The sequence below is a fragment of the Neptuniibacter pectenicola genome (genome assembly GCF_001597735.1).
Classification (GTDB): domain Bacteria; phylum Pseudomonadota; class Gammaproteobacteria; order Pseudomonadales; family Balneatricaceae; genus Neptuniibacter; species Neptuniibacter pectenicola.
Genome location: NZ_LUTS01000009.1, coordinates 57672 through 115342, shown reverse-complemented (window position 1 = coordinate 115342; position 57671 = coordinate 57672). Strand labels below are relative to the sequence as shown.

At 46.4% G+C, this 57671-nt stretch carries 55 protein-coding genes (2 of these 55 cut by a window edge); 18 read left to right on the top strand and 37 right to left on the bottom strand.

All coding sequences use genetic code 11. The features are described from left to right. From A3773_RS12750 to rpsB, 25 genes are all read right to left on the bottom strand, one after another. On the bottom strand, positions 1 to 367 hold the 5' end (the start) of the coding sequence (locus A3773_RS12750) for a peptidoglycan DD-metalloendopeptidase family protein (protein ID WP_231902208.1). It extends 524 nt beyond the left edge of the window; 367 of the gene's 891 nt are visible here — the first part of the coding sequence; it begins with the start codon at positions 365 to 367; the stop codon falls past the left edge of the window. A gap of 4 nt (positions 368 to 371) precedes the next feature. Beyond that, a complete protein-coding gene (locus tag A3773_RS12745) occupies positions 372 to 1313 on the bottom strand; it encodes a polyprenyl-phosphate transporter (protein ID WP_067986604.1) in 942 nt (313 codons plus the stop codon). 9 nt (positions 1314 to 1322) lie between these two features. Continuing rightward, a complete protein-coding gene (locus A3773_RS12740; protein ID WP_197462784.1) occupies positions 1323 to 1961 on the bottom strand; it encodes a protein-L-isoaspartate(D-aspartate) O-methyltransferase in 639 nt (212 codons plus the stop codon). Between the two features lie 26 nt (positions 1962 to 1987). Further along, on the bottom strand, positions 1988 to 2737 hold the full coding sequence (gene surE / locus A3773_RS12735; protein ID WP_067986601.1) for a 5'/3'-nucleotidase SurE: 750 nt from the start codon (positions 2735 to 2737) through the stop codon (positions 1988 to 1990). A 10-nt stretch (positions 2738 to 2747) separates the two neighbouring features. Continuing rightward, a complete protein-coding gene (gene truD / locus A3773_RS12730; protein ID WP_067986599.1) occupies positions 2748 to 3782 on the bottom strand; it encodes a tRNA pseudouridine(13) synthase TruD in 1035 nt (344 codons plus the stop codon). Between the two features lie 3 nt (positions 3783 to 3785). Then, positions 3786 to 4076, bottom strand: a complete 291-nt coding sequence (gene ftsB, locus A3773_RS12725; protein ID WP_067986714.1) for a cell division protein FtsB — start codon at positions 4074 to 4076, stop codon at positions 3786 to 3788. Between the two features lie 72 nt (positions 4077 to 4148). Next, positions 4149 to 5444: a phosphopyruvate hydratase gene (eno, locus tag A3773_RS12720; RefSeq protein WP_067986597.1), complete on the bottom strand. Its 1296-nt coding sequence runs from the start codon at positions 5442 to 5444 to the stop codon at positions 4149 to 4151. 63 nt (positions 5445 to 5507) lie between these two features. Continuing rightward, the gene (pyrG, locus tag A3773_RS12715) at positions 5508 to 7133 is read right to left on the bottom strand and encodes a CTP synthase (protein ID WP_067986595.1); all 1626 of its coding nucleotides are present in this window, start codon (positions 7131 to 7133) and stop codon (positions 5508 to 5510) included. Between the two features lie 87 nt (positions 7134 to 7220). Continuing rightward, positions 7221 to 8549, bottom strand: a complete 1329-nt coding sequence (gene tilS, locus A3773_RS12710) for a tRNA lysidine(34) synthetase TilS (RefSeq protein ID WP_197462781.1) — start codon at positions 8547 to 8549, stop codon at positions 7221 to 7223. Further along, on the bottom strand, positions 8539 to 9501 hold the full coding sequence (gene accA, locus A3773_RS12705) for an acetyl-CoA carboxylase carboxyl transferase subunit alpha (RefSeq protein WP_067986712.1): 963 nt from the start codon (positions 9499 to 9501) through the stop codon (positions 8539 to 8541). Before accA ends, tilS begins: the two co-directional genes overlap by 11 nt. A 66-nt stretch (positions 9502 to 9567) precedes the next feature. Continuing rightward, complete coding sequence (gene dnaE, locus A3773_RS12700; protein ID WP_067986591.1) at positions 9568 to 13074, bottom strand: DNA polymerase III subunit alpha; 3507 nt, start codon at positions 13072 to 13074, stop codon at positions 9568 to 9570. Positions 13075 to 13097: 23 nt separating this feature from the next. Next, entirely contained in the window at positions 13098 to 13697 is a 600-nt protein-coding gene (gene rnhB, locus A3773_RS12695) for a ribonuclease HII (RefSeq protein ID WP_067986589.1), read from the bottom strand. After that, positions 13697 to 14854 (bottom strand): lipid-A-disaccharide synthase, encoded by a 1158-nt coding sequence (lpxB, locus tag A3773_RS12690; RefSeq protein WP_067986587.1) that lies wholly within the window; start codon positions 14852 to 14854, stop codon positions 13697 to 13699. The genes rnhB and lpxB overlap by 1 nt, the downstream gene beginning before the upstream one ends. Positions 14855 to 14862: 8 nt before the next feature. Next, the gene (lpxA, locus tag A3773_RS12685; RefSeq protein ID WP_067986585.1) at positions 14863 to 15633 is read right to left on the bottom strand and encodes an acyl-ACP--UDP-N-acetylglucosamine O-acyltransferase; all 771 of its coding nucleotides are present in this window, start codon (positions 15631 to 15633) and stop codon (positions 14863 to 14865) included. A gap of 3 nt (positions 15634 to 15636) precedes the next feature. Continuing rightward, the gene (gene fabZ, locus A3773_RS12680) at positions 15637 to 16074 is read right to left on the bottom strand and encodes a 3-hydroxyacyl-ACP dehydratase FabZ (protein ID WP_075109563.1); all 438 of its coding nucleotides are present in this window, start codon (positions 16072 to 16074) and stop codon (positions 15637 to 15639) included. A gap of 3 nt (positions 16075 to 16077) precedes the next feature. After that, positions 16078 to 17115, bottom strand: coding sequence for a UDP-3-O-(3-hydroxymyristoyl)glucosamine N-acyltransferase (gene lpxD / locus A3773_RS12675; protein WP_067986583.1), 1038 nt, complete (start codon positions 17113 to 17115; stop codon positions 16078 to 16080). A gap of 14 nt (positions 17116 to 17129) precedes the next feature. Continuing rightward, positions 17130 to 17627, bottom strand: a complete 498-nt coding sequence (locus tag A3773_RS12670) for an OmpH/Skp family outer membrane protein (protein WP_067986581.1) — start codon at positions 17625 to 17627, stop codon at positions 17130 to 17132. Between the two features lie 10 nt (positions 17628 to 17637). Continuing rightward, positions 17638 to 19959 (bottom strand): outer membrane protein assembly factor BamA, encoded by a 2322-nt coding sequence (bamA, locus tag A3773_RS12665; RefSeq protein ID WP_067986579.1) that lies wholly within the window; start codon positions 19957 to 19959, stop codon positions 17638 to 17640. Positions 19960 to 20007: 48 nt separating this feature from the next. Beyond that, positions 20008 to 21369, bottom strand: a complete 1362-nt coding sequence (gene rseP / locus A3773_RS12660; RefSeq protein WP_067986577.1) for an RIP metalloprotease RseP — start codon at positions 21367 to 21369, stop codon at positions 20008 to 20010. Between the two features lies 1 nt (position 21370). Next, positions 21371 to 22183, bottom strand: coding sequence for a phosphatidate cytidylyltransferase (locus tag A3773_RS12655; RefSeq protein ID WP_067986575.1), 813 nt, complete (start codon positions 22181 to 22183; stop codon positions 21371 to 21373). Then, positions 22176 to 22937, bottom strand: a complete 762-nt coding sequence (gene uppS / locus A3773_RS12650; protein WP_067986573.1) for an undecaprenyl pyrophosphate synthase — start codon at positions 22935 to 22937, stop codon at positions 22176 to 22178. Before uppS ends, A3773_RS12655 begins: the two co-directional genes overlap by 8 nt. Before the next feature lie 40 nt (positions 22938 to 22977). Beyond that, the gene (gene frr, locus A3773_RS12645; protein WP_067986572.1) at positions 22978 to 23535 is read right to left on the bottom strand and encodes a ribosome recycling factor; all 558 of its coding nucleotides are present in this window, start codon (positions 23533 to 23535) and stop codon (positions 22978 to 22980) included. Continuing rightward, positions 23525 to 24283, bottom strand: a complete 759-nt coding sequence (gene pyrH, locus A3773_RS12640) for a UMP kinase (RefSeq protein ID WP_067986570.1) — start codon at positions 24281 to 24283, stop codon at positions 23525 to 23527. Before pyrH ends, frr begins: the two co-directional genes overlap by 11 nt. 97 nt (positions 24284 to 24380) lie before the next feature. Next, on the bottom strand, positions 24381 to 25241 hold the full coding sequence (gene tsf, locus A3773_RS12635) for a translation elongation factor Ts (protein ID WP_067986568.1): 861 nt from the start codon (positions 25239 to 25241) through the stop codon (positions 24381 to 24383). A gap of 111 nt (positions 25242 to 25352) precedes the next feature. Then, on the bottom strand, positions 25353 to 26093 hold the full coding sequence (gene rpsB / locus A3773_RS12630) for a 30S ribosomal protein S2 (RefSeq protein ID WP_067986565.1): 741 nt from the start codon (positions 26091 to 26093) through the stop codon (positions 25353 to 25355). Positions 26094 to 26337: 244 nt separating this feature from the next. Between rpsB and map the strand changes: the two genes are divergently transcribed. Genes map through A3773_RS12615 form a run of 3 tightly spaced genes read left to right on the top strand, consistent with a single transcriptional unit; the run spans position 26338 to position 30158 of the window. Next, entirely contained in the window at positions 26338 to 27108 is a 771-nt protein-coding gene (gene map, locus A3773_RS12625) for a type I methionyl aminopeptidase (RefSeq protein WP_067986564.1), read from the top strand. 44 nt (positions 27109 to 27152) lie between these two features. Beyond that, positions 27153 to 29852, top strand: coding sequence for a [protein-PII] uridylyltransferase (locus A3773_RS12620; RefSeq protein ID WP_067986562.1), 2700 nt, complete (start codon positions 27153 to 27155; stop codon positions 29850 to 29852). A 12-nt stretch (positions 29853 to 29864) separates the two neighbouring features. After that, the gene (locus tag A3773_RS12615) at positions 29865 to 30158 is read left to right on the top strand and encodes a DUF1244 domain-containing protein (protein ID WP_067986559.1); all 294 of its coding nucleotides are present in this window, start codon (positions 29865 to 29867) and stop codon (positions 30156 to 30158) included. Between the two features lie 37 nt (positions 30159 to 30195). Here A3773_RS12615 and A3773_RS12610 read toward each other — a convergent pair whose 3' ends face one another. Next, positions 30196 to 30681, bottom strand: a complete 486-nt coding sequence (locus tag A3773_RS12610) for an LPP20 family lipoprotein (RefSeq protein ID WP_067986557.1) — start codon at positions 30679 to 30681, stop codon at positions 30196 to 30198. Between the two features lie 8 nt (positions 30682 to 30689). Continuing rightward, entirely contained in the window at positions 30690 to 31421 is a 732-nt protein-coding gene (locus tag A3773_RS12605; RefSeq protein WP_067986555.1) for a FlgO family outer membrane protein, read from the bottom strand. A 162-nt stretch (positions 31422 to 31583) separates the two neighbouring features. On the opposite strand from A3773_RS12605, the gene A3773_RS12600 reads away from it, so the two are divergent. After that, entirely contained in the window at positions 31584 to 32798 is a 1215-nt protein-coding gene (locus A3773_RS12600) for a flagellar assembly protein T N-terminal domain-containing protein (RefSeq protein WP_067986553.1), read from the top strand. A gap of 46 nt (positions 32799 to 32844) precedes the next feature. On the opposite strand, the gene A3773_RS12595 is transcribed toward A3773_RS12600, so the two are convergent. Continuing rightward, positions 32845 to 33504 carry a YiaD family glycine zipper/OmpA-like lipoprotein gene (locus A3773_RS12595; RefSeq protein ID WP_067986551.1) on the bottom strand — a complete coding sequence of 220 codons (660 nt, stop codon included), beginning with the start codon at positions 33502 to 33504 and terminating at the stop codon, positions 32845 to 32847. A gap of 218 nt (positions 33505 to 33722) precedes the next feature. Between A3773_RS12595 and A3773_RS12590 the strand changes: the two genes are divergently transcribed. Both A3773_RS12590 and A3773_RS12585 read left to right on the top strand, forming a co-directional pair. Next, on the top strand, positions 33723 to 35633 hold the full coding sequence (locus A3773_RS12590) for a beta-ketoacyl synthase (protein WP_067986549.1): 1911 nt from the start codon (positions 33723 to 33725) through the stop codon (positions 35631 to 35633). Positions 35634 to 35655: 22 nt separating this feature from the next. Continuing rightward, positions 35656 to 36066, top strand: a complete 411-nt coding sequence (locus A3773_RS12585; RefSeq protein ID WP_067986547.1) for a hypothetical protein — start codon at positions 35656 to 35658, stop codon at positions 36064 to 36066. 13 nt (positions 36067 to 36079) lie between these two features. Here the strand turns inward: A3773_RS12585 and A3773_RS12580 are convergent, their stop codons facing one another. The 6 genes from A3773_RS12580 to A3773_RS12560 form a co-directional block, all read right to left on the bottom strand. Continuing rightward, on the bottom strand, positions 36080 to 36859 hold the full coding sequence (locus A3773_RS12580) for a TatD family hydrolase (RefSeq protein WP_067986545.1): 780 nt from the start codon (positions 36857 to 36859) through the stop codon (positions 36080 to 36082). Positions 36860 to 36917: 58 nt separating this feature from the next. Further along, complete coding sequence (locus A3773_RS12575) at positions 36918 to 38504, bottom strand: peptide chain release factor 3 (protein ID WP_067986543.1); 1587 nt, start codon at positions 38502 to 38504, stop codon at positions 36918 to 36920. A 578-nt stretch (positions 38505 to 39082) separates the two neighbouring features. Then, positions 39083 to 39403, bottom strand: coding sequence for a putative quinol monooxygenase (locus A3773_RS12570; protein ID WP_067986540.1), 321 nt, complete (start codon positions 39401 to 39403; stop codon positions 39083 to 39085). Positions 39404 to 39456: 53 nt separating this feature from the next. Next, on the bottom strand, positions 39457 to 40539 hold the full coding sequence (locus A3773_RS12565) for an alkene reductase (RefSeq protein ID WP_067986539.1): 1083 nt from the start codon (positions 40537 to 40539) through the stop codon (positions 39457 to 39459). A gap of 144 nt (positions 40540 to 40683) precedes the next feature. After that, on the bottom strand, positions 40684 to 40830 hold the full coding sequence (locus tag A3773_RS17845; RefSeq protein ID WP_156473529.1) for a hypothetical protein: 147 nt from the start codon (positions 40828 to 40830) through the stop codon (positions 40684 to 40686). A gap of 217 nt (positions 40831 to 41047) precedes the next feature. Next, complete coding sequence (locus A3773_RS12560; protein WP_067986537.1) at positions 41048 to 42223, bottom strand: MFS transporter; 1176 nt, start codon at positions 42221 to 42223, stop codon at positions 41048 to 41050. 91 nt (positions 42224 to 42314) lie between these two features. On the opposite strand from A3773_RS12560, the gene A3773_RS12555 reads away from it, so the two are divergent. Then, positions 42315 to 43202, top strand: a complete 888-nt coding sequence (locus A3773_RS12555) for a LysR family transcriptional regulator (protein WP_067986535.1) — start codon at positions 42315 to 42317, stop codon at positions 43200 to 43202. Between the two features lie 123 nt (positions 43203 to 43325). On the opposite strand, the gene arsC is transcribed toward A3773_RS12555, so the two are convergent. Both arsC and arsH read right to left on the bottom strand, forming a co-directional pair. Further along, entirely contained in the window at positions 43326 to 43754 is a 429-nt protein-coding gene (gene arsC, locus A3773_RS12550) for an arsenate reductase (glutaredoxin) (protein ID WP_067986533.1), read from the bottom strand. Positions 43755 to 43889: 135 nt separating this feature from the next. Further along, on the bottom strand, positions 43890 to 44618 hold the full coding sequence (arsH, locus tag A3773_RS12545) for an arsenical resistance protein ArsH (RefSeq protein ID WP_067986531.1): 729 nt from the start codon (positions 44616 to 44618) through the stop codon (positions 43890 to 43892). A 949-nt stretch (positions 44619 to 45567) separates the two neighbouring features. Between arsH and A3773_RS12540 the strand changes: the two genes are divergently transcribed. The 10 genes from A3773_RS12540 (at position 45568) to arsJ (ending at position 55410) form a co-directional block, all read left to right on the top strand. Beyond that, entirely contained in the window at positions 45568 to 47295 is a 1728-nt protein-coding gene (locus tag A3773_RS12540; protein WP_067986529.1) for a potassium/proton antiporter, read from the top strand. A gap of 302 nt (positions 47296 to 47597) precedes the next feature. Further along, positions 47598 to 48599, top strand: a complete 1002-nt coding sequence (locus tag A3773_RS18375) for a cation:proton antiporter domain-containing protein (protein ID WP_231902207.1) — start codon at positions 47598 to 47600, stop codon at positions 48597 to 48599. After that, positions 48584 to 49231: an NAD-binding protein gene (locus A3773_RS18370; RefSeq protein ID WP_231902206.1), complete on the top strand. Its 648-nt coding sequence runs from the start codon at positions 48584 to 48586 to the stop codon at positions 49229 to 49231. Before A3773_RS18375 ends, A3773_RS18370 begins: the two co-directional genes overlap by 16 nt. A gap of 15 nt (positions 49232 to 49246) precedes the next feature. After that, complete coding sequence (locus tag A3773_RS12530) at positions 49247 to 50212, top strand: universal stress protein (protein ID WP_067986527.1); 966 nt, start codon at positions 49247 to 49249, stop codon at positions 50210 to 50212. 155 nt (positions 50213 to 50367) lie between these two features. Continuing rightward, positions 50368 to 50715 carry a metalloregulator ArsR/SmtB family transcription factor gene (locus A3773_RS12525; RefSeq protein WP_067986525.1) on the top strand — a complete coding sequence of 116 codons (348 nt, stop codon included), beginning with the start codon at positions 50368 to 50370 and terminating at the stop codon, positions 50713 to 50715. Between the two features lie 84 nt (positions 50716 to 50799). Further along, positions 50800 to 51822, top strand: coding sequence for an ACR3 family arsenite efflux transporter (gene arsB, locus A3773_RS12520; protein WP_067986523.1), 1023 nt, complete (start codon positions 50800 to 50802; stop codon positions 51820 to 51822). Further along, on the top strand, positions 51822 to 52814 hold the full coding sequence (locus tag A3773_RS12515) for a permease (RefSeq protein ID WP_067986521.1): 993 nt from the start codon (positions 51822 to 51824) through the stop codon (positions 52812 to 52814). Before arsB ends, A3773_RS12515 begins: the two co-directional genes overlap by 1 nt. A gap of 8 nt (positions 52815 to 52822) precedes the next feature. Continuing rightward, positions 52823 to 53062: a thioredoxin family protein gene (locus A3773_RS12510; RefSeq protein WP_067986519.1), complete on the top strand. Its 240-nt coding sequence runs from the start codon at positions 52823 to 52825 to the stop codon at positions 53060 to 53062. A 93-nt stretch (positions 53063 to 53155) separates the two neighbouring features. Next, positions 53156 to 54166, top strand: coding sequence for an ArsJ-associated glyceraldehyde-3-phosphate dehydrogenase (locus A3773_RS12505; RefSeq protein ID WP_067986517.1), 1011 nt, complete (start codon positions 53156 to 53158; stop codon positions 54164 to 54166). Between the two features lie 5 nt (positions 54167 to 54171). Then, positions 54172 to 55410 carry an organoarsenical effux MFS transporter ArsJ gene (gene arsJ / locus A3773_RS12500; protein WP_067986515.1) on the top strand — a complete coding sequence of 413 codons (1239 nt, stop codon included), beginning with the start codon at positions 54172 to 54174 and terminating at the stop codon, positions 55408 to 55410. A 151-nt stretch (positions 55411 to 55561) separates the two neighbouring features. Here arsJ and A3773_RS12495 read toward each other — a convergent pair whose 3' ends face one another. Further along, a complete protein-coding gene (locus A3773_RS12495) occupies positions 55562 to 55897 on the bottom strand; it encodes a zinc ribbon domain-containing protein YjdM (RefSeq protein ID WP_067986513.1) in 336 nt (111 codons plus the stop codon). A gap of 100 nt (positions 55898 to 55997) precedes the next feature. Here A3773_RS12495 and A3773_RS12490 point away from each other — a divergent pair, with 100 nt between their 5' ends. After that, positions 55998 to 57671 carry the 5' portion of a SulP family inorganic anion transporter gene (locus A3773_RS12490; protein WP_075109562.1) on the top strand. 69 nt of this gene lie beyond the right edge of the window, so only the first 1674 of its 1743 coding nucleotides appear in the window; its start codon is at positions 55998 to 56000; its stop codon lies off the right edge, out of view.

The following is a 57671-nucleotide window of genomic DNA, read 5'->3' as shown; positions in this document are numbered from 1 at the left end:
TTGTTTTATGTGTCGATGAGGCTGTTTTACGTGTAGAGGTAATAATCGGCTTAGGCGCGATGGTGGATGACTCACGAACAATAGATTCATTGCTCGTTGTGCGCGTAGTCGACTTTAATTTTAAGCGCTGACCCGGAAAAATATTATATCGGCTATCGACGCCATTTAACGCCGCAAGCTGTCGATAATCCATGCCGTAGCGAAACGCAATAGAATAAAGCGTATCCCCCTTCCGCACAGTATATTGCCCTGGATTATGTTGGCTAGCAGCAGGCACAGTGCGTTCACTCACGGGGGCATAGGTGGGTCCACCACATGCCACAAGCATCCCCGCGATAGTCAGCGCTAATAACCACTTTAGCAGCACAACTCTATACCCCTGATTTCCGCCCCATTTTCTCAATCGCAACAACCATTAGTGCACCCAACAACATCAAGCCAAACGCGTAAACCAACAAAGCAGGCTCACCGGTTAACGACTCAAATGTAAAGGGTGATATATTTTCTTGCACTAAGGGAACTTCCTGCCCATGCCGATTAATGGTATACGCAGTTGTATATTTCCAAGGCCACACTTTATTCAGTGAGCCCAACATAAAACCGCCTAGTAACGCCAATGTGGCGGTCCTAAACGAACTAAACATCCAACTAAGCACACGTGAAAAGCTCAACAAGCCAACCACACAGCCGGTAGCAAACAAGCCTAAAGTAAATAGTTCGATATTCTTAATCGCCATTAAAATGGGGGTATACATCCCCAATAACAGCAAAATAAAACTTCCCGATATGCCTGGAAGAATCATGGCACAGATCGCGACCATACCTGACAAAAAGATAAAGAGAGGCGTCGCCTCTACACTGGTAGGCGACATTGATGTAATAAAGTAGGCCGTAATCACACCAATAATAAAAGAGGTGTAGGTATTACGATCCCAATGTTCTACGTGCCGACAAACCGACCACACCGACGCCAAAATAAGCCCAAAGAAAAAGGACCATAGCAGTTCAGGGTATTCTGCTAACCAGTACAGCACCACATGGGAAATCGTTAACAGGCTGAACAATATGCCCGAAATCAATGTTAAGAGAAACGTGCCATTTACATGTTTCCACGCAGCAACAGGCCCCTCTTTAAACAACATGATCAGCGCCGAAGGCCCACACTGTTTTAACGAATAGATCAGCTCTTCATAAATACCCGTCATAAAAGCAATCGTGCCGCCCGACACCCCAGGAACAGCATCCGCTGCGCCCATCATCATACCTTTACCCGACAGCGCAATATAATCACGCAGTGAACGCCCCTCTTGCATTTAAACTCCCTAACGTACCGTACCGCTTAATAATGGAACAAACTTTACACACTCAAGCACTTCAGTTGAGAATTCATCCTCCGACAGCCGAATAACAAGGTTCAGTTCCTGATTATCGCTCCCACCGACAGGTATGATTAGCCTCCCGCCAATTGCCAACTGCTGTTTCAACTCTTCTGGAACCTCTTCCGGCGCACAGGCGGCCAATATGCCATCAAAAGGCGCTTTAACGGCCCAACCCATACCACCATCCGTATGTTTTAGGTGAACATTTTTAAGCCCTAACAGCTTTAGTCGCTCCCGTGCTTTTTCCTGCAACGGGCGAATACGTTCAACACTAAACAGCTCCGACACCAGCGGCGCCAAAATTGAGGTTTGATAACCCGACCCTGTACCCACTTCAAGCACTTTACCTAAAGGACCATCCGCCAAAAGGGTTTCCGTCATACGAGCAACGATAAACGGTTGCGATATGGTTTGATTAAAACCAATAGGCAACGCAGTATCTTCATAAGCCCGATGAGATAAAGCCTCATCAATAAAAATATGTCTAGGCGTCTGGCGCATCACTTCGAGCACGCGCTCGTTAGCAATACCCTGCTCCCGCAACCGGTTAATCAAACGATCACGGGTTCTTTGTGACGTCATACCTATGCCACGTAACTGCTGATCGTTCAAAAACTACGCTCCAACCAATCACCTACATTATCCATACCTGCGTATTCCGTCATATCCACATGTAACGGTGTAATAGATACACAGCGCTCATCTAATGCATAAAAGTCTGTTCCGGGCTCCCTATCCGCAGCAAGGCCAGCACCGGCAACCCAATAACGCACTTTGCCGCGAGGGTCATGGGTCGCTATAGGCTTATCTGCGCATAAACGATGACCTAAACGCGTCACATGAATACCGCTAAACTCTTCAACTAAACAATCGGGTACATTCACATTCAAAATCGTACGAGGCGCCACATTAAGCTGCTGAATATTAGCAACAATATCCCGCGCCACCTGAGCAGCCCCTTCATAGGAGTTTGGATGAAAGCTACCTGAAGAGATGGCTATGGCTGGATAGCGAAAGTGCCGCCCCTCCATCGCCGCAGCAACGGTGCCTGAGTAAATAACATCATCACCCAAGTTAGGACCCGCATTGATACCGGATACAACAATATCGGGCTCCATACCTAACACACCAGAACCACCAATATGTACACAGTCCGTAGGCGTGCCATTAATGCTATAAAAGCCATTTTCATGTTGGAAAATTTCTAATGGCCTATCCAAAGTTAAGGAGTTACTTGCAGCACTACGGTTTCTATCCGGTGCCACCACAAGCACATCGCCCAGCTCAGATAACGCACGAACTAAAGCGGATAACCCTGGTGCATAGACACCATCATCATTTGTAATTAAGATTTTCATATATCTGTCGTTACTCTGACACAGATGTTAAACACAACTCTCTTAGTACACTTGTTGCAAACGCGCCGGATGTTAAACCAAATTCAATCCAACACTCAGTCTCGCTCACTTGCTCTAGCTTAAGGCTTTCAGGCTGCAGCTTCAAAGCTCTTCGCTCCTGATTTAAGCTTAAGGTCTCTAAAAGATCAGAAACCTCTTTCCACGGCAACAGATTAGAGCGCTCCCACGCTTCTGCCTCACCTTGAGGCAACATCTCACCACGCCCCCACAAAGGCCCTGTCAGCGTAATGGCACCATGATTAAGGCGCTCTTGCAGCTCATCGTTCGATTTTTCTTCAACAAAGCAACTCTGGCTACCGGAGATCATCAAAGCATCACCATCCAGCACCTCATTCCACAATCCATTCTCTATACGCAGAGATAAAAGCTGGTTAAACAACCATGAGCGCACCGCCGAAATATAGATACCTTTTTTATTGCGCTGTCGTTCCTGAATCACCCCTTTTAGCAGGGCAATCCCTTTATACAAATTACCAAAATCAAAACCAAAGCGCTGTTCACCAAAGTAATTAGGTACCCCCCCTTGCTCTACCAAGGCTACGCGACGTTTTAACGCACCCATATCAGTCACTTGGCGCAAACAGAGTTTAAAACGATTCCCTTTAAGTGTACCTAAACGAAGTTTACGTGGATGACGTATAGCGTCCAGTACCTCGATACTATCACCGCCAAACAGTTTCCAGTTTAGGTTTCGTTTAATCGGAAACTTAATACAGAACCATTGTTCAGTAACCGCATGCCTATCTTTTTTACCGGCATAACTCACATCACGTGGGCTAACTTGAGCAAAGTTGGCCAACTGACGCGCAACCCAATCAGTATTTTCACCACGCTTACGAATATACAAAAAAACATGCTCACCCTGACCTTCAGGTTCAAAGCCTAGCTGCTCTATCACTTGAAAGTCTTCAGGGGTTGAGCGAATCAGCGCTTCGCTCTCAGGAATACCGTATATATATTTAAAATCTGTAGGTAGGCTTATCACGTGTTATCTATTCTCGTCTGCAGGCTCGACTAACTGAAAAAATGTTTCACCATCGCGCACCATGCCCAGCTCACTGCGAGCACGTTCTTCCAAAGCGGCTTGCCCTTTTTTCAGATCAACAACTTCGGCTTCTAGCTCACTGTTTCTCTGACTCAATTCTTGATTAATGCTCTTTTGTAACTCGATTTTTGCATTCAAATCCCAAATATCACGCACGTTGACCTCTCCGAACCACAATCGGTATTGCAGCCCTAATAAGAGGAAAATAAGTAAAGCTATAAACCAACGATACATAGACATTCTTTAAGCAAAAAAAGAGGGCGAAGAGCCCCCTTTTTATATCAGACTATTAAGCAAACAACTATGTTAGCCCTGCCCTTTAATTTCTTTTAAACCATTATAGATCGCCGCAGCACCTAGCTCTTCCTCAATGCGAAGAAGACGGTTGTACTTAGCAACACGGTCAGAGCGGCACAATGAGCCTGTTTTAATCTGTCCCGCAGCAGTACCTACCGCCAAGTCAGCGATAGTGGTATCTTCAGTTTCACCTGAACGGTGGGAGATTACAGCAGTAAAACCTGCATCTTTCGCCATTTTAATAGCGTCCAGTGTTTCTGATAGTGAACCGATCTGGTTAAATTTGATCAGAATTGAGTTACCAATACTCTGCTCAATACCACGGCTTAAAATTTTCGTATTCGTCACGAAAAGGTCATCGCCAACCAATTGAACTTTATCACCGATTTTTTTAGTTAGGTAAGCCCAACCATCCCAATCGGATTCATCTAAACCATCTTCAACGGAGACAATTGGGTAGTTCTCAGTTAATGCGGCTAAGTAATCGCTAAAACCTTCGGCATCAAAAACTTTGCCTTCACCGGCAAGGTCATACTTACCTTCTTTATAAAATTCAGAGGCTGCACAATCTAAAGCCAAGGTTACATCTTTACCTAGCTCATAGCCTGCATTAGAAACGGCTTCTTTTATAACCACTAAAGCTTCTTCATTCGATGCAAGGTTTGGCGCAAAGCCACCCTCATCACCCACTGCTGTGCTTAACCCTTTCGCTTTAAGAACCGCTTTCAGCGCATGGAAAATTTCAGCACCACAGCGCAAGCCATCTGAGAACTTATCAAAGTTAACCGGCTGAACCATGAATTCTTGGATATCTACGTTATTATCCGCGTGCTCACCACCGTTTAGAATGTTCATCATCGGCACAGGTAAAGAGTACTGCCCCGGCGTACCGTTCACATCGGCAATGTGCGCATAAAGAGGAATACCCTTCTCGACAGCCGCTGCTTTAGCCGCCGCTAAAGAAACCGCCAAGATAGCGTTTGCACCAAGGTTTTCTTTGTTCTCGGTACCATCAAGCTCAAGCATTTTGTTATCCAGTGCACGCTGATCGGTAACATCCATTCCGATCAATGCTTCACGAATAACGCCATTCACCGCTGCAACCGCTTTTAATACGCCTTTACCCAAGTAACGCGCTTTATCACCATCACGAAGTTCAAGAGCTTCACGGGAACCTGTGGATGCACCGGATGGCGCACATGCTGAACCGACTACGCCTGACGTAAGAATTACGTCCGCTTCAACCGTTGGGTTACCACGAGAATCCAAAACTTCGCGGGCTTTAATATTAGCAATCTGTGTCATGGGTAAAAAACTCCAGAATTTTTCCGTTCAGGGGACGCTTACGCCCCCATTCCATAAATTTTTCTATTTGGCTTGCTGATCAACTGCAGCCTGAATAAAACCAGTAAATAAGCCGTGACCATCCCGTGGGGTCGAGGTAAATTCGGGATGGAACTGACAAGCGACAAACCATGGGTGATCAACAACTTCAACCACTTCGACCAACTCACCATCAACAGAACGTCCAGAGATACGCAATCCTGCTTCCTGTAATTTGGAAACGTAATTATTGTTCACTTCATAACGGTGTCTATGGCGTTCAGTAATTTCCGTTTTGCCATAGGCTTTAGCTGCTGTAGAGCCTTCGGCTAAATGACAAACCTGAGCACCTAAACGCATTGTGCCACCAAGGTCATCGGTCTCACCGCGGGTTTCTACATCACCTTCTGATGTCATCCACTCAGTGATGAGGCCAACAACAGGGAATTCAGCCTTAGCATCAAATTCGGTCGACGTCGCATTTTCAAGTCCCGCTACATTACGCGCAAACTCAATCACAGCAACCTGCATACCTAAGCAGATACCGAGGTAAGGTATTTTATTCTCACGGGCATAACGCACAGCGCTAATTTTGCCTTCAACGCCACGTTCACCAAAACCACCCGGTACAAGAATGGCATTAACATCACTCAGAATACCAACACCCTCACGCTCTACGCGCTCAGAATCGATACACTCAATTTTAACTTTTTTCTTTAACGCGATACCCGCATGGGAAAGCGCCTCAATCAACGATTTATACGCATCCAGAAGCTCCATGTATTTACCAACCATGGCAATCTTAACTTCACCTTCTGGATTCAAGTGCGCATCAGCAACACGATCCCACTCATCAAGATTGGCTTCGCCACACTCTAAATTAAAGCGTTCGATCACAATGTCATCTAAATGCTGTTCTGACAGCATACGAGGGATATTGTAGATCGTATCCGCATCCGGTAATGAGATAACCGCACGCTCTTCCACGTTCGTAAACAACGACAGCTTACGACGAGATGAATCGGGTATTGTAAAATCAGAACGACAAACCAAGATATCGGGCTGAATACCAATTGAACGGAGTTCTTTAACCGAATGTTGAGATGGCTTAGTTTTGATCTCACCCGCAGTTGCAATGTAAGGCACTAAGGTTAAGTGCATAAACATAGCGCGTGATGAGCCAAGTTCGGCTTTAAGCTGGCGCACGGCTTCCATAAAGGGTAGTGATTCAATATCACCAACGGTGCCGCCAATTTCGACCAAAGCAACATCAGCATCACCGGCCCCTTCGATCACACGACGCTTAATTTCATCGGTAATATGAGGAATAACCTGTACGGTACCGCCAAGGTAATCACCACGACGTTCTTTACGAAGTACATGCTGATAGATACGGCCAGCGGTGAAGTTATTACGTTTACTCATGGTTGTACGAATAAAGCGTTCGTAATGGCCAAGGTCGAGGTCAGTTTCTGCACCATCCTCTGTAACAAAAACCTCACCATGCTGAATGGGGCTCATTGTCCCTGGATCCACATTGATATATGGATCGAGTTTCAACATAGTAACTTTCAGCCCTCGAGCTTCCAAAATGGCAGCGAGAGATGCGGATGCGATGCCTTTGCCCAATGAGGACACAACACCGCCTGTGACGAAGATATATCGCGTCATGCAGAACCTGTCTGATCGTGTATTAAACGAGGAAATTTTAAGTTGGAGATGGCGCTATAAGATAGCAAATTAGCAGCGATCCGACAATCAAAAGGAGCACCATAAAACAGAAAAGCCGGACTTTTCTGAGTACCAGCCCTCACAAATGCAGATACTCGGTACTGCAACCAGTTCATCACCCACATAAAGGAGTGGCCAATTGGCTCTATACCAAGGCGGGATAGCGGCTTCTTGCAACAATTTTTTAACCGATACACTGTGTTTTTTCCCTTGAGGACGGCAGCGTTCCCCCCCTTTTCGGCGTTTTATCACAACACCCGATAAGGTTTTAAGCCCTACACTGGCCGCGGAGATATGTACCGTTGCATCGCCCAAGTCATAGACCCCTTCACTGCCAGCAGGCACCTCATCACGTAACCCCCCAAGAGGCGCTAAACCATCAAGGTCCAGGTAGAGACGTCCGGAAAATCGTCGTAACGCATACTCGCCCAGCTGATAAACAGGATTGGCATCCGCTTTCGCCTGTAGCACATCTACTGTAATCACCTGTAACTGATTCTGATTAATGCGGTGACCCGTTCGGCGGTAGATCCAATGACGTAGCAGGGCGCGACGCTTTGGCGGCTCAAAACCTTCCCATGCTTGCAAGTTAAAACAACCAAGTGAGTCGACACAGAGCATAAGGTCGGTATCTAAATAGGTTTCAAGCAGATCGTGGGACTCCGCCATGAGTTCAGCATTTTTCTGCCACCGTTCTAAAACCTGCGGCCAGCGCTGTTTTAACGACGGTAATACCTTATGGCGCAAAAAGTTACGATCATAGACGATATCCTGATTACTCGGGTCATTTATATAATCCAGTTCCAAAAAATCGGCGGCCTGCTCAAGCTCCGCTCGACTCAACATCAACAGGGGACGCACTAAACGACCGATACCCAAAGGCCGTGTTACCGCCATACCGGATAAACCTAACAAGCCGGCTCCACGCAACATCCTAAATAAGATCGTCTCAGCCTGATCGTCCGCATGATGCCCCATCAACAACCAATCTCCTGGCTGTATTATCTGCTCAAAGGCACTGTATCGCGCATCTCGCGCTGCATTTTCAGACCCATCATCAGGAAAAACATCCATCACTGTGTGACGAATAGAGCGCGACGCCGCTTGTCGATAAGAAAATTCAGCCCACTGACTCGCCTCACCCTGTAAATGGTGATTAATATGCACAACGTATAATTTAGAGGCCGGTAGTAACTGAGACGCGAGCGCTAATAAGACTTGTGAATCTAAGCCGCCGCTATGTGCGATAAGAAAACGTTTAACATCAACGTGGGGAGGTGAAATAGATGTGAGCGCCTGTAAAAAATAGCGCTCACATTTTTTGAGGACAGCAACCGCTTCAGGGTTACTCTTCACCACCAAAACCATAAGCCATCAGACGCTTATAACGTCGCTCAAGCAAGTCTTCAGTGGATAGCTCATTTAAGTTATCTAAAACACCCAATAGGTGACGTTTTAAATTAGCCGCCGTCAACGCGGGGTCACGATGCGCACCGCCAAGAGGCTCATTGATAACCTGATCGACCAAACCTAGCTCATGCAAACGCTCAGACGTGATACCCATCGCTTTGGCCGCATCCGCCGCACGGTCAGCGCTCTTCCAAAGAATAGACGCACAACCTTCAGGCGAAATAACAGAGTACGTAGAATAGCTCATCATCATAAGCTCATCACATACACCGATCGCTAAAGCACCGCCTGATCCACCTTCACCGATAACGGTAGAGATAATTGGCGTTTTAAACTGGGACATTTTTGCCAAGTTAAAGGCGATCGCTTCTGACTGGCCACGCTCCTCCGCATCAATACCCGGATAAGCACCTGGGGTATCAATGAATGTAAGAATCGGCATCTTAAAACGTTCAGCCATCTCCATCATACGTAACGCTTTACGGTAACCCTCTGGACGCGGCATACCAAAGTTACGTTTTTGACGTTCACGAACGCCACGCCCTTTTTGGTGACCGATGACCATGACGGGCTTTCCATCAAGGCGCGCAGTGCCGCCAACTATAGCTTGGTCATCCGCAAAGTGACGATCGCCATGTATCTCATCAAATTCATCGAAAATATATTCAATGTAATCCAATGTATACGGGCGCTGTGGATGACGAGCTAGCTGAGACACCTGCCATGCGGAAAGGTCTGAAAAGATGGATTCCGTCAATGCGCGACTCTTACCCTCAAGGCGAGAGATCTCTTCGGAGATGTTTAACTCGGCAGTATCATCTCCAACTAAACGAAGTTCTTCAATTTTTGCCTGCAGCTCCGCAATCGGCTGCTCAAAATCCAGGTAGTTAGGATTCATATGACTCATCTATGCTTAAGTGAAAATTGTGCAAAGTGTACCTTTTTGCAGCTTTAAGAACCAGACCTAGTAGCTCAAAGAGACTGATTCGTGACCAAAACGCTCCATTAACGCGATAAGTAGCTCATCACTCGCCTGTACTCGCCAACTATCCCCTAGCGTAAGCACAGCTTCAGCGTCTTCTCTTTTATACAGCACTTTAACCGGCAGTTGGCCGCCAATTTTGTACCCATTCAATAAGGTTTCGAACTCTTTTAGCTTCCGACCCGAGAAATGACTAGCCGTTGCAACTACCTGTACGCCCGATGCATATAGCGAACGCGCCTGTGGAATGGTCATGACTTTATTGACTCGCACCTTCAGACCACCCGAGAAGTGGTCTTCCGCAACCTCCCCCTCGACAATCAACACAACATCTTTTTGCACCGCATCTCTTACTTCATCGTATGTATCCCCAAAAAGGGTTACATCAATACGGGCACTGCGGTCATCCAACGTTACAAAGCAGAGATTATCGCCCTTTTTGGTCTTTTTCAGTCTAACTTCTACCACTAAACCGGCAATTTTCTGTGTTTGCCCACGCGCGGGCTGAAGTTCAACAATGCGCTTACTGACAAAATGTTTCAGCTCAGCCGCATATTCATCAATGGGATGACCAGTCAGATAAAGGCCTAACGTATCTTTCTCGCCCGTTAACCGCTCTTTATCGGTCCAAGGCCTAACCCCTTTATAATCCTCATAAGGATCACGATCCGACTCCGCTTCCGCCTCACCGAACAGGTCAAACATCCCTGCATCTTGGTTTTTAGCTGTCTGGTCGGCCGCCTGTAGCGCATCGGGAATCGCCTTCCACAACACCGCACGTTCGGCACCTAATTTATCCAATGCACCCGATTTAACTAAGGCTTCAAGTACACGTTTGTTCAGCTTCTTCGCCCCAACTCGCTGGCAGAAATCAAACAGGTCCTTAAACGCTTCGCCTGACGATCGCGCTTCAACAATGGCTTCAATAGGCCCCTCACCCACCCCTTTAATCGCACCTAAGCCATAGACTATTTCACCCTCATCGTTAACAGTGAACATATAGTCCCCACTATTAACATCCGGTAAGGTCGGTGGGATCTTCATCTGACGACACTCTTCAACGAAGATCACCACTTTATCGGTGTTCTGCATATCAGAGGAGAGTACTGCCGCCATAAAGGGAGCGGGGTAGTGGGTTTTAAGCCACGCGGTTTGATACGAGACTAACGCATAAGCCGCGGAGTGTGATTTGTTAAAACCGTAACCGGCAAATTTCTCAACCAGATCGAATATATTACCCGCCAGATCTTTATCTATACCATTCTGAGCCGAGCCCTCCAAAAACGACGCCCGCTGCTTGGCCATCTCTTCTGGTTTTTTCTTACCCATGGCTCGACGGAGCATATCCGCCCCACCAAGGGTATAACCGGCCATCACCTGAGCAATCTGCATAACCTGTTCTTGATACAGAATTATGCCGTAGGTTGGCTCTAAGACCGGCTGTAAACTATCTAACTGATAATCAGGGTGCGGCCATGCCATCTCTGCCCGACCATGCTTACGGTTAATAAAGTCATCAACCATGCCTGACTGCAAAGGCCCCGGACGAAAGAGCGCAACAAGTGCGACAATATCTTCAAAACGAGAGGGCAACAAGCGGCGTACAAGGTCCTTCATACCACTTGATTCTAGCTGGAATACGGCGGTTGTTTCGGCAGACTGAAGCAGATCGAATGTTTTCCGGTCCTCTAAATCAATCAACGCGATATCGAGCGGCTCTTCATTCTCTTTTTCACGAATACGATTAATCGTTTGCAACGCCCAATCGATAATCGTCAGGGTTCGTAACCCCAAAAAGTCAAACTTAACCAAACCCGCTTCTTCAACGTCACCCTTATCAAACTGAGTAACAAGCCCTTTACCCTCTTCATCACAATAAGTGGCGGCAAAGTCGGTTAATTTGGTTGGGGCGATAACAACCCCCCCCGCATGCTTACCTACGTTACGGGTAATCCCTTCCAGCTTATAAGCCATCTCCATGATCTCTTGCGCTTCTGCACTCGAGTTCACAAAGTCACTTAACATTGGCTCTTGTTCCATCGCTTTCTTCAGCGTTATCCCAACCTCAAACGGGATAAGCTTAGATAAACGATCCGCCAAACCGAAAGGCTTACCTTGAACACGCGCCACATCGCGAACAACCGCTTTTGCGGCCATTGTTCCGAATGTCACGATTTGAGATACAGCATCACGGCCATAAGTGCGTGCCACGTAGTCAATCACTCGGTCGCGATTATCCATACAGAAGTCGATATCGAAATCCGGCATCGAGACACGTTCGGGGTTCAAGAATCGCTCAAACAGAAGATCATATTCAAGCGGATCCAAGTCGGTTATTTTTTGCACATAAGCAACCAACGAACCCGCACCTGAACCACGACCCGGCCCTACAGGCACACCGTTTTCCTTACCCCATTTAATAAAGTCCATTACGATGAGGAAGTAACCGGGGAAACCCATCTGAATGATGATCTCAAGCTCAAACTCAAGCCGATCAACATATAACTGGCGTTTAGCGTCGTACTCAGGATCATCACGATCAAGAAGAATGGCTAAACGCTCCTCTAAACCGTCATAGGAGACCTTACGAAAATAATCATCCATCAACATCCCTTCAGGGATGGGATATTTCGGCAGGTAGTAAGTCCCCATCTCTATTTCAATATTACAGCGCTTCGCGATCGCAACCGTATTGCTCACTGCCGAGGGGATATCGCTAAACAGCTCAACCATCTCCTCCTGTGAACGAAAATACTGCTCCTCGCTGTAATCTTTAGGTCGGGTCGGATCTTCGAACGCACGCCCCTGATTAATACAAACGCGCACTTCATGGGCCTCAAAATCTTCAGGCCGAATAAACATAACCTCATTGGTCGCTACAATGGGGCAGTTATACTGCTTAGCCAGTGCAACAGAGCCATGTACAACCTGCTCATCGCCACTACGCCCCGTGCGCTGCACTTCTAAGTAAAACTCGTCGGGAAAAACACCCATCCAATACTGCAGAATCTCTCCCGCTTGGCCATTTTCAGAAAGGATTGAGCGCCCAATCTCCCCCCGCTTAGCCCCCGAGAGCACGATTAACCCTGCTGATTTTTCAACAATCCACTCTTTTTTAACCAGCGCCATATCATGGATAATATTTTGACCTTCCGCATAGGCTTGGGAGATCAATTCCATAAGATTGAGGTAGCCTTCTGAATTTCTAACCAGAAACGTCAATCGATAAGGTTCACCACCGGGTTCATCCGTATTTTCAACCCAGAGATCTGCCCCACAGATAGGCTTAAGACCACTGCCCGTTGTTGCCTTAAAAAACTTAATCAGGGCAAATAGATTGGTCTGATCCGTCATCGCAACCGCAGGCATATTATCGGCTTTTGCCGCTGCAACGAGTTCTTTAACACGCACCAACCCATCCACTAAGGAAAACTCAGTATGTACACGTAGGTGGATAAATTTAGGGTCGTTTAACGCTAGTTCTGACATGGTGCTCAATCTAATAGGTTAAATTAATGATCGTCTAATAACTGTCGAACAGGTTTGAATGTGCGGCGATGTTGAGGCAAAGGCCCGTATTTTTCCAACGCATCCATATGTAGCACGGTAGGGTACCCTTTATGCTTAGCAAAACCATACTCTGGATGAAGTTTATCCAGTGCTTCCATCTCTTTATCACGCGCTACTTTGGCAATAATCGAGGCAGCACTAATTTCAGCCACCTTACTATCACCTTTAACAATCGCTTCACTTGGGCAGCCCAAGACCGGACAGCGGTTACCATCTATATAGGCAAATTCAGGCGCTATATGCAGACCTTGAACTGCGCGCTGCATCGCCAACATAGTTGCATGTAGAATATTAAGCTCATCAATTTCAGCCGGAGAGGCGGAAGCAATACACCAAGAGAGGGCTTTCTCTAGGATCTCATCACTTAATGCCTGCCGGCGCTTTTCACTTAGCTTTTTAGAATCAGCCAAACCAATGATGGGCTTAGAAGGGTCAAGAATCACCGCCGCCGCAACCACATTACCGATGAGCGGGCCTCGACCCACCTCATCCACACCGGCTATCCGTTTGTCATCACCAAAATCAAGACCTAGGCTTTCCATCACAAAACACCTTTATCCTCAAGCAGCTTCACGATAGCACAAGCGGCCTTTTCGTCAGCGTCTTGATGTAGTTGAGCACACACCTCTTCAAAGCGTTGCTGTACATAATCAATATAAACACGATCACTCAACGCTTTTAATACCGCTTCACCCAAAATATTCGATGTCACATCAGCCTGCAAGATCTCAGGTACCAGCGCCTCATCAGCCAGAAGGTTAGGCAATGAAACAAAACGGGATTTAATCATGCGTGAATAGATGGCATAGGTTAATGACGCCATTTTGTAGGCAACAACCATCGGTTTTTTCAAGATTGTCGCCTCAAGCGTTGCCGTTCCTGACGCGATTAAGATCGCATCCGCCGCCGCCATCGCTTGACGAGATTGTTGCAACACCAATTGAAGATTGAGATCTGCATATTGCTCATTAATAAGCAGCTCAAGCTCATTATATCGTTGCTGATTTGCCGCAGGTAATAGAAAAACGAGGTCTGGCTTCTTTTCCGCTAGCCACCGAGCTGTTTGTAAAAAGGGCTCGGCTAAGTATTTAACTTCACTCCCCCGACTGCCTGGCAGAAGGGCCACAACCGATTGCGAGTCATCAAGACCAAATCGAGCGCGAGGCGCACGTAGAGACTCATCCTGTGCAATTTGATCCGCCAAGGGGTGCCCAACAAACTCAATTCGCTGTGCGGTTTCTTTATAACACGCGGGTTCAAAAGGAAATAAGGCTAATAGAAGGTCGGTTGTTTGTTTTATCTTGAAGATGCGCTTCCGCTTCCAGGCCCAAACCGATGGACTGACATAATGGACCGTGGGAATACCTGCCGCTTTTAAACGCCCCTCCATCGACAGTGTAAAATCTGGGGCATCAACCCCGATAAAAACATCAGGAGGGTTATCTAGGAAGTATTGGATCAGTTTTTTTCGCGCGTTAAGCAGTTCAAACAAACGCCCTAAAACCTCAATTAACCCCATGACCGATAGTCGTTCCATCGGGTAATGAGATATACAGCCTTCGGCGTGCATAAGTTCGCCACCAATACCCTCGACAACAAGATCGGGATACTTAGCTCTGAGCGATCGAATCAGGCCTGCGCCTAAAATATCTCCGGACGTTTCACCCGCAACAATGCCTATTCGCAAAGGATTCGGCATAGCGTCTCCTAGCGAATAATGCCGCGATTAGATAGTTCAATCGACTTAATTAAAGAGAGAACCTCAGGGCAACTTGTTGCAAGTTCCCGTAGCTCAACTAACGCTTGAGCGATGGTTAGCTTTTTCCGGTAGATGATTTTATAAGCACGGCGTAAGTTAGCAATGGCGTCCGCAGAAAAACCTCGACGTCTCAGTCCTTCAACATTGATGCCGTGAGGCGCCGCCGTATTACCATTAGCCATAATATAGTCGGGGATATCTTTAAGCACTACCGTGCTAGTACCACACATGACATGGGCTCCAATATGGCAAAACTGGTGAACGGCAGTAAAACCACCCAACACAGCCCAATCACCCACATGAACATGTCCTGCAATGGCGGTATTATTCGCCATAATCACATGGTCGCCTACGATACAGTCATGCGCTACATGCGCATACGCCATAAAAAGATTATCGCTCCCAACCTGAGTGACTCCGGCATCTTGAACGGTTCCTCGATGAATAGTAACGCCCTCTCGGATGACGTTATTATCACCAATGACTAACTTTGTAGGCTCGCCAGCATACTTCTTATCTTGGCAATCTTCACCAACCGAAGCAAACTGAAAAATTCTATTGTTCTTACCAATTGTCGTTGGGCCTTTTATCACAACGTGAGGCCCAACAACTGTACCCGCACCGATTTCGACATCAGGCCCAATAAGAGACCATGGCCCTACAACAACATCACTAGCCAGTTTTGCAGAGGGATCTATAACAGCACGAGAATCGATCAAGACTTAAACCTTTCTATCAGCACACAAAATAGTTGCAGTACTTACCGTATCACCGTCAACAGATGAACGCACATCAAATTTCCAAATACCTCGACGTTCAGACACGATCGTAGCTTCTAGTTTCAGCTGATCTCCTGGCACAACGGGACGTTTAAAGCGCAGCTTATCTGCACCAACAAAATAGTAGATAGAACCATCTTGCGGTGTTTTATCCATCGTTTTGAAGCCTAGCAGGCCTGCCGCTTGCGCCATCGCCTCAACAATCAAAACACCTGGCATCACGGGATAATCGGGAAAATGTCCATTAAAGAAAGGCTCATTAACTGTAACGTTTTTAATCGCAACAATGGACGCCCCTTTTTCTAACTCCAGCACCCTATCCACTAAAAGGAAAGGATAACGGTGCGGAAGATATTCCCGTATTTCATTCACATCCATCATTTCTTACGAACCCTTAATCTCAACAATCTCGTCTTCAATAGACTTAATTCGACGCGCCATTTTATCCAGCTGTCGAAAACGAACTACATTTTTCTTCCATATTTTATTCGGCAACATCCCTGTACCTGAGGAATAAACACCCGGCTTCAATATGGATTTAGTAATCAGTGACATTGCCGTGATATGCGATCCATCAGCAATGGATAGATGACCTGTGATTCCACACGCCCCTGCAATTGTACACTGGGCGCCAATTTTAGTGCTTCCGGCCACCGCAGTACAAGCAGCTAGCGCGCTATTTTTTCCAATTGTAACATTATGTGCAATTTGAATCTGATTATCTAATATAACACCGTCTTCAATAACCGTGTGTTCTAAGGCTCCACGGTCAATGGTTGTACCCGCGCCAATCTCAACATCGTTACCAATTCGGACACCGCCAAGCTGGGCAATCTTAACCCACTCACCATCCTCTTGAGCAAAACCAAAACCATCTGCACCAAGCACAACACCACTATGAACAAGGCAGCGGGCGCCTATATGAACATCGTGATAAATTGTGACATTAGGATTGATCACGCTGTCATCCGCAACAATAGAGCCTTCGCCGATCACAGTATTCGCCCCAATAACTACCCCATCACCAATCACACAGCCTTGAGCAATATGAGCACCCGCCGCAACAGACGCCCTGTTGCCTATAACAGCCGTAGGGTGCACAAAGGCAGCGGGAGACACTTCAGGTAAAGGGTGTTTAATCAGACTAAAAAGATGACTGACCTTAGCGTAAGCCAGATAAGGATCATCACATATAACAGCATTACCGGTGTAGTTTTCAAGATCAGCCTGAGACAAAATAACTGCACCGGCTTGAGTCGTACGCAGGTATTTCTGATAGCGGCTATTAGCAAGAAAAGAGAGCTGCCCCGGCGAAGCCGATTGCAGCGTAGCTACTGAGCTCAATTTATAATCAGCATCGCCTTTAAAGTCTGCCGAAAGAAACGTTGCAATATCACTAAGCGTATAAGAATGACTATTCATGAACCCATATAAGCCTATTGCTTATTTAAAAGCTCAACAACACGCGGCGTAATATCAACCTCTTTCTTTGCAAAAAGCGTTGCCTGTTTTGCTAAAACCACATCGTAGCCTTCTTTTTCAATCAGTTCGCGAATCACTTTATCTAGCTTAGGTCGCATCTCTTGAATGAATGCCTGCTCACGTTCCATGCGCTTCTGCTGCAACGCCTGCCCATTACGCTGATATTCAGTAAACACTTTCTGGAACTGTATTTTCATCTTTTTCAGCTCTTCAGCTGAGGCTAAATCTTTGTTTTTTGTTATTTTATCACGGGCCGCTTTTACCTGTTTTTCTAAATCAAGCAGAGATCTGTCCTCTTTAGAAAACTCACTTTTCAGTTTTTCACGGAAGTCCGCCGCCGCCGATGAAGCAAGTAAAGCCTGCTGCACACCTAAGACCGCGATTTTCTCAGCATTTGCAGAAAAACTAATGCTTGCAACCAATATAACGCCTAACAACGATTTAAAATTCATATTCTATCCCTTAGAAAGTCTGACCCAATGCAAACTGGAATACTTCCGTATCATCACCCGCTTTATCATTTAACTGCGTAGCTAACGCAACCGATAATGGGCCTATAGGTGTAAGCCAGCTTAAACCAATACCTGCAGAATAACGCAGTTCATCCAACTTCACACCATCTTCACATTTGCTCGCTAAAGAGACAGATGAGCAACTGGTATCAAATACGTTACCCGCATCAAAGAAAAGAAGCGTACGCCATGAGGATTTATCTTTAACAAACGGCATTGGGAAAATAAGTTCAACACCACCGGTGATCAATACATCGCCCCCAAAAGGATCATCGTTAGTATCACGAGGCCCTAATGTATTCTGCTCGTACCCTCGAACCGTTTTCAAACCACCTGCATAAAAATGTTTATAAAACGGATATTCATTATCACCCAGCTCACCGCCGTAGCCTAAACGCCCCTTCATCGAAAGCACCCAGTCTCGATCATCAGTCAGCGGGCGATACCATTTCGCGTTATACAGCGCTTTATAATAACTCAAGTCACTACCAGGAATACTGACTTCCAAGGATGCACTCTGAGAGTAGCCCTTAGTCGGGAAATAACCTCGGTTAAGGTGGTTACTACTCCAGGAACCCGTAAAACTCATATTAAAGTAGTCATTACCTTCATCTAACAGGTACTGATTAATCTCATCAGGCGTTTCAGAAGCATTTGTATTAATGGTGACCTGTTCAACATTTAAACCAAAGTTTAAACGCTGAAAGTCATCGATTGGATAACCAAAGTTAACACCGCCACCAATCTCATCAGTTGAGAACGCACTGGTGTTATCTTCATCAAAGTCGCGCTCACGATAATAGAAGTTAAAGCCTCGGCTTACCCCATCTACCGTATAATAAGGGTCGACAAAACTATATGAATATTCCGTTAACGTATCACTGTTCGAAATACCAATACCGACCTTTTTACCTGTACCTAAGAAGTTATCTTGCTGCAGCTGGAAGCCCAAAATAATCCCTGAGGTCTGTGAGAAACCTAAGCTTGCAGAGAAAGAACCTGACTGCTGCTCTTCAACCGAATATTGGACATCAACCATATCGGTACTACCAGGAACAGGGATCGTTTCAACGCTAACCGTTTTAAAATACCCTGTTTTTTCCAAGCGCAGCTTAGATTGTTCAATTAACTCGTTCGATGCAACCGCCGCTTCCATCTGTTTTAAGTGCTGACGGATAACATCATCAGCGGTACGCGTATTCCCGCGGATAGCGATTCTGCGTACATAAGTACGTTTACCCGGATCGAGGAAGAATTTAACCGTCACCGTATTATCATCATGCAATTCAGGCGCAGGAGATACGTTAGCGAACATATAACCGGCGTTACCTATCGTGTTACTCAGTGCGTCCTGCGACTCTGTAATTAAGCGACGGGAGAAGGTTTGTCCTTTCTCTACACGAATCACTTTTTTCAGTTCTTCTTCAGGTACGACCATCTCACCAGCGATATCAACATCACGGACGGTATACTTTTCACCTTCCGTTACATTCACCGTAATATAGACATGCTTTTTATCCGGTGTAATAGAAACCTGAGTCGAATCGACTGAGAAGTTCACATAACCACTATCTAGGTAGTAGGAGCGCAGGCGTTCTATATCAGCAGACAGTTTTTGACGCGCATAACGGTCATCTTTTTTAAAGAACGACCAGAAGTTAGGAAGTTTCAACGAAAACAGGTCGGTTAACTCTTCATCAGTATAAACACTGTTACCCACAATATTTATATGCTGAATGGTGGCAACCTGGCCTTCTTTAATGTGTATATTTAGCGCAACACGATTACCGGGTAAGGTTTCAACATCGGTCTCTACGTTTGCACCATAACGCCCCTGCGAAGAATAGACGCGTACGATATCTTGCTTAATCTGTTCAAGGGTCGAGCGTTTAAAAACATCCCCTTCTTGCAAACCGGTTTGCTTAAGACCATCCAGCAACGCATCCGATTCAAGTACTTTGTTACCGTCCAATCGGATCAAACTCACCGATGGTCTCTCTTGAAGCTTTAACACGAGAACCGCATCATCGCGTAGTAATTCGATATCATCGAAGTAACCCGAATCAAACAACTTTCTTGACGCTTTAGCCAAGACGACAGCATCAACTTGATCCCCTGCAGAAATAGGGAAGTTCCGGAATACGATGCCTGGCGATACTCGCTGCAAGCCCTCCAACCGAATATCTTCAATCACAAAAGAAGATGATGTGTTTGCTTGAGCTAATGTAGCCCAAAGAAAAAGCGTAACCAGAAGTCCAATGGCGCGTTTCATGAAGTACTTCTTATCCATTATAAAAATAAAATCAATTGTGATGAGTCATCACAACCGCATAAAGTCGTTAAACAGTGCCACTAACATAAGCATTAACAGCATTGCCATACCCGCCTTAAACCCCAATAGCTGGATGCGTTCACTCACAGGCTTCCCTCTTAACAACTCAATTGTATAGTAAAGAAGGTGCCCGCCATCCAAAACTGGGATCGGCAATAAATTCAATATACCTAAGCTAATACTCAGGTAAGCTAAAAAACTGATGTAAGATTCTAAGCCCGAAGAAGCCGAAGCACTCGCCACTTTAGCAATGGTTATAGGCCCACTCAAGTTTTTTACTGATATTACGCCCTCAATCATCTTCCAGATAGAATCAAGGGTCAAAGAAATCATCTGTAAAGTTTTGTTAAATGCCTTAATAACAGCATCAACAAAGCCATAATGTATCTCACGCTTATAGCTTTCAGGCCAACTAACAGGCTGTGCGGCAGCGCCTATATAACCATAGACCTCACCGTTCTCAGCCACTTTACGCTCAGGTGATAACATCAACGTCCGCAACTCATCACCGCGCTGAATCTGAACCGAAAGCGTAACACCAGAACTCATCTTGACTAAGTCGACAAGCCCATACCAATCATCAACATCGTCATCATTGACACGTAAAACCTTGTCACCCACCTGTAAACCAGCGGCTTTAGCCTGCCCTTCATCAACTAAGCGACCAATTACAGCAGGCACTTCAGGTCGCCAGGGCACTAACCCCAACGCGGTTAAGGGTGATTCATTCTCAAGATCAATATGCCATTTTTGCAAATCGATTAGGTAGGATTTTGCTATACCATCCGGTTTATCCATTGGGCGTAGCGTGAGCGCCAACGCGCCGCTCTCACCCACCCGCGATGCCAGCTTTAAATTAACCTCATCCCAAGACAGTGTTTCATCACCATCCACGGACAAAATTTCACTATTGAGCGAAAGGTTGGCGCGCTCAGCAAGCGAACCTTCAATAACGGAACCAATAACCGGCACAACCGTAGACACACCGGACTGGTACATAAACCAATACGCAACCACCGCAAACACAAGGTTAACGACGGGCCCCGCCGCAACAACCGCCATGCGATGTAATACAGGTTTACGGTTAAAGGCTTGATGCAGCTGCTCAGGCGCAACGTCACCCTCACCTTCATCAAGCATTTTGACATAGCCGCCAAGCGGGATAGCCGCAATAGCAAATTCAGTACCTTGCTTATCGCGCCAAGTATATAACGCCTTACCGAAACCAATTGAAAACCGCAGAACCTTGATGCCACACCGTCGAGCTACATAAAAATGGCCCCACTCATGAATTGTCACCAAAATACCTAAGGTCAGGATAGTAATCAGCAGCGTATGAAGTAATTCCATATTAAACTAACACCCAACACTGCATACCCAACACAAACAAAGGTGATGCGGCGGTAATACTATCAATACGATCAAGCACGCCACCATGCCCCGGCAATAATTGACTACTGTCTTTAATACCTCGATGACGTTTTAACATACTTTCAAATAGGTCCCCTAAAACAGAGATCAACCCCGTCAACAAGGCCAAAATAATCAGTGGCAGAATACGAGCAGCATCAAGACCAACCACTAAGCCATAAGCCGCAGCTACAACAAAACAGGCAACCAAGCCGCCGTACAGCCCTTCACGTGTCTTTCCGGGACTCACTTTAGGCGCAAGCTTCGTTCGACCAAAACGCTTACCCGCAAAATAAGCACCAACATCAGCACCCCAAACGAGCAATAACAACAGAAGAATCAGTGCATCACCCTGCTCAGCCCCTTTCATACTAATCAGCGCAAACCAGCAGGGCAACAAAACAACAAAGCCAATAACGCCTCGACTAAACCGAGAGCTCCAGCCCGAAACACGCGGAAATCTACAGACCCAAAAAAATGCCAGCAGCCAACAAGCGACCGCAAAAACTAAAACAGAAAATACCGAGATATGTAGATAGAAATAATGACAAAGCGCCACAGCCAACGCCATAAGCACCACATACACCAATCGCGCTTTTATCCCCTGATAACCGGCAAGATTAGCCCACTCCCAAGCGGCCAACAGCATGATGGCATCCATTAAAAAAACAAAAGGGGACAAGGGAAGACCAAAAACACCAAACAATGCCAAAGGAGCCAGCACCATCGCCGTCATTATTCGCTGTTTAAGCATTCATTTCAGCCTCAACCTGTTCACTTGTACGGCCAAAACGGCGTTGCCGGCAGCCAAAATCATTAATCGCTGCGAGCAAATGAGACTTATCAAAATCAGGCCAGTACGCATCCGAAAAATAGAGTTCCGTATATGCAAATTGCCAAATTAAAAAGTTACTAATGCGTTTTTCGCCACCCGTACGAATACAAAGATCTGGATCGGGCAAGCCATTCAGCGTAACCGCCGAAGAGAAAAGATCTTCCGTAATGTCATCCGGTGACAAGTTATTTTGCACACATTGTTCAGCCATACGTTTAGCCGCATTAACAATATCCCAGCGACCACCATAGTTAGCAGCAATGTTTAGCTGAAGGCCAGTACAGTGCGCAGTAAGCGTTTCAACTTTTTCTATTTTTTTCTGTAAAGAGGTACTAAAAGCGGACTTATCACCAATGACCCGTAACCGAATATTGTTATTCACAAGCCGTTTAGCTTCTCGGTCCAAGGCTATTTTGAACAATTCCATCAAGCCTTTGACTTCGAGCGGGGGACGCTTCCAGTTCTCAGAACTGAAGGCAAAAAGGGTTAACACCTCTACGCCAGACTCTATACAGCCTTCAATAGTAGAGCGCACACAATCAACACCCGCTTTATGCCCTGCAAGACCAGGCAAGCGCCGTTCTTTCGCCCAGCGATTATTACCATCCATTATAATGGCAATATGTCGCGGCGTTTTGGCAGCCAAACTAGATGAGCTATTAGTAGATTTCATGACATAAATTCAGCGGCACTTTGCAGCACCGCTGCTACGATCAAATTTCCATTAGATCTTTTTCTTTCTGCTCCAGAAGCGCATCGACTTCCGCAACATACTTGTCCGTGATTTTCTGAATCTGATCTTCGCCACGACGCTGATCATCTTCAGTAATTTCCTTCTCTTTTAAAAGGTCTTTCAAATCACCATTCGCATCACGACGCACATTTCGTACAGAGACACGTGCGTTTTCAGCTTCGGACCGCGCTTGCTTGATGTAGCCCTTACGCGTTTCTTCTGTCAAAGGTGGCATAGGAACACGAATGTTCTCACCGGCAGTTGCAGGATTAAGACCCAAGTTCGAGCTCATAATTGCTTTTTCAATGACCGGTACCATAGGTTTTTCCCAAGGCACGATAGACAAGGTGCGACCATCTTCAACCGAGATGTTTGCCACTTGACTCAAAGGAACATCAGACCCGTAATAAGAAACCTGCACACCTTCCAAAATACTTGGGTGAGCACGTCCAGTACGGATCTTTTTAAAATTATTTACTAGAGCATCTAAGCTCTTCTGCATGCGTTCGGAAGCATCCTGAGTGATTTCATTCAGCATATTTTTCTCCAACCGTTTCACTGCAATCAATCAAAGTACCTTCACTACCACCTACAACAAGGTTAGCCAAAGCACCTGATTTATTCATATTAAAAACACGAACAGGCATATTGTGGTCGCGCGTCAAACAGATCGCTGTTAGATCCATTACACCCAACTGCTGCTCAAGAACCTCATCATAGTTCAGATGAAGGTAACGTCTCGCCGTAGGATCTTTGACTGGATCAGCGGTATATACGCCATCGACCTTTGTTGCTTTTAACACAACATCCGCATCGATTTCGATACCACGCAAACAGGCGGCAGAATCTGTTGTAAAAAATGGATTACCTGTGCCCGCAGCAAAAATCACTACATCACCTTGATTTAGGTAACGTATAGCGTTTCGACGATCGTAATGATCAACAACACCACTCATAGGAATGGCAGACATAACACGCGTATTGATATTGCTACGTTCTAATGCATCACGCATAGCCAATGCATTCATAACGGTAGCAAGCATTCCCATGTGATCGCCTGTAACTCGATCTAGGCCGGCCGCATTAAGTGCCGCACCGCGGAATAAGTTCCCGCCACCGATCACCATACCGACCTGCACACCTATACCAACCAATTGGCCAATTTCGAGCGCCATTCGATTGAGGACATTGGAATCTATACCAAAGCTTTCTTCGCCCATTAGGGCTTCGCCGCTCAATTTGAGCAGAATACGTTTATATTTGGACCGTTTTTCGGTAGATGGCATCCGTCTATCTCCGCAGAAATTGAGATCAGGATAGTGTATCAGGAAAAGGGAGGATTGCGCATGCAGAACATGCGCAATCGGAAGGTTTTACAGCAAGTTAGCCTTTCAATTGAGCGGCAACTTCAGCAGCAAAATCCACTTCTTCGACTTCAATACCTTCACCCACTTCTACGCGAGTAAAAGATTTAACAGTCGCGCCAGCATCTTTAGCAACCTGACCTACTTTAAGTTCAGGATTTTTAACGAATGCTTGTTCTACCAAGCTATTCTCAGCCAAGAATTTATTAATACGACCTACAATCATTTTCTCAGCAATCTCTGCTGGTTTGCTAGCCATATCTGGCTGAGCAAGAATGATCTCTTTCTCTTTAGCTACGACATCTTCAGGCATATCTTCTTTACTTACAACCTGAGGATTAACCGCAGTAACATGCATAGCAATATCTTTAGCCGTTTCAGCGTTACCGCCTTCAAGCTGAACAACTGCAGCAATCTTACTATTACTATGCACATAAGCAGCAACAACACCGCCTTCAACTAGGAAAACACGACGCACACCGATGTTCTCACCGATTTTCTGAACCAACGCATCACGTGCATCTGTCAATTCACCAGCCATCAACGCTTCAACGTTAGTCTCTTTAGAAGCAAATGCTTTATCAAGAACAACATTTGAAAACGCTAGGAAACCTTCATCACGCGCAGCGAAGTCAGTTTCAGAGTTAATTTCTACCGCAACCGCATAACTATTGTCATCAGCAACTTTAACCAAAACAACACCTTCAGCAGCCGTACGGCCCGCTTTTTTAGCTGCTTTCATGCCGGATGCTTTACGCAGTTCTTCGATCGCTTTATCTATATCGCCATCAGTTCCCTGAAGCGCTTTTTTACATTCCATCATGCCTAGACCAGTACGGTCACGCAGATCTTTAACCATTGCAGCGGAAATCTTCGCCATTATCGATACCCCTAATAAAATAGTCGTGGATTAATCCAAAAATCCAAAAAAGGGGGCCTAGCCCCCTCTTTAAGTCATCAAAGAGAATAATTAACTGTGTTTACAGTCAGATTACTCAGCCGCAGCTGGTGTCTCTTCAACTTCTACGAATTCGTTTTTGTCGCCAGCACCAGCACCTGAACCTTCAAGGCATGCATCAGCAGCGGACTTAACGTAAATCTGAATAGCGCGCAATGCATCATCGTTACCAGGAATAATAACGTCAATACCATCAGGGTTACTGTTAGTATCAACAACACCTATAACAGGGATACCTAGCTTGTTTGCTTCATTTACAGCGATACGTTCATGATCAACATCGATTACAAAAAGAGCATCAGGCAGACCGCCCATCTCTTTAATACCACCGATAGAACGCTCTAGCTTTTCCATTTCACGCTGACGCATCAAAGCTTCTTTCTTAGTTAGCTTTTCAAACGTACCGTCTTGGCTCTGTGATTCTAGATCACGAAGACGACGGATAGACTGACGAATAGTCTTGTAGTTAGTCAGCATACCACCTAACCAACGGTGGTTAACGTATGGCATACCTGCACGGCTAGCTTCTTCTTTAATGATTTTGCTTGCAGCACGTTTAGTACCAACAAAAAGAACTTTATTTTTGTTTGATGCCATGTTCTGGATGCTATCCAATGCACCATTAAGAGCAGGAAGTGTGTGCTCTAGGTTGATGATATGGATTTTGTTACGAGCGCCAAAAATGAATTTTGACATTTTCGGGTTCCAGTAACGAGTCTGGTGACCGAAGTGAACGCCTGCTTTAAGCAGGTCACGCATAGTAGTTTTAGCCATTGTTTTTTCCTAAATGTTTTGGGTTAGACCTCCACGAACCCCAACATTCAACCCGAAGGCACCCTGAACATTGTGTCGGCACGTGTGTGACATTTTTGCTTATGCAAATTGAGCGCGGATTTATACCATAACTACCCTTAGAGATAAAGCTTATTTCTTTTAACCTCAGTTGATTGATACAATCCCCCCCCAGTTATTTTTTACCTACAGTACTCACAAGAACTAAAAGGATATTCCGGCAGCTATGAGCATCAAGATTAAAACCCCAGAAGAGATCGAAAAAATGCGCATCGCAGGCCGTTTAGCTGCCGATGTTTTAGTCATGATAGAGCCCTTTATTAAAGTCGGTGTCACCACCAATGAGCTCAACCAGATCTGCCATGACTACATCGTCAACGAGCAACAAGCCATTCCTGCACCGCTTAATTATCACGGCTTCCCAAAATCGATCTGCACATCGGTTAATCAAGTGGTCTGCCACGGCATTCCCAATGACAAACCCCTCAAAAACAATGACATCATTAATATTGATATTACCGTCATCAAAGACGGTTATCATGGCGATACCAGCAAAATGTTTTTTGTTGGTAAAGAACTCCCCCATGCCCGCCGCTTAGTAGATGTTACGTTAGAGTGCATGTACCGCGGCATTCGTTTAGTGAAACCCGGCGCTCGACTAGGCGATATAGGCCATGTAATCCAAACCTACGCAGAAGAGAATCATTATAGCGTTGTACGTGAATACTGCGGCCATGGGATAGGAGATGAATTTCACGAAGAGCCTCAAGTTTTACATTACGGCCGCCCCGATACGGGAGAAGTGCTGGAAGAAGGCATGATCTTCACCATCGAGCCGATGATTAACGCAGGTAAGCGCCAAGTCAAACTATCAAAGAAGGATGGCTGGACCGTTGAAACAAGCGATCGCCGCTTATCCGCTCAGTGGGAACACACCATATTAGTGACTGCGTATGGTTATGAAGTGTTAACACTTAGACCTGACGATACACTTTAAGTCTCTCCAGCAACGTAAGCGCTACTAACTAAAGGTTATGCTCAATGCCAATCACTTTACAACAGCAACTTGCCGAAACAGAGATCATCAATCTCAGCGACTTTCAGAACAAACTCGCTTCAGCAAAATCACCAATTCCTGTTTATAAAGAGGCACTCAAAGAGATACACAACAACCTAGATGAGCGCTTTAAAGCAGGTGAAGACATAAGAAAGCTGGTCTACGGCCGCGCATGGGAGATCGACCGCATCCTGCAAAGCGCATGGGATCAGTTCGAATGGCCTGAGAACCAAATCGCACTGATCGCTGTAGGCGGCTACGGTCGTGGCGAATTACATCCACACTCCGACGTTGACCTGCTTATCCTTTTAAGCGATACATTAAACCCAGAGCAGCACCACGACGCCATAAGTGGCTTTTTAACCCTGCTATGGGATATTAATCTCGACATTGGCTCCAGCGTACGCACATTAAGCGAATGCTATAACGAAGCCCAAAAAGATATCACCATTGCCACCAACTTAATCGAGTCTAGAACACTGGTCGGCAATAATGATCTACATACTGAAATGTATGACAAGGTTACATCCGAGGGGGCATGGACCGACAAAGAGTTCTTTATCGCCAAGTTAAAAGAGCAAAAAGAGCGGCACGCAAAAACCAATAATACTGAATACAACCTAGAGCCCAATCTAAAAAACTCACCCGGTGGCCTTCGAGACTTACAAACCATCGGCTGGGTCGCAAAGCGGCATTTTGGTTCAACCTATATCCGCGACTTAGTAGAAGACGGCTTCTTAACCGAGTCGGAGCTTGATCTGCTAAATAAAGGTGAACTCTACCTCTGGTCGGTCAGATACGCCCTACACATGATATGCAAACGCCGCGAAGACCGCTTACTCTTTGACCATCAGCGGGAATTGGCTAATTTTTTCGGCTACGAAGACGAAGATGGAAAATTAGCGGTCGAACAGTTTATGAGTAAGTATTACCGTATTGCCATGGCGATGTCGGTATTCAACGGACTGCTACTACAGCACTTTGATGAAGCAATTCTGCGTGCCGATGAAGAACAGGTTATCAAACCGCTCAACAATCGTTTTCAAATTCATAACGACTTTTTAGAAGTCACCTACGATAAAGTTTTCGAACATCACCCCTTTGCGCTAATGGAACTTTTTGTCCTTCTAGCACAAAACGAAAACATTGCCGGCGTTAGAGCATCGACTATCCGCCTACTTCGCGACAACAGCTATAGAGTCGATGACGATTTCAGAAACGACATCCGTAATACCAGCCTCTTTATGGAGCTAATGCGCTCACCCGAACGGGTTTCCACTCAGCTCAAACTGATGACTCGCTACGGTATTTTAGGACGCTACCTCCCCGCCTTTGGCAGCATTATAGGCCAGATGCAGCACGACCTGTTTCATATCTATACCGTTGATGCACATACCATGAAGGTTATTCAAAACTGCCGGCAATTTAGACACAACGATGCCCGCGAAGAGTTTCCTATCGCCCACAGGATTGTCAACCAACTGCCTAAAGTTGAACTGCTCTATATTGCAGCCCTTTTCCATGACATCGCAAAAGGCCGCGGCGGCGACCACTCCGACTTAGGCGCAGAAGATGCGATGGAATTCTGTGAAAATCACCATTTAGGCAAATGGGACAGCCACCTTGTCGCTTGGCTGGTACGAAACCACCTACTCATGTCGATGACCGCCCAACGAAAAGACATTTCAGACCCTGAGGTTATCCACCGATTCGCAAAACAGGTGCGTGATGTTATGCACCTTGATTACCTGTATGTTTTAACGATCGCCGACATTCACGCAACCAACCAAACGCTTTGGAATAGCTGGCGCGCCACGCTGATGCGCAAACTATATACCGACACCAAACGTGCCCTAAGACGCGGCCTTGAAAATCCAATTAACAAAGAGGACCGGATTGAACAGGTACAGAATGAAGCATTAGTTATCCTTAAACGCCAAGGTGTGAACCCTGACAATTTCAAAGAGCTTTGGCGCTCCATCGGGGATGATTACTTCTTACGCGAAACCTCGCAGAGCATCGCCGAACACACAAAAGCAATCATAGAGCACGATAGGCCGCATGAGCCATTAGTCCTTATTAGGCAAACATCGCACCGGGTATTTGAAGGGGCCACAGAGATCTTTATCTACAGCCAAGATTTCAAAAACCTGTTCGCCGCAACTGTGTCGACGATGGACCAGCTACACCTCAACATTCAGGACGCACGTATCATTGTTACCGACTGCGATGAAGTCTTAAATACCTACACCGTATTATCTGATGACAACACCCCTCTCTCCGAAAACCCTGACCATCTCTCGCAAATAAAACAGCGACTGATCGAAGAGCTGGACGACCCAGATGATTACCCGGACATCATCCAACGGCGCGTACCTCGTCAAATGAAACTCTTTGCAACACCTACACAGGTATACCTAAGCAACGATTCCGTATCCCAACAAACCGTGCTTGAGGTGATCACACCGGACCGCCCAGGTCTACTGGCACGCATTGGCGGCATCTTTGCTGAACACAACCTCTCCGTCCGAAAAGCAAGAATCACCAGCGTGGGCGAGAAAGTAGAGGATTTCTTTTTCATCACAGATGATGAGGGCAATCCACTTGCAGACCCACAGTTATGCCAAACACTGCAAGACGACATATGCCATCAACTCGATGAAACTATTCAGCATGAACAATAGGGGTGAGCGACTATGGACCAAAATAAACAAAATGAGATAGAAGCGGCCGTTTTTCGCCGTCTTTTAGCGCATCTGGATAATAGAAAGGACGTACAAAATATTGATCTAATGATTCTCGCTGGCTTTTGCCGCAACTGCCTTAGCAAGTGGTACAAAGCAGAAGCGGAGAAACGAGGGGAAGAGATCGATTATGAAGCCGCAAGGGAGCTAGTTTACGGCGAACCTTACGATAGCTGGAAGGAAAAGCATCAAGCGAAAGCAACCGCTGAACAACTCGCGGCATTTGAAGCAGCCCAAAATAAGTAACATCAATACTGAACAGCGCTAACCTGTTCAGTAGCTTTTAGTGACTAATCCACGCCCGCTGCACTTGATTCATATCCACTTCAAGCGTCGTCGCATAGGTGTCTTCCTGAACGGGGAAGGTTTTAATCACCCGCGCACCACGGACAATACCGGATACGGCTGTTTTAAATTGGTCGCTTTGCAACACCATATCTTTAACAGTGGTCGTACCAAACATATACTGGCCATGAACAACCCCGGCCAGCTCCTGGTAAGCGCGCAGTTTTGATGCGCGCATCGCCATTAAGACTTTATGTTGCTGGGTTTGCCCTGGCTGTAAGCTAATCGGGGCATAGCCGGTGGCACGCACCCAATTAGGCGCTTTAGGTTCTTCAACACTCGGTGGAAAATTAATATCAGGCAGCGCCTCAACCATATCAACAGTGGATTCAACCACCGTCTCACACCCCTGAATAACGAAAAGCACCGGCATAAAAACCACAAATGCTACACGCTGTAGAGATTTACCTATCGCTTTTTTCATTATTATTCTTACCTACCTACAGGGCCGCCACGATTTTCAATAATTAGCCCCTGATTCAGAGCTTCCAATGGATTATAACCTGGAATAGCACCTTCTAAACGCTCATTAGCGATATGGCTCTGCCCTGTCGCTAACACTTGTCGCGTTGTTGTATCAATAACTCGCGCATTAATAACCAACCCATCCGAATGCTGAGCATAGGTTCCCGTTACCAAGAAATACACTTTATAGCGCGTACGCAAACCAGATAGATTTTGCTTAGACAAAGGCTGTTTCGTCGACGTCGTCAATCCCGTTGCACGGTAATCAACAAGGTTGTAACCATGCTGCTGCAACTGATAGATAAACCCCTGTTCCAAGCGCTCACCAAAGCGCCCCACCTTACGTCCATTATGTAAGTTAGTGAACGGTATCACCGCAATCGGAAAACGCTTCACTCTATTTTGCTGTAATCCAGCATTCATCTGGACCGCCATCTGAGCCACCGCTTCACTAATCGGATCTAACCCATTAGGTAAAGTTTCGACCTGTACAACCTGACGCTGCAACATGGATCGCTCTTTTTCTAACAGCGCTTTTTTCTCAGCAATATGAGCCTGCTCCAGCTGATGCAGCTGTTCTATCACCTCAGGATTCATACTTTCAATATGCACCTTTTCAGGCTGCTTATCTTGGGTATTAAGCTGCTGGAAGCATCCGCTTAAAAAGCAAACCATTAACAGCAGTAAAATCTTTTTCATCCTGACATCCAAACTCAAAAGGTTAAGCTCGACAATCTAACATAATCCACCCAGCATAGGGAGTCGACTTAAACCGTTTACAACAGAGACACAATAAAATACTGTTCTGGAAACGATTAATTATATACTCGACCTCTTCTAGTAATCGGTCATTAGGCAGATATGTTTAATAAAACACTGAATTTTCTTATTGTTAGCTTACTCTTATCCTTAATTACCCAGGCTCAAGCAGTGACTGTCGAAGCCGAAGGGCAAGCGATCATCGCAAACAAGGATATAACCTCTGCACGCGAAGCAGCGATTCGAGACGCCTCTCAACAAGCCTCCATGCAAGCGGCTGTTTATGTATCGAGTAGCCAAGTCGTCCGAGATGGCATTCTTGAAATCGACAATATGCAGATTAGCACTTTAGGCCAAGTATCGAACATTGAAATTGTTGAGGAAAAAATCATCGGCACAACGCTCTACGTTCGTATAAAAGCCAACGTAGATATTGATGAAGGGTGTAGCAATGGCAGTAGCAATCACTATAAAAAAACCATAGCCGTTGCCGCCTTCCCCTTACAACAACTCAGCCAAGCCAATCTCGGCGGTTTGCATAATATTAGCAGCGCACTACCGGCCCAGCTGAGCCAACGCTTTAACAGCAAAGGGCAAACCATTAGCTACAACGCAGGCTTAATCAACCTTTACCCCAATCCCAGCCAAGCAAGCACATCACAACTGAATGATGGCAAGCTCACCAGTATGCTCAATACTATTGGGCAGTTAGATGTAAATTATGTTGTTTCGGGCGTCATCCGTGATATCGCCATGGTCGATCCACGCACCCATGCCGAAGATAATTATTTTATGGACCTTTACAACAAACTAGATTTCAAAAGCAAACGACATCTACGAAATTTTGAGATAGACCTATTTATCCACGACGGCTTCTCTGGCCACCTAATCTCACAGAAACATTACCAGACAGCGGGCTTATGGAGCCTTGACCGCACCATATCAACAGGCTTTGCAACGCCGGGGTTTACTAAACAGGACTACGGAAAGAAAGTAAGAGCGCTGGAAGACACCATTGCGTCCGAAATAGCCACCGAATTGCGCTGTGAGCCATTCACCACACGTATCACTCAGGTTGAAGACCGTACGATTTGGATAAATGCAGGCAAACAACAAGGCCTAAAGCGGGGCGATAAACTAACGGTTTACCGCACATCAACGGTTTTCACTCCACAAATGATGGCAAACACGCAGTTAACAAATACACAGCAAACCTTGGTGATCGATGATGTACAAATGGGATTCGCATCAGGCCATATCAATGCGTCAGCAGAGTCACACAATATACGCCCAGGAGATTTAGCCATCGCACGTTAAGGCGATTTAATACTCCCCTGCAATAACAAGGGAGTATTTAGCTGTGCTAGTTAGTACGTGTACCGCTGATGTTAATCTCAACACGGCGGTTTTGAGCACGACCCGCTTCAGACTTATTATCTGCAACAGGGTAACGCTCACCAAAGCCACGTGCATTAACACGAAGTCGGGAGATACCCGAGCTGGCTAGGTAATCAGCAACGCGAGCTGCACGTCGCTCAGATAATTGCTGGTTGTACTCAAACGACCCTGTACTGTCGGTAAAGCCATCAACATTCATCTCAGTTTTATCAAACTTCATTAACACTTTAGTTACGGAATCAAGAACAGGATAAAAATTGTTCGCAATCTGGTCTGAATTAAGCGCAAACGTAATATTACCGGGCATAATCAAACGGATCGAATCGCCAATACGTTCAACTTGCACACCTGTACCTTGAAGCTCTTGACGCAACAACGCTTCCTGTTGATCCATGTAATAACCAATACCGCCGCCTACAGCACCACCGACAAGTGCGCCCGTCAACGCGCCACGCCCTCTATCAGATTTACTGGAAACAGCTGCACCCAGCACCGCACCAGCCACTGCGCCAATACCAGCACCTTTTGCTGTGCTGCCTACTTGCTGTTCTCCTGTATACGGATCAATTGTTTGACACCCACTCAATAGAACACCGGCAACACAAACTGCGAACAGTTTTTTCATAACTAACTCCAAAAAAATAACTATTTCACCATAATAACTCTACTCCGCCTGAATAAACACTGACTAAAAAATAGATAAATAACTGACTTCCCGCTAGTCAGTCATGCGAAACACCGATAAAATAATCGAATTGTTTCGGCAATACAGTTTTTCGTATACTCAATTCACTGTATTGACCATTAGTCACTTTACGTAGTACTCGTTTTGAGGAGATACAATTGTCCCAGCTTCCTGTCATTGTTGGTTTTGGTGGTATAAACCCTGCTGGGCGCGCTTCTTTTCACCATGCATATCGTCGACTGATTATTGAAGAGCTCGATGAACACTCGCGCCAAGAGACACTGACCGACCTCGCCATACTGACAGGTTTAGCCACGTCATCCGATGGAAAATACAAAAACCAGGACGGTGTAGAGTGCAATGCAAGCGCGTTAATAAAAGAGTTAAAGACACAATTACTCGATAGCACCCTCATTCGCCGGATTGAAAAAAGCAGCTTTGACGTTAACCATGTGATGTTTAACAAAGCGGCAACCCTCAACTGCGGAGACGACACCCTTAAGTTTCACCTTCGCAAAAGACAGATGCCGCAAGAGATTCCATCTAACTGGTCCGTCACTGAAACAGCGCCGGGCCAATTTGATATCAGCGTCACGTCAAAAATGGACGTGATACTGCCCGATAGTAAATCTGCACCGGTTCAATCCGCAGGACAGCTACCAAGCGGTTTTCAACCGGGCAAGCTATACCAGTCACGTAATCATCCACGCAACTTACAAATGACGGTTTTTGCCGCATCTGATGCGCTCTCCTCAACAGGCATCCCCTTTGAGACGATCGCGAATAGCGTGGCACCTGACCAGATCGCCGTCTACGCTAGCAACTCTATAGGCCAGCTTGATGATTTTGGCTTTGGTGGCTTAACAAAATTCCCTGCCTTAGGTAAACGTACAACGTCGAAGCAGATGCCGCTTGGCTATGCCCAAATGCCCGCCGATTTTGTGAATGCCTATATTTTGGGTAACGTCGGTACGACGGGTGGTGCGTTAGGCGCCTGTGCAACCTTTCTCTACAACCTGCGCAGCGGTGTAAACGATATTCGCTCAGGACGACGTAAAGTTGTACTGGTTGGCGGAAGTGACGCACCCGTCACGCCTGAGGTTATTGAAGGCTTTAAGGCGATGGGCGCCTTAGCCGAAGACAAAGACCTACTCGCCTTAGATAACCTCTCAGAGCTCACTGCAGACGACTATCGTAAAGCCTGCCGCCCCTTCGGTAACAACTGCGGTTTCACCATCAGTGAAAGCAGCCAATTCGTCCTTCTCATGAGTGATGACTTGGCGATTGAGCTGGGTGCTGAAATATATGGCGCAGTACCCGAAGTCTTTGTGAATGCTGATGGACATAAAAAATCGATCTCAGCACCAGGCATTGGTAATTACATAACCTTGGCAAAATCAGCAGCGCTCATCAAAAAGATGCTCGGGGCTGAATCATTACAACAAAGAAGCTTTGTCCAAGCCCACGGTACCAGCACGCCGCAAAACCGCGTAACTGAATCCCATGTCATTAACGAAACAGCCAAAGCGTTTGCGATTAAAAGCTGGCCGGTAGCGGCCATCAAGTCTTATATTGGACACTCCCAAGGCACCGCCGGCGGTGACCAATTAAGCTCGTCGTTAGGCACATGGAAATACGGCTATATTCCGGGCATTTTAACCACCCCAGAATTCGCAAGTGATGTACACCAGAGCAATCTATTACTAAGTAATCAACATATTGAAGTTGGGCATGAAGGCATAGATACCGTGTTCTTAAATTCTAAAGGCTTTGGTGGCAACAACGCTTCAGCACCGGTCATCGCACCCCATATTGTTCGCGGCATGCTGAATCGACGCTACAGCAAAGCTCAGCTGCTGGCCTATGAAACAAAATTAGAAGCAACACGATTAGCCGCTACAGCGTATGATCAAGCCTCACTTCATGGCGAAGCGAAGCCTATCTATCTATACGATCATAATGTTCTCCAAGGAGAAGACTTGAACATTAGCGATACACAGATAACGATGCCCGGTTATGCCAATCCAATTAACTTGGATATTGATAACCCATTTGACGATATCTGCTAACTCATATTATAAGGAACCGGCAATGCGTTTACTCATCATCCTAGCAGCGATCATCGGCCTTAATGGCTGCATAAGTATGGATGCTATAACACCAAGCTTCAAAGCAGAAAGTGATACGAGCTATTACCTCATCGACACAAAATACCGCTTCTTCTGTGAAGGTGACAGTAAGCGCTGCCGTGACATGACTAAAGTTGTCTCCTCTCGCGATCAACTAAACCCGATTGAACAAGCCTATAACCAACAGGTTAAAGGCCCTAACTATCCGGTATCTTTAATGTTGATCATCATGAATCCCAACGACAAGCGCTATAAAGCGACACCGGTGGGTGGAGAGGGTCGATACTTTAAAGTACCTAAAAACGACACAACGGATCTTGTGTGGAGAACACTCAATAACATACAAGAAGATCTGTTTAGCACAGGCAGTTAAGCGTAAGCCGCTATTACTCTAAATCAAACAGCTGCAACGCCTGCTTAGTGGTGGTTGCAGCGACCTCCTCAAGGGTACATCCTTTTACTTCGGCAATAATGTTCGCCACATCTAGCACTCGGCTAGGCTCATTAGGCAAACCTTGATAACCGCTTAACGGCATATCAGGCGCATCCGTTTCTAAAACAAAATGTTCTAGTGCTAGAGCCTGCACCGTTCGCCTTAACTTTTGCGCACGCTCATAGGTCACCGCCCCACCAAGCCCCAGTTTAAAGCCTAACTCGATATATTGGCGCGCCTGCTGTTCACTCCCAGAAAACGCATGTACAACCCCACCACGCGCAAGCTTAAACCGCCTAAGCTGCTTTAGCATCAGATCATGGGCTTTTCTAACATGTAATAAAACAGGCAGGTGATACTTGTTTGCTAAAGCCAATTGAGGGCGTAAAAATAGCAACTGCTGGTCGAGGTCCGCCTGCGGAATAAATAGATCTAGCCCTATTTCACCGACGGCACAGACAGGGTCCGATGCAAGTAAGACCGCTAACTGATCAAGGTCTTGCGTTTGATGTTCATTAAGAAAACAGGGGTGCAGCCCAAACGCCATATGAAGATGGGGAGTCAATTCCCCCTCTCTTAGCACTAATGATTTCAGGTTCGACCACCCAGACGCATTAACACCAGGCACAATAATATGGCTCACATGGGCCGAAGCCGCGCGCGCCAAAACCTCTGCTCGAACCGGTTCAAACGAGGAAAAATCTATATGACAATGGGTATCAATAAGCTGCATTACAGCAGAGTAAAGGGAGGGAGGCTTAGACGCAAGAGCGCCTAAGCCTTAATGCAGATCAGTGTTCCCGTGTAGCTCTAAATGCCACATCAGGCCAACGCTCTTCAGCCAAACTCAAATTAACCCGAGTAGGCGCAAGGTAGGTGAGCAAACCACTGCCATCTAAGGCTAAATTATCATGGTTTTTCTTCTGGAACTCCGCCAGTATTTTTTCATCTTCGCAATCAGCCCAACGCGCCGTCTGAACACTAATTGGCTCATATTTACAGTCAACTTTGTATTCATCCTTAAGACGAAAAACAACCACATCAAACTGTAACTGACCCACCGCACCCAAAATAAGGTCGTTGTTTTTGAAAGGCTGAAACAGCTGCACAGCGCCCTCTTCGGACAACTGCTGCAACCCTTTCTGGAGCTGCTTCATTTTCAGCGGATCTAAAGGACGTACGCGACGAAACATCTCCGGTGCGAAATGGGGAATACCTGTAAATTTAAGGTCTTCGCCTGCTGTAAATGTATCACCAATTTGAATAGTGCCGTGATTATGCAGGCCAATAATATCGCCCGACCACGCCTCTTCAACGTTTTCACGGTCGCCAGCAATAAAGGTCACCGCATCAGCGATTTTTACATCCTTATTGATACGGCTATGACGCATCTTCATACCCTTAGTATATTTGCCTGAACAGATACGCATAAACGCAATACGGTCACGGTGTTTCGGATCCATATTCGCTTGGATTTTAAAGATAAAGCCACTGAATTTATCTTCTGCAGGGTCAACTGGACGAGTAATAGCAGAGCGTGCAATCGGCGCAGGTGCCCACTCAACAAAATCATTCAACATCTCACGCACACCAAAGTTAGCGAGCGCCGTGCCAAAAAATACCGGTGTCAATCGGCCTGCTAGAAACGCCTCTTGATCATAGGTATGCGTCGCCCCACGTACTAGCTCGATCTCTTCAAGAAAATCATCGTACAGCTCGCCTAACAACGCTTTAGCTTCATCACTTTCTAAACCAGAGATACGCACATCTTCAGGAATCGTATGCCCCTGCCCAGGCTGAAAAACATGAATCGTATCGGTATAAAGGTTATAGATGCCTTTAAAACGAGGCCCCATCTCTATTGGCCAAGTGATCGGTGCTGATTCAATTTTAAGCACCTCCTCAATCTCATCCAATAGATCGATCGGATCACGAATCTCTCGATCGACCTTGTTCACAAACGAAAAAATTGGTGTATCACGTAAACGACACACATCCATCAACTTAATGGTTCGCGCCTCGACACCTTTCGCGCCATCCACCACCATTAAGGCAGAATCGACTGCGGTCAACGTACGGTAAGTATCCTCGGAGAAGTCCTCATGGCCCGGTGTATCAAGCAGGTTAACCATGCGTCCATTATAGGGAAACTGCATCACAGAAGAGGTGATAGAGATACCACGTTCCTGCTCCATCGACATCCAGTCAGACGTCGCATGGCGATCACTTTTCTTACCTTTAACCGTACCCGCTTGCTGAATAAGCTGTCCAAACAACAAGAGCTTTTCCGTAATCGTGGTTTTACCCGCATCAGGATGCGAGATAATAGCAAAGGTTCTTCGCTTGTTTACTTCATCGAGAAAGTGCTGATCGGCCATTAATAAATTCTTTTAGTTTAGACAGGAGCGGTACACAGTGAGAAAGCCCCTTTTTTGGCGCCTTGCGTGTGACATCCATTATGTTAATCGTAATTGGCCGCTATTTTCGCTGATCTGGACTTTATAAACAATCAATGATTATTTAATTGGTTAGCATTAACGCCCCGCGCATGAGCAACTGCGGCTAAACCACACATTCTTGCTACAAAAAACGATGATCGTCTGTCGACTTACACGCATAATGGGTGTAGTTGTAGTTGGTCGGCATACCGAGTATTGGAGGGGGTTAAACGTTGTTTCTTTCACATCGTCAAGACGAGCAACAACTCACCCCACCCCAAAAAAGAAACAAGTATAAAGCGCCAAAACAGTTACATAAAAGCCTTAAATACCCAGCAATGTAACCATTTTGGTACCTTAAATACACTGCGTGACAAACAAGCAAAGCATAAGCGGTTTAGGTCGACAGGCAATAGTAGAGCTAGAGCCCATGTCATATTATTGTTTGCTAAAATAGCAGGAAAAAACTTCCAAAGATTCAACATCTACTGCTTTAAATCGTCAGTCCCCTTAAAAAATTACAACAATTTATCGACGCTTTTTAAAACTTGTAAACTGACGCTCTGCACCCAGTCTTCCACCGTTTTCTGATACTGTTTCAGAAGAGGTGTTGCTAGATGAGCTTTAAGATGATCAACAGATTCCCACTGCTCTATAAGCACTATAGTGTCTGATCGAAACGGTACTGGCCGAGGCAGTTCGCTTTGCACATCACCCAGTGGCTCATACTGGTGACAACCCTCTTCCAAAAGCACTTTAGGCTGAATTGCGAGCAACGCTTCCAGCACTTTATTTTTGCACCCTAGGTTTGTTTTGATTGTGGCGATCACATGGATCATCTAAATTCATCGCTCCTATAAGCTGGAGGGGGCTAAAAGCCCCCGCACCTGCCTCAGGCGTTTGCCACTTCACTGATAGTCGGGTAGTCGATATAGCCTTCGGGGCCCTGGGTATAAAAAGTAGCCGGGTCTGCCTGGTTCAGTTCTACATCATTCCGCAAGCGCTCCGGCAGATCAGGATTGGCGAGAAAGGGCACACCAAACGCGATACTATCGGCTTGACCTGAAGCGATGACAGTATTAGCTTCGACACCGGTATAGCCCATATTCAGCATCAAATGACCGCGGTAGTGTTCACGTACAGGCGTCACCACGTCGGCCTGCTGCTCACCAAGGAAATCAGCACGCATAAGGTGCAGATACGCCAGATCAAAGTCGTTCAAGCGTTTGGCCAACCAAGTGACGAGTGCAATCGGATCACTGTCTTTCATACTGTTGAAGCTATTCAACGGAGACAGACGCACACCTACACAGTCGCTGCCCCAAACTTGAGTTACAACGTCTAGAACGTCTAGCAACAGGCGAGCACGGTTTTCGATCGGGCCGCCATAAGGGCCTTTACGGTGGTTGGCACCATCACGCAGGAACTCATCCAGTAAATAACCATTCGCGCCGTGTACTTCAACACCGTCGAAGCCAGCTCTCTTGGCATTTTCCGCTGCAACTTTAAAACCTTCGATAATCGCCGGAATCTCTTCATCAGCCAGTTCACGGGGAACGGTATAAGCCTTCTTCCCTTCTGGAGTGTGAACTTCATCATTGGTGATAGCCATAGCACTCGGCGCGACCGGTACACGACCTTCATTCAGCAACGGATGGCAGGCGCGACCGCCATGCCAGATCTGCAGGAAAATTTTCCCACCCTTGGTATGTACGGCGTCAGTGACTCTCTTCCAACCAGAAACCTGAGCCTCGGAGTAGATACCAGGTTCACGCCAAAATGCCGAGTTACCTTCCATTGCCATGGTGGCTTCGGCAATGATCAAGCCCGCTGAAGCACGCTGAGCATAGTGTTCGACCATAAGGTCAGTGGGGACATGGTCTGCATCAGCGCGAGTACGCGTCAAAGGCGCCATCAGTACACGATTATCCAGTGTTAGGGCACCGAGCTGAACCGGTGTAAAAAGATCTGCCATGTTAATCCTCGCTATTAGATTGTTGCATTAAGCCTTGAGGTTAAAAGCTGATAAATAAAGTACATGGGCATTATATCAAACCCCAGTTGCCCCGTGCGCCTGTTCCACCTTAGAACCGTTATAAAATAGAACAGGAAAACATTCCTATGCCACCTCAATAGTGTATTTGAGGGCCTTTCGATTACGCTTAAATTCCCGTAAAGCCTCTGCCAACTGATCGAATTCAACTACATGAATATCAGGCCCTTTAAGCTCACCCTGATAAATCTGATTGAGCAGTTTTTCATCCATCTGAGCAGAACATTTCCACTGTACAACTGAACCTGTGCCATGCAAAGCATTAAGTACTACGCCATGTTGGTATAATCGCGACTAGAAAACGCTACGCCGCCTTTTCTAGACGCCCCACACTGCAGACTAGATATCCGCTGGACTCCGAAGCCAACTGCTCAACATAGACAGCATCGAAGGTTACATAGAAGGGCTTCGCCCTTGTATTCTCGTGTTTTCAGATGAATTGCAGTTGGTCACGTTTATCGAGAAAACCGGACAGTCGAGTAAGCACCAGTGCCAATGCAACGATCAGTGCTCCAATCCAAGCGGTATCCATCAGTGTCATTCTTTCGACAACAACCCCTCCGAGGATAGAACCCAATGCAATACCGACATTGAACGCTGCGATATTCAGCCCCGAGGCCACATCAACTGCCTGCGGTGTGTACTTCTCTGCCAATTGAACTACATACACTTGCAAGCCAGGTACATTGCCGAAGGCAAAGGCTCCCCAGATTAAAATGGTGATAACCGCAGCAATCTGATTTCCGGCGGTAAAGGTAAACGCTAACAGTACAAGTGCTAGCGCAGTAAAGATTATATGTAATGCCTTAATCGGCCCCATACGATCCGCCATACGACCACCCCAAATATTACCAACGGCAACCGATACACCGTAGACCAGCATGATTAGGCCTATAGCACCCGATTCAAAGCCGGACACCTGTTCCAAAATCGGCGCAAGAAAAGTGAAAGCGGTAAAAGTACCACCGTAACCAACCGCAGTCATGGCATAGACCAGCAGCAGGCGCGGTTGAGTCAATACGCTTAGTTGCTGGGCAATACGTGCTGGTGGTGCCTGCTTGAGATTCTTTGGCACAAGCAATGCACTACCGATCAGCGCAATTAACCCCAGAGCAGCCACAACCATAAAGGTCGCACGCCAGCCGAAGTTCTGCCCAATCCAGGTTCCCAAAGGCACACCCGTAACCAACGCGACAGTCAAGCCAGTAAACATGATAGCGATAGCACTGGCCTCTTTTTCACGTGGTACCAAACTCGTTGCGATGGTTGATCCAATTGAGAAAAACACCCCATGAGCCAAACCCGTCAAGATACGCGCAGTAATCAGTGAGCTGTAAGTAGGTGCCATCCAAGCCAGCAAGTTACCGACTACGAACAGTGACATGACCGCCAACAACACGCTTTTACGCTGCCAGCGCCCAGTCAAAGCGGTGAGAACAGGTGCCCCAATAGCAACTCCCAATGCATAAAGACTAACTAGCAGCCCCGCGGAAGGCAGAGAAACGCCCAGATCTTGGGCGATAGTAGGTACCAGACCAACAATCACGAACTCGGTGGTACCGATTGCAAATGCGCTGAGCGTCAACGCAAAAAGAGCAATAGGCATTTAAATCTCCTTGTATGTTTTAGTTGCTGCGGAGTATGCCTACTGCTATCTTTTACAGAAACAGCATTAGTAGCAAAATACCTTTACATATATGACAATAATATCCCGTACTGAAGACCTTGAGATTCTGCTAACCGTGATTGATAGCGGCAGCTTCTCAGCCGCCGCCCGCATTCTTGATATTCAAGTTGCCAAGGTATCGCGCGCTGTCAGCCGACTAGAAAAGAATTTAGACTGCACGTTGCTGAATCGCACCACCCGCAAGCTGGAACGCACCGAAGAAGGCCGTATTTTTACCGAGCAAGTCAGAAACGGACTGCACCAGTTAGCAGAAGCGGAAGAAAAGATTAGAACCTTAAAAGGCATACCGGCAGGCCAGCTCAGAGTGGACGCCGCTACGCCCTTTATCCTGCACCAATTAGTTCCACTGGTACCGGGCTTTTGTGAGCGCTATCCAAAGATTGAGTTAGAACTCGTTGCCAATGAAAACATCATTGATCTAATTGAACGCAAGACAGATCTGGCCATTCGCATTGGTACCCTACAGGATTCAAACTTGCATGCCCGCTTTCTCGGACGCAGCCCTTTGCATATCGTCGCCTCGCCCTCATATCTTGCTCAACAAGGCACACCGGAAACCCCCGAAGCGCTAGAACAGCACAAAATCATTGGCTTTGCCGATGCGCCCCACCTGAATCGCTGGCCCCTTACCCGTCATGTTGCACTGTCCACAACCCTAAGCAGTAGCAGCGGTGAAACTATTCGCCAACTGTGCTTGGCTGGACAAGGCTTGGCACTGCTATCCGAGTTTATGATTTGTGAAGACTTGGCCAACGGACAGCTGGTTAAAGTGCTAGATAATCATATCACCAGCCCAAGTAACCGCGAGTTGGTACATGCGGTCTACTACCGTAACACCACCCTTTCCAGCCGTATTACTGCTTTTCTGGACTATATCCATCCTCTAATGCGGTTGTAATGCAGTAAAAGCAAGCCGGTTTGCCTCGCAGAGATAGAAACACTGAGCCTTTGAGCATAGGAACACCCACCACCAACTTGATTGGAGAAGCTTAAACCTAGAAAGAGGCCCCGCGAAAAGGCCTCAATTGCTCGAAATAAACCGTTGCCCTAATGTATCTAAAATCTGTTGACCGTCCTCTTTGTAGTAAGGGCCTTGGGGCCAGCATTCTAAAAGATCAAGCACGGTTTCACTGGGGCGGCACAGCTTAACCCCTTTTGGGCTACACACTATAGGCCGATTGACTAAAATGGGGTGCTCTAGCATTGCGCTAAAAATTGTCTCGTTCGAGACACGTTCATCTAACAAGCCTAAGGCTTCCGCTGGAGATTTAGTTGTTCTGAGAGCCTGACGTGGGGTTAAATCAGCCGCAGCAAGCAGGCCTTGCAACTGGGCCTTAGTCCAGCCCTCCTTAATATATTCAATCACGACCGGTGAATAACCTGAGTCTTGGATGATTTTAAGCACATTTCGCGATGTGCCGCAGCCTGGGTTGTGGTGGATAACTATCATCGTTTATCTCTATGCACTCTTTACCAAAATTCAATTGCCCCTGAATGGTCGATCCATCCCTTCCAACCCCGTGCGCACGGCTCCATTCGCAAGCCATAAAGCAAAAACAGGGGCACCCCGTCCAAGACTTCACACTTACAATGACCGCTGGTTAACCCGCTCACTCACTTGCTCAGCCGTTTCCACACGCTCAGAATAACGATCGACAAAATAGCCTTTATTATCACGTAGCAATAAGGTGAATTTCATTAACTCTTCCATCACATCCACTATACGATTGTAATAGGGGGACGGTTTCATTCTATCGTTGTCATCAAACTCTAAATAAGCCCTAGGTACAGAAGACTGATTCGGGATCGTTACCATCCGCATCCATCGCCCTAACACACGCAGCTGATTGACAACATTAAACGATTGCGAACCACCACAAACCTGCATGACAGCCAGTGTTTTTCCTTGTGTTGGCCTAACGCCGCCCATATTCAGAGGCACCCAATCTAACTGGCTTTTAAAGATGCTGGTCATCGCACCATGGCGCTCAGGGGAACACCACACTTGCCCCTCAGACCACATCATTAACTCCCGTAACTCTCGCACTTTGGGATGGTTTTCATCTGCAACATCCACCTGAGGCAGCCCTTCAGGGTTAAAAATTTTCACCTCGGCACCAAAACGCGTTAACAAACGCGCAGATTCTTCAATAACCAGTCGACTAAAAGAACGCTCCCGCAAAGACCCATAAAGCAATAATATACGTGGCGCATGTTCACTCTGCTTTCCTACGCACTTTTCAAACGATGGTCGATCCAGCAACGTATCATCTATATTGGGTAGCGAGGGGTTTTCTAGGTTTACTTCACTCATATCAGTTCAATACCTTTTACTTCAATACTTTTTACGTCAATACAGGACCTGTTTTACAATGCCGCAGAGAAAGAACCTGTACCACCGCTACATTCTCTCAAACAAGTAACCGCCTTTTATCTTACTCAAAAACAGATGTAAACATTTACGCGCTACGCAAAAGACTTTTCTTCTTTTTTTAATCTACCGAATGCGCCTAGAGATCATGTAGAAAGAGCTGTAGGCAATATCTACTACCCTATTCAGCTGCCTCATTTTCCACTTAAACCCACGTTCGCTAATGAATAGGACGCGTCTAGCACGCTAATGGGAAATAGATTCGAATTTACATCTTGATCTTTAGCACCAAATATAAGCATCCAGATCCCGGAAATTTCGGGCAAAAATCACTACACGGAGTACTTAACATCATTTATTTAACGACCCGAAAGAGTGTAATACACACCAAATCAAAGGCTGACAGGCTATCTGTGGCTAATTTTACGTGCACGCCAAAAACAGCGATAAACCGATCAAACCAGAGAAAACTTCTATCAAGCCCCTGAGACGCTCTTTCCATACGATAAAGCATATTGTAGCGCCCCATTTAAATGCTAGAATGGGCATATTAATAACCACTCAGGCTCTTGAAATATTCAACGGGGCCCATAAGTAATTATAAACAGATCAGTTAATCCTGGTCTTACCCTTTTGGGGCTTTAGCGCTTGCTGGCGTATCACCTAAAACAATAATAAATGCTAAAACAATACCCTAAGTGATCTGTATAGCACCTATGCAGGTTCTAAATTTAGCAGCGCATTTATATCTATCTTCCCTATTACTACAACTGAATCGAATACGTAAAAAGGAGAATCCACAAAGTAACTCAGGGAAGAACACTCATATCAATCACATGAATGAGTGTCGGCCAACCGATAAACCACCACACACTTTGACTAAGGGCACTGCATGACCATAGACGCCACCTACCAATACATTTTCCTATCCGGCCTACTTGTAATGCTATGCGTTGTTGCCAGCGTTTTAACTCGCCGTATAGGTGCGCCTGTTTTATTGGTTTTTTTAGTCTTAGGTATGCTGGCTGGGGAAGACGGAATCGGTGGTATTAAGTTTGACGATTTTAATATGGCCTTCCTTTTCGGCAATATTGCGCTTGCCATTATTATCTTTGACGGGGGGCTTGGCACAAAAACACAAAGCTTCCGTGTTAGTCTTAAACCCGCACTGTCATTAGCCACGGTTGGCGTTATTATCACCGCAGGTATCACCGGCTATGCCGCACATATTATTTTAGGTTTACCGCTCCTTGATGGGCTATTAATCGGCGCCATTGTTGGATCGACAGACGCTGCAGCCGTCTTTGGCTTACTCAGAAGCGCAGGTTTAGACTTAAAAGAACGGACAAGCGCCACCCTAGAAATCGAGTCGGGCTCCAATGACCCGATGGCAATCTTTTTAACGATCACCCTAGTGCAACTGCTTCAACTTAGCGATAGCGGCAGCCAAGGTTGGACCATTGCAAGTGAGTTACTCAGCCAGGTGGGGCTAGGTTTAGCTTTCGGCTTTGCGGGCGGCCACATCGTCGCTCAATTACTCAAACGCTTACCACTTCCTTCATCGCTCTATCCGCTGCTTGCACTAGCGGGTGGTATCTGTATCTTCGGTATCACTAACCATCTCAACGGCAGTGGCTTCCTCGCGATCTTTATCACTGGCGTTATTATTGGTAATACCCCGCTTATTTATAGCAACGAGATCCATCGCTTCCATGATGGAATAGCGTGGTTAAGTCAAATTGGTATGTTCTTAATGCTCGGCTTACTCATCACCCCAAGCCATATGATACCGATTATTATCCCAGCGATAGCCATCGCCTTTGTACTGATCTTTATCGCACGGCCTGTGGCGATCGTCATGTCTTTACTTCCGTTCCATTTCCCCTGGCGCGAGCAGGTATTTATTGGCTGGTGCGGATTACGTGGGGCGGTGCCCATCATCTTGGCACTGTTCCCATCGTTAGCGGGCTTGGAACATACACAAACCTACTTTGATCTTGTATTTTTTGTGGTGTTAATCTCACTGATACTGCAAGGCTGGACAATTGCGCCGGTGGCGAGGTGGTTAAAAATAGAGCTCCCTCCCACGTCGGATGAGCCTAATTATTTACACTTAACCATTAAACACGACCAAGATAAAAACCTCTTAATCTATCCGGTTGTCGCCGGCAGCAGCGCGGTCGGGTCATCCGCCAATAATCTACCTTTAACTGACCAGTGTCAGATGGTCGGTGTTATCCGACAAGGTAAACTAATAAGCGATCTAGAACCGCAAACATTTCTACCCGAAGACCAAGTTATGATTTTGGCCACAAGCCCGGCTAAAACAGCATTAGGACGTATTTTCGCCCCCGCGACCCTGTCCTCCTCGCTCAAATCTAACAGTTTCTTTGGCGAATTCGTTTTGTTACCCAGCGCCCACATGGCCGACATCGCTCAACAGTATGGGTTTGAGATCGACCCTGACAGCGCCGAAATGACCGTCGAACGCTATTTAATTAGCCAATTCCATGGCAAACCGGTGGTGGGTGACCAAGTTCAGCTTGGTCTGGTTAAAATTATTGTTAGAGAAACCGAAGGCGAACGTATTGTCTCGGTGGGACTAAAATTAAGCACTTAAAATGTCGCGGCGTAAAACACCTTATGCCTTTGCAGGTCAGCGCTTTATTTTATAAGGTTTGGGGAATAGGGACGGGTTATTGCACTGATAATAAGCAGTGACCCGCATGCCGGACGCAGGTCAATTATTTGGCACAATCAACGATCAATGCAGACTGAGACATCAGCTCTCCGCAACCACATAAGGTTATGTAAGACACCCAAAAGATCAGCAGTATAGATTACGAATACAAGGATGAGTTTTAAAATATGAGTCTAATCGAATTGGTCACACAGTCGACCTTCACCTAAATTACGGCATTAATGGTATTAGCAACGGTGATCGGTTTCATCGGCCTATTGATGAAACAACCGTTAATTGTCAGCTTTATCGCCGTCGGTTTAATTGCCGGCCCTTCGGTTTTAGATATTGTTCACTCCAAAGAGCAGATAACCCTGTTGTCAGAATTAGGGATCGCAATACTTCTGTTTTTAGTTGGGATTAAGCTTGATGTAAAACTGATACGCTCTATCGGTGGCGTATCGCTGATGACCGGTCTAGGGCAGGTCGCATTTACATCGATCGCGGGCTATTTCATCGGATTAAGCTTAGATCTAGGTCACATCACCAGCCTTTATGTTGCTGTGGCGCTCACCTTCTCCTCCACCATCATCATCGTTAAACTCCTCTCGGACAAAAAAGAGATTGATTCACTGCATGGTCAAATTGCACTAGGCTTTTTGATTGTACAAGACCTTGTGGTGGTACTGGCTATGATCGTCCTTGCTGCCATCGGCATAGGTGACGGCCATGATGGCACCAACGATAGCTCCGTTTGGAACGTCGCGCTATCAGGGGGTGGACTGCTCCTATTTGTTATTGTTTTTGTCCGTTATATTGCTAACCCACTCACAGAGCAACTGGCAAAAATACCGGAACTCTTAGTTATTTATGCCATCGCCCAGGCCGCACTTTTTGCTGCAATAGGTGATTTTGTAGGCCTTGGCATGGAAGTCGGCGGTCTACTGGCAGGGGTCGCCTTAGCGTCAACACCTTATCGCGAGAGTATTGCCGCACGACTCGCCCCACTGCGTGATTTTTTACTGTTATTTTTCTTTATTGCCTTGGGCGCAACACTCGATCTATCTTTGTTAGGCTCACATATTTCTGGCGCTATTATATTTTCACTGTTTGTACTCATCGGAAATCCGCTCATTGTGTTAATCATCATGGGCCTGATGGGCTACCGTAAGAGAACAGGCTTTCTCGCTGGGTTGACGGTGGCACAGATCAGTGAATTTTCATTGCCATGGGGATCAGCCTAGGACACTTGCAGCAGGATATATTAGGCCTCGTCACACTGGTGGGCATTGTGACCATTGCGGCATCAACCTATATGATCACCTACTCACACTGGCTCTACTCTCTGGCAGAGCCCCTACTCGGTATCTTTGAACGCGAAGGCACACCTAAAGAACAGTCAGAGGAACACCACTCCTGCGGGCATTACCCAATCATTATTTTTGGCCTAGGCCGACTCGGCACAGCCATCGCAATGCGACTAAAAAATAAGGGGTTTAAGGTATTAGGGATCGATTTCAGCCCAGAAACAATCAAACACTGGAATCAACTGGGGCTAGATACTCAATATGGTGATGTGACCGATGCCGAATTTATCACAGAGCTCCCCCTACGCCATGCACAATGGATTGTGTCGACGATCCCTTATCATCACACCGGTATCTCCTCTGAAGATACGCGGAAAACAATTGTTCAACTCACGCGCGTTGCCGGCTTTAGTGGAAAAATCGCAACGGTTTCCCATAGTAAAACAGAAACAGAAGAGCTAAAAATCCTAGGTATAGACCTTGTTTTCGAGCCATTTCAAGATGCCGCCGACAGGGCTTCGGAGTTACTACTAGACGGCATGGATATACAACTAAGTAAACAAAAATAGCAGAGGGGTATCATCATGAATCGGTTCCAAAATATTTTGTACGTAATGGGCAATCAAAACAATGAACCCTCCCCCTCCTTGATGCGGGCCGTGTCGCTAGCCAAAAATAATCAAGCCGATTTAACCTTGCTCGCCATGCACACAAAAACCACCCTACCACTGTACGCACAGGGTATAGGCATTGATGAAAATAGCCTACAGCAACGCATCAAAGAGCGCGAAGAGGAGGCCCTAACCAAACTTTCTCAAGCATTAGAAAAAGAGATCGAAACAACCATCCTCGTGCGCTCGGGTAAAAAATACATTGAAAGCATACGCGTCGTCCAAGCCCATAACTTTGACTTAGTCATCAAAGAAGCGGATGAGTACAACTGGCTCGATCACTTAATCGTCAGTGACGATATGCACTTATTACGTCAGTGTCCTTGCCCCGTCTGGCTGATGAAAAAAGAGAGCGAAAAGGAAAACTATCAGCGCATTATGGCGACTGTAGATTTTGATACAGAAAATGACGAAACGGAGAATGAGCAGATTAATGAGGTGATCGTCGACCTGGCCAGCTCCCTATCCCTATCTAACTTCACCTCACTGGATATTGTGAATGTCTATGACGTTCCACAAGCCGGCTTTATTAGCTTATGGGCTGAGCAACCGGATAAAATAGAACGTAAGCTCTTTGAATCCGAACATCGCTTGCGCCAACAAAAAATGGATGGGCTGTTATACACAATGCAACAGCAGCTAGGCGACGAGTCCTATGAATATGTCTCCCCCCGCTCCCATACGATCCAAGGGATTGCAGGCCAAGAGATTCCAAAATTCGCGAAAGAAAACGATATTGATTTAGTCATTATGGGGACGGTTGCGCGCTCAGGCATTGCCGGTGTACTCATCGGAAACACGGCGGAAACGGTACTGTCTCAGCTCCAATGCTCCGTACTTGCGATTAAACCACCAGGGTTCGTCTCGCCTGAGTTATAAGGCCGAGTAACCGCACGCTCACCCTTGTTACATCTTTCGTTAAAGAAAAAAATAGGATAACGCCTTTACATATATGTTTTTTCATATATATAATATTTCATATATTAAAACTCGCAAATATAAAGACACCGCTCATTCGAGGAGTTTAGATTTTGATGCCACCGATACAGTTCTACAAATGCCTCTCCGAAGAGACACGACTCCGATGCCTGCTCTTAATTCAGTCGGAAGATGAGTTGTGCGTTTGTGAACTCATGGAAGCGCTCAATGAAAGCCAGCCAAAGGTCTCTAGACACCTTGCACAACTCAGAAATTGCGGTTTACTTACCGACCGACGCCAAGGTCAATGGGTGTTCTACAGTATTAATCAAGCGCTACCCGAATGGATGCACACCGTCTTAACCGAAACACTAACGAACAACGCCCTGTTTATTAAGGATGATAAGGATCGACTGAAGAAAATGGGGGACCGGCCGGACCGTACACGCTTATGTTGCGCTTAGATCAAGGCACACCGACGATGCAGGCTGACAACGGGGCCAGCCCTATTATCTACACCGTTCAGGCATTAACGAAGGAGAAGCAACATGGGCACATTTGAGCGTTATTTATCAGTATGGGTCGGTATCTGCATCATTGCGGGTGTGATATTAGGTAATCTATTCCCTCACCTCTTTGAACAGATCGCCTCACTGGAGTTTGCCCACGTCAATTTCGTTGTAGCCGTGCTTATATGGGTCATGATCTACCCAATGATGGTACAAATTGATTTTTCATCCATTAAGGATGTGGGCAAAAAACCTAAAGGCTTACTTTTAACCTTAGTGATTAACTGGTTAGTCAAACCCTTTACCATGGCATTACTGGGTTGGTTATTCTTCAAAGGTATTTTTGCCGATTGGATTGACCCACAAACTGCGAATGAATATATCGCGGGGATGATTCTTTTAGGCGTCGCCCCTTGTACCGCCATGGTCTTTGTCTGGAGCCAACTAACCAAAGGCGACCCTAACTACACATTAGTTCAGGTCTCGCTGAACGATATCATTATGATCTTCGCCTTTGCCCCCATTGCTGGCTTTCTCTTAGGCGTAACAGATATTGCGGTACCTTGGAGTACACTTTTACTGTCTGTCGTGCTTTACGTGGTAATCCCACTGGTTGCAGGGGTCGCAACCCGGAAAAAAGTCGATAAGCAGAACGACCATTCTCAACTCGACCGGCTACTCTCAACCTTAAAGCCTTGGTCAATGATCGGCCTATTAGCGACGGTCGTATTACTCTTTGGTTTTCAGGCAGAAACCCTATTGTCCCAGCCCGAAGTCATCGGTTTAATCGCGATCCCACTGCTTATTCAAACCTATGGCATTTTTGCTATTGCTTATCTGTGGGCTAAAAAAATGAAACTCCCCCACAACATTGCAGCCCCCGCCTGCATGATAGGCACATCTAACTTTTTTGAATTAGCTGTCGCAGTGGCAATCTCCCTCTTTGGACTCCACTCGGGTGCTGCACTGGCCACGGTGGTCGGTGTCCTTGTCGAAGTCCCTGTTATGCTCAGCTTAGTCTGGTTTGCCAACCGCACTCGGCACTGGTTTGGAGAACACTAATGTTTGCCATCTTTACACAATTTGCCGATTGGCTAACCTATTCTATTTTCGGTTTATCGCCTGATTCAAAGTTAGGTGATGCCGTGCACTTTTTTATTGAGGATGTCAGCAAGATATACGCCCTGCTCATCGTCATGATCTACGTTGTTGCCCTATTGCGTGCATCGCTAAATGTAGAGCACGTCAGGGATTACCTGTCAGGTAAAAATCGTGGCATTGGGTATTTATTGGGGTCGGGGTTTGGCGCCATCACGCCGTTCTGCTCATGCTCAAGCATCCCCGTCTTTCTCGGCTTTACCTCAGCGGGAATTCCCGTTGGCATTACAATGTCATTCCTTTTAACCTCCCCCTTAATTAATGAGGTGGCCATCTTACTGCTGATGAGTTTACTCGGCTGGAAGTTCACCCTCCTCTATGTTGTCATCGGAATCAGCGTAGGCACACTGGGTGGTTTTTTCCTTGATAGCATCAAAGCGGAACGCTGGTTACAGTCCTTTGCCGCAAAAGCACTTGCTCAGGGCCAACAAAATGACCAAACCAATCACTCGCAAACCGCTACCGCAATGCCGCTTGCTCAGCGTCATGAGTTTGCTAAAGATGAAACCTTAGAGATCTTTTCCCGGGTCTGGAAGTGGGTCATCATCGGCGTCGGCTTAGGTGCCGCATTACACGGTTTTGTCCCTGATGGCTGGATCGAACAGTACTTAGGCGATGGGCAATGGTGGTCTGTTCCGGCGGCTGTATTACTCGGCATCCCTCTGTATTCCAACGCAACCGGTGTTATTCCGGTAATGGAAAGCTTAATCATCAATGGTTTGCCTATAGGCACGACGTTAGCATTTTGCATGAGCACCGTTGCCGCGAGCTTCCCTGAATTTATCCTACTTAAACAGGTGATGCAGTGGCGACTACTCGCCACCGTGTTCCTGCTCTTATTAGTGTCATTTACTGTCGTTGGCTGGATATTCAACGCGTTCTCTTCTTTCTTATGAGGTGATCTATGAAACAGATAAAAGTACTTGGTAGTGGCTGTACAAAATGCACCAAAACAGCAGAACTCATCGACAAACTCGCGCAGGAATCGGGCGTTCACGTAAATGTCACCAAAGAAACGGACCCTCAAGTTATCATGGGGTATGGGGTGATGAGTACGCCCGCCGTTGTTATTGATGAGCAACTCGTCCACTCCGGCTCAATCCCACACAGGGATCAGGTCCAGACTTGGCTCACCCAAGAATAGCAGCGCCTTAACAAACAGGTACAACAAAGCAACCGTACACGCACGGCTATTTTCATTATTTAACACATAACGTTATTCGGTTCCGAGGTCATTATGACAATAAAAGTAGGTATCAATGGTTTAGGGCGCATGGGACGGTTATCGTTTCGAGCAGCATTTGATTGGAATGATATTGAGTTTATTCAATTCAATGATCCCGCCGGTGATGCAGCGACACTCGCCCACCTGATTACATTCGATTCAGTACATGGTCGCTGGCACCATGATGCCCAGGCCGAAGGCAAGGATATAGTCATCGACGGCAAGCGCATTCATTGCACCCAAAACAAAGCGATTGACGATACCGATTGGTCTAACTGCGATGTGGTCATTGAAGCCAGCGGCAAGATGAAATCTAAAGCGGCCCTACAAGCCTACCTTGATCAAGGGGTAAAACGCGTTGTAGTCACCGCTCCTGTTAAAGAAGAGGGCGTGCTTAATGTAGTAATGGGGGTCAACCACCACCTTTACGACAAGTCCAAGCACAGCATTGTCACGGCCGCCTCCTGTACCACGAACTGTTTAGCGCCCGTTGTTAAAGTGATTCACGAGACACTTGGTATCGTACACGGCTCCATGACGACCATTCACGATATTACCAATACACAAACGATATTAGACGCCCCCCACAAAGACCTGCGGCGCGCCCGCGCCTGTGGCATGAGCCTGATCCCAACAACAACGGGCTCAGCAACGGCGATTACTCATATATTCCCTGAACTCAAAGGCAAGCTGAATGGCCATGCCGTACGTATTCCACTAGCAAATGCCTCATTAACCGATTGCGTATTTGAAGTCAGCAGAGCGACCACAGAAACCGAAGTAAACCAGCTCCTCAAAAAAGCAGCCGAGACTGACCTAAAAGACATTCTCGGATATGAAGAGCGCCCCTTAGTCTCTATCGATTACAAAACAGACCCTCGCTCTAGCATTATTGATGCCTTATCAACCATGGTAGTCAATGGCACCCAAGTCAAACTATACGCTTGGTATGACAATGAGTGGGGATACGCTAACCGTACCGTTGAACTGGCCCGTTTAGTCGGCCAGTCCGATAAAGAGTAATCAGCATGCTTGCACAACTCTCACCCCAAATTCGCCAATATATAATGGTCACGGGAAATTACTGGGCATTTACCCTCACCGATGGCGCGTTAAGGATGTTGGTTGTGCTCTATTTCCACGGGCTAGGTTATAGCCCGCTGGCAATCGCTATGCTGTTTATCTTTTACGAAGTATTTGGTGTTGTCACGAATTTAATTGGCGGCTGGCTGGGCGCTCGGCTTGGCCTCAACAAAACCATGAATGTCGGCCTATTTATACAAATAGTCGCCCTCAGCATGCTGCTATTGCCAAGTAGCTTTCTCACCGTCCCTTGGGTCATGGCCGCACAAGCCCTCTCTGGGATTGCTAAAGACCTGAATAAAATGAGCGCAAAAAGCGCTATTAAGCTACTCGTTCCTAATTCAACAGGCGCCGAAAGCCAGTTATATAAGTGGGTAGCACTGCTCACCGGTTCAAAAAATGCGCTAAAAGGGGTGGGCTTCTTTTTAGGGGGGGCGCTGTTAAGCCTACTCGGCTTTTCCGGCGCCGTATTGGCCATGGTCCTCGCGTTAAGCACCATCTGGGTAGTCAGTGTCATCTATCTAAAAAAGGATTTAGGCAAAGCGAAAAACACACCGAAATTCACCGCTATTTTTGCCAAAAGCCGTGCGGTCAATTACCTTTCCGCCGCACGCATGTTTCTCTTTGGCGCACGGGATATCTGGTTTGTTGTCGCGTTACCGGTCTTTTTAACAACCCAGTTTGCTTGGGATCATTGGTATGTGGGGGGATTTTTAGCCACCTGGGTCATAGGCTACGGCATAGTACAAAGCCTCGCCCCTAAGATCACAGGTAAAAACAAAGGGGTTATGCCTGATGGGCGACACGCTACCGCTTGGGCATTAGGGTTAAGTATTACACCTGCCCTTATTGCGCTTTCACTCACCTATAATTGGCACGTAGAAACCCTATTAATCGGTGGCTTGCTCGCATTCGGGGCTTTATTTGCTGTCAATTCAGCATTACATAGCTACCTCATCGTTAGCTATGCCAGTGAAGATCGCGTCTCGCTAGATGTGGGCTTTTACTACATGGCAAATGCGATGGGACGGCTCATTGGAACGGTACTATCCGGCTGGATCTACCAAGACTTTGGATTGGCGGCCTGCCTATGGCTATCAACCTTATTTATTCTACTGGCCGCGTTAATTTCTCAAGGGTTACCTAAACACCCCCGCGCTAAATTACACGCCTCTTCACTCTAGGAACCGGATTTAGTGAACAAAAAAGGCTAACCCTACTGGCTAGCCTCGTTCTAAAAAAGCCCGTGTCTGCTGCCTGTCGCTTTATGAGAATCACAACGCCATAGCAACCTAAAAACACAGGAGTCACTAGCAAGCGACCCCTCAACGGTCATTAAGATGCTTTTTTAACAAATTTTGATTTCAGCATCATGTCGCCAACACCATCAACTTTACAATCAATATCATGGTCGCCGTCAACAAAGCGTTTAATCGAAGCCTTAGTGCCAATTTTAAGGACTTGGGATGAGCCTTTTACTTTTAAGTCTTTGATCAACGTAACCTTATCCCCTTCTGCCAATAGATTCCCATTTGCATCTTTAAGGGTTATTGCGTCCTCTTCACCACTATCGTTAGGGTTCCATTCAAAAGCACATTCAGGACAGATCAACATTTCTTGGTCTTGATATACGTAAGCAGACTCACATTTCGGACAATTTGGCAGACTCATTAGAACCTCTCTTAGGGTGAAATTTGGATAATCACTTCTTTTATCATTACAATTTTATTATAATCACATGATAATAGATTTGCTAGAGTGTATACAGCATATGATCGCAATCAGAGATGCCTTTAAAGCGGGATTATTCTCGCATGAAAACTGGTTAAGAAATATTGTTGCTGGAACCATTGTCGGTGTCGTTGCTTTACCTTTAGCAATGGCGTTTGCGATTGCCTCTGGCGTTAAACCAGAGCAAGGCATTTACACTGCCATAATTGCAGGTCTCGCCGTCTCTATTTTTGGTGGCAGCCGCTTACAAATTGCAGGGCCGACAGGCGCATTTATTGTTATTTTATCAGGCATCACGGCAGAATACGGCGTATCTGGGCTGCAAATAGCGACCTTAATGGCAGGCTTTATTCTTATTGCATTAGGGTTCGCCAAGTTAGGAAGCATTATAAAGTTCATCCCCGACCCGGTTATTGTGGGCTTTACCGCAGGGATCGCCGTCATCATCTGGGTTGGACAATGGCAGGACTTTTTCGGCTTAGCCCATGTAACGGGTGAACATTTCCACGAGAAGGCCATCAGCCTATTCAACTTACTGCCCAGCTTTCATTTAGCGACGACGGCACTCGCCGTGCTCTCCCTCTTTCTAGTCATTGTCACCGCTCACATCCCTGGGCTTAAAAAAGTACCCGGCCCACTGGTCGCGCTGATTGTGATCACCTTAACCCAGTCAATCTTTCAGTTTGAAGGCGTACGCACCATCGGTAGCGCATTTGGCGGGATACCTCAGGGACTACCTGAGTTCGAAGTACCCTCGTTTACGTGGCCGCAAGTGATCTCATTAATTGGCCCCGCGTTCACAATCGCTATGCTTGGCGCAATCGAATCTTTATTGTCGGCGGTGGTCGCTGACGGTATGTCAGGGACGCGTCACGACTCGAATCAGGAGCTTGTTGGCCAAGGGATTGCCAATGTACTCACCCCTTTATTTGGTGGGTTTGCAGCCACCGGGGCGATTGCACGTACAGCCACTAATATCCGAAACGGCGGTAACAGCCCTCTTGCAGGGATTGTACATTCGGCTGTATTGGTCATTATTCTCGTTTTCTTGGCCCCACTGGCCAGCGATATTCCGCTATGCGTGCTCTCAGCCATACTGTTTGTCGTCGCGTGGAATATGAGCGAAGTCCGACATTTCAGCAAAATTATGACGAAAGCCCCCCGTGCCGATGTGGTAATTTTGCTTGTCACCTTTTTCCTAACCGTGTTCGCGGACCTAGTCATTGCCGTCAACATCGGCGTGATCATTGCCACCTTACATTTCTTGCGCCGGATGGCCTCAAGTGTAGAAGTCTCTGTATCAGAAGCGAGTGATATCCATGCCGAGCTAACCCATTTAGGCATGCAAAATCTACCCGAGTCCATCGTCGTTTATTCGGTTGAAGGACCTTTCTTCTTCGGTGCAGTTGAAACCCTTGAGCGCTCTTTAGCCAATACGCACACTGACCCCCAATACTTAATTATTCGTTTAAAGTGGGTGCCTTTTATCGATGCAACGGGCCTACAAACACTCGAAGAGGTCATTACTGCTCTACAGAAACGTGATGTCGTTGTCTTAATGTCCGGTGCTAATAAACGTGTAGAACGTAAGCTGAGAAAAGCAGGCATTATTAACCTGTTGGGTGAAGCCCGTTTCTTTAATGATTTTACTCAGGCGATTAGCCAGCTATTAAAAATGGACAACCTTAAGCAGGATGACCGTGTAATCATGGAT

What these genes read in the sequence shown, in the direction of transcription:
- A3773_RS12610 (WP_067986557.1), bottom strand. Translation starts at nt 30,681, where the DNA reads ATGAAAAAAGCGATAGGTAAATCTCTACAGCGTGTAGCATTTGTGGTT.
- rnhB (WP_067986589.1), bottom strand. Translation starts at nt 13,697, where the DNA reads ATGGAAAGCCTAGGTCTTGATTTTGGTGATGACAAACGGATAGCCGGT.
- rpsB (WP_067986565.1), bottom strand. Translation starts at nt 26,093, where the DNA reads ATGGCTAAAACTACTATGCGTGACCTGCTTAAAGCAGGCGTTCACTTC.
- A3773_RS12560 (WP_067986537.1), bottom strand. Translation starts at nt 42,223, where the DNA reads ATGCCTATTGCTCTTTTTGCGTTGACGCTCAGCGCATTTGCAATCGGT.
- A3773_RS12540 (WP_067986529.1), top strand. Translation starts at nt 45,568, where the DNA reads ATGACCATAGACGCCACCTACCAATACATTTTCCTATCCGGCCTACTT.
- dnaE (WP_067986591.1), bottom strand. Translation starts at nt 13,074, where the DNA reads ATGTCAGAACTAGCGTTAAACGACCCTAAATTTATCCACCTACGTGTA.
- bamA (WP_067986579.1), bottom strand. Translation starts at nt 19,959, where the DNA reads ATGAAACGCGCCATTGGACTTCTGGTTACGCTTTTTCTTTGGGCTACA.
- uppS (WP_067986573.1), bottom strand. Translation starts at nt 22,937, where the DNA reads ATGAAATCTACTAATAGCTCATCTAGTTTGGCTGCCAAAACGCCGCGA.
- pyrG (WP_067986595.1), bottom strand. Translation starts at nt 7,133, where the DNA reads ATGACGCGATATATCTTCGTCACAGGCGGTGTTGTGTCCTCATTGGGC.
- lpxB (WP_067986587.1), bottom strand. Translation starts at nt 14,854, where the DNA reads ATGCCGAATCCTTTGCGAATAGGCATTGTTGCGGGTGAAACGTCCGGA.
- A3773_RS12740 (WP_197462784.1), bottom strand. Translation starts at nt 1,961, where the DNA reads ATGACGTCACAAAGAACCCGTGATCGTTTGATTAACCGGTTGCGGGAG.
- A3773_RS12575 (WP_067986543.1), bottom strand. Translation starts at nt 38,504, where the DNA reads ATGGCCGATCAGCACTTTCTCGATGAAGTAAACAAGCGAAGAACCTTT.
- A3773_RS12745 (WP_067986604.1), bottom strand. Translation starts at nt 1,313, where the DNA reads ATGCAAGAGGGGCGTTCACTGCGTGATTATATTGCGCTGTCGGGTAAA.
- A3773_RS17845 (WP_156473529.1), bottom strand. Translation starts at nt 40,830, where the DNA reads ATGGATGAAAAACTGCTCAATCAGATTTATCAGGGTGAGCTTAAAGGG.
- A3773_RS12595 (WP_067986551.1), bottom strand. Translation starts at nt 33,504, where the DNA reads ATGAAAAAACTGTTCGCAGTTTGTGTTGCCGGTGTTCTATTGAGTGGG.
- A3773_RS12515 (WP_067986521.1), top strand. Translation starts at nt 51,822, where the DNA reads ATGTTTGCCATCTTTACACAATTTGCCGATTGGCTAACCTATTCTATT.
- surE (WP_067986601.1), bottom strand. Translation starts at nt 2,737, where the DNA reads ATGAAAATCTTAATTACAAATGATGATGGTGTCTATGCACCAGGGTTA.
- A3773_RS18375 (WP_231902207.1), top strand. Translation starts at nt 47,598, where the DNA reads ATGGTATTAGCAACGGTGATCGGTTTCATCGGCCTATTGATGAAACAA.
- A3773_RS12570 (WP_067986540.1), bottom strand. Translation starts at nt 39,403, where the DNA reads ATGATCCATGTGATCGCCACAATCAAAACAAACCTAGGGTGCAAAAAT.
- A3773_RS12655 (WP_067986575.1), bottom strand. Translation starts at nt 22,183, where the DNA reads ATGCTTAAACAGCGAATAATGACGGCGATGGTGCTGGCTCCTTTGGCA.
- fabZ (WP_075109563.1), bottom strand. Translation starts at nt 16,074, where the DNA reads ATGATGGATGTGAATGAAATACGGGAATATCTTCCGCACCGTTATCCT.
- A3773_RS18370 (WP_231902206.1), top strand. Translation starts at nt 48,584, where the DNA reads ATGGGGATCAGCCTAGGACACTTGCAGCAGGATATATTAGGCCTCGTC.
- A3773_RS12530 (WP_067986527.1), top strand. Translation starts at nt 49,247, where the DNA reads ATGAATCGGTTCCAAAATATTTTGTACGTAATGGGCAATCAAAACAAT.
- arsH (WP_067986531.1), bottom strand. Translation starts at nt 44,618, where the DNA reads ATGAGTGAAGTAAACCTAGAAAACCCCTCGCTACCCAATATAGATGAT.
- A3773_RS12580 (WP_067986545.1), bottom strand. Translation starts at nt 36,859, where the DNA reads ATGCAGCTTATTGATACCCATTGTCATATAGATTTTTCCTCGTTTGAA.
- A3773_RS12620 (WP_067986562.1), top strand. Translation starts at nt 27,153, where the DNA reads ATGCCAATCACTTTACAACAGCAACTTGCCGAAACAGAGATCATCAAT.
- A3773_RS12670 (WP_067986581.1), bottom strand. Translation starts at nt 17,627, where the DNA reads ATGAATTTTAAATCGTTGTTAGGCGTTATATTGGTTGCAAGCATTAGT.
- accA (WP_067986712.1), bottom strand. Translation starts at nt 9,501, where the DNA reads ATGAATCCTAACTACCTGGATTTTGAGCAGCCGATTGCGGAGCTGCAG.
- tsf (WP_067986568.1), bottom strand. Translation starts at nt 25,241, where the DNA reads ATGGCGAAGATTTCCGCTGCAATGGTTAAAGATCTGCGTGACCGTACT.
- ftsB (WP_067986714.1), bottom strand. Translation starts at nt 4,076, where the DNA reads ATGTATCGTTGGTTTATAGCTTTACTTATTTTCCTCTTATTAGGGCTG.
- A3773_RS12585 (WP_067986547.1), top strand. Translation starts at nt 35,656, where the DNA reads ATGCGTTTACTCATCATCCTAGCAGCGATCATCGGCCTTAATGGCTGC.
- A3773_RS12495 (WP_067986513.1), bottom strand. Translation starts at nt 55,897, where the DNA reads ATGAGTCTGCCAAATTGTCCGAAATGTGAGTCTGCTTACGTATATCAA.
- A3773_RS12600 (WP_067986553.1), top strand. Translation starts at nt 31,584, where the DNA reads ATGTTTAATAAAACACTGAATTTTCTTATTGTTAGCTTACTCTTATCC.
- A3773_RS12505 (WP_067986517.1), top strand. Translation starts at nt 53,156, where the DNA reads ATGACAATAAAAGTAGGTATCAATGGTTTAGGGCGCATGGGACGGTTA.
- map (WP_067986564.1), top strand. Translation starts at nt 26,338, where the DNA reads ATGAGCATCAAGATTAAAACCCCAGAAGAGATCGAAAAAATGCGCATC.
- arsC (WP_067986533.1), bottom strand. Translation starts at nt 43,754, where the DNA reads ATGATAGTTATCCACCACAACCCAGGCTGCGGCACATCGCGAAATGTG.
- lpxD (WP_067986583.1), bottom strand. Translation starts at nt 17,115, where the DNA reads ATGAATAGTCATTCTTATACGCTTAGTGATATTGCAACGTTTCTTTCG.
- frr (WP_067986572.1), bottom strand. Translation starts at nt 23,535, where the DNA reads ATGCTGAATGAAATCACTCAGGATGCTTCCGAACGCATGCAGAAGAGC.
- A3773_RS12565 (WP_067986539.1), bottom strand. Translation starts at nt 40,539, where the DNA reads ATGGCAGATCTTTTTACACCGGTTCAGCTCGGTGCCCTAACACTGGAT.
- pyrH (WP_067986570.1), bottom strand. Translation starts at nt 24,283, where the DNA reads ATGCCATCTACCGAAAAACGGTCCAAATATAAACGTATTCTGCTCAAA.
- A3773_RS12615 (WP_067986559.1), top strand. Translation starts at nt 29,865, where the DNA reads ATGGACCAAAATAAACAAAATGAGATAGAAGCGGCCGTTTTTCGCCGT.
- eno (WP_067986597.1), bottom strand. Translation starts at nt 5,444, where the DNA reads ATGACACAGATTGCTAATATTAAAGCCCGCGAAGTTTTGGATTCTCGT.
- A3773_RS12555 (WP_067986535.1), top strand. Translation starts at nt 42,315, where the DNA reads ATGACAATAATATCCCGTACTGAAGACCTTGAGATTCTGCTAACCGTG.
- A3773_RS12525 (WP_067986525.1), top strand. Translation starts at nt 50,368, where the DNA reads ATGCCACCGATACAGTTCTACAAATGCCTCTCCGAAGAGACACGACTC.
- rseP (WP_067986577.1), bottom strand. Translation starts at nt 21,369, where the DNA reads ATGGAATTACTTCATACGCTGCTGATTACTATCCTGACCTTAGGTATT.
- A3773_RS12605 (WP_067986555.1), bottom strand. Translation starts at nt 31,421, where the DNA reads ATGAAAAAGATTTTACTGCTGTTAATGGTTTGCTTTTTAAGCGGATGC.
- arsJ (WP_067986515.1), top strand. Translation starts at nt 54,172, where the DNA reads ATGCTTGCACAACTCTCACCCCAAATTCGCCAATATATAATGGTCACG.
- arsB (WP_067986523.1), top strand. Translation starts at nt 50,800, where the DNA reads ATGGGCACATTTGAGCGTTATTTATCAGTATGGGTCGGTATCTGCATC.
- A3773_RS12510 (WP_067986519.1), top strand. Translation starts at nt 52,823, where the DNA reads ATGAAACAGATAAAAGTACTTGGTAGTGGCTGTACAAAATGCACCAAA.